Source organism: Flavobacterium terrae (assembly GCF_900142035.1).
Lineage (GTDB): Bacteria > Bacteroidota > Bacteroidia > Flavobacteriales > Flavobacteriaceae > Flavobacterium > Flavobacterium terrae.
Genome location: NZ_FQZI01000001.1, coordinates 576715 through 634385, shown reverse-complemented (window position 1 = coordinate 634385; position 57671 = coordinate 576715). Strand labels below are relative to the sequence as shown.

Below are 57671 nucleotides of genomic sequence, written 5' to 3'. Positions count from 1 at the left end.
ATAATTAGCTATAATCTCTTCCAATTCTTTGGCATGTTTATTTTCAAAAAACTTCATCCCCTCTTCATTCCAATTCTTTCTTCTTACCGATTGGTCTTCATCAAACATTATATCAATTCTTTTTCTTAAAGACAAATTAATTCTTTTAGAATACTCCTTTTTATAAAGTTCTTTTTCATCTTTAGAGAGCTTACTTATTTTTGCTATTTTTTGACGAATTTCATATGATTGTGGATGTAAAAAACCAACATCACCAAAATTGAGATATCCCTTTTTAATTTTTCCATCTAAACCATCAATATGTCCTGACATTACAGATGAAGCAATGTAATTACTATATTCATAATAATTTTCCATCTCAAGTGGCTCATATTTTTGAAATAAACTGTCCAAAATTTGATAACTTTTTTGAAAATTATTAGTTATAAACAAACTATCAGCCTCATATGCCTTGAGATAATAAGGTATATAATTAATTTCTTTCTTTAAAGAGTTATTATCTACAACTGTAGTTCTACATGACAATGAAACACAAGTAAGAAAAACAATTAAAAGGAAGTGTTTAAATTTCAAAACAAAAATTTTCTTACAAATTTATCATTTAACTAATGCAAAACAAACAACTTTAGTTTAAAATTTAACCCAACAAAAAAGCTCCAAATTTGGGGCATTCTCTAAATTATCTTTTTATCAAATCTGACATTTCATAAAAAGCAATAGCTTTTTCTTTTAAAGGGTTGGTGCTCCATTCTTCCCAAACATTCGTATAAGGATTATAACCACATTTAAGAGGTTTTGAATATTGATCTTCAGGATTTTCAGTATATGCCCTACAATCAGTACAAATATGACGAAATTCACAATCTTTACATACTTCAATTTGATTTTTAGAAATACTCCAATATCTTTTAAAGTTGGTTTGATTTAATACCTCTTCAAGCGATACTTCTTTGATATTTCCAAAAATTTCTTTCATCGATGGGCAATTTTTTATATTACCATCTTTGTCTATTGAAATTTTACGATTCAAACAAGTGTTATGATTTTGTGATTCTGTAAAATGCAACATTTTTGTTGAAAAATAACCTTGATCAACTACTCCACAAAAATTAAAACTTTTCAACTCCTTTTTTACATAACTAATATAAGTCAAATTAAATGATTTAAATTCTAATAATTTTTCATCTACTGATGAATGTAAAATTATTTTTGAAAGTCTCAAACATGTAGAAGTAAGTTTTTTTAAAAACTTTTCATCTTTTGTCACATCATACTTTATTATCAAACCAATGTGCTTAATTGAACTTATTTGAAATAAATCTAAAATTGATTGAAGTAAATTATTTTCAATTTCCTGGTACAAAATTATTTCAACATATTCACAACCTAATTTTTCTAACTGCGGAATTAATTCCTCATACACTCGAATTTCATCTATTCCTTCTAAAATTGAGTTCCCAATTAAAAAAGGATAATGAAATTCAAGATTCAACTCTGGAAAAAGATTAAGTTCATTCTCTGAACAAAAAAAACCTATTTCTAATTCTTCTAAATTTTCAAAATAGTCTTTTATTGTGTTATAATTATCTTCACCATATTCCGCATATAATTGACTTATTTCTATCTTATCTGATTTTGTTAAGACTTCATACATATCATTTGGAATTAAATGTGATGAATTTTTTTGTAAATCTACAATTAAACTTCTATTAGCTCCCTTAACAGCTATACAATTTGCAAATAATTTAAAAAAAACCATTTTTATATTCTTATTATATGTTTATAATACTTATCAAGAGGATAAACAGATGTTCTATATTTTAAGATCTGTATTGATTTTCCTGAAATCTCATATTTTTTTTCAATTACATTTGTATCATGCAGAACTAGAGGTAATTCATTTTGCCTTTCCAAAAGAAATTCTTTTAAACTTTCAATTTTTTCATTCATAAGTATTGTTCTTAAAAAAATTTGCTATTTTCATATCTAGATAATAATTACAAGGAACTGAAACCATACCATACTGCCCAATTGGATTAACTTCTAAAAAAACATACTCATTATTTGGGGTAACAATCATATCTATTGACCCCGAATTTAATTTTAAACGATTCATTAGATTAATTAGTTTCACCTTAATTTCAATTGGCAATTCAAAAGGCACATTCCTATTGGGATTCTTTCTGTTATAATTTCTAAAATCTACCCTAGTAGTTTCATCTCTTTGTGAAAAAATCGCCATAGTATAAAATTGATCATGTAAGAAAAAAATCCTCAATTCATATTTTTTCTTAATATACTTTTGAATTAAAGAAGGAAAAAAAAATTTAGAATATTCTTCAGTTATATTTAACAAAGATGTATATCCTATTGTATAAAAATTTCCAAAATCCAAAATTGCACTTCCTGAAATTGACTTTGTTGCGTATTGACTTAAATCATCTAAAAGAAGCAATTCATCTTTGGAACTTAAAATATATTCTTGAGGAGTAATTATTCCTATTTCACTAGCAATATCATTAACTACAAGTTTATTAACATCAGAGTTAGTAAAAGAATTAATATTTGGCAATAATGATAATTTATAATATATGTATTGCTTCAATTTTGCAAATTCTGCTTTTTTAAAATTGTTTATGATTTCATTTTCGGATTTTTCAATTTTAATATTTAAAAAACCTCTTCTATACCACATCCCTTTAATTTCAGACAACAAAAAGTTAAATGAATTATTAGTTATTCTGAAATCATTTAACAAACATTCAACATGCAGTTCATCATTTTCATTTATTCTAATAAAATTTATTCTGTAATAAAGAAGCCAATTAATCACCATACTTGATGAATAATCAGCTTCTTCAGTGATTATTAAAATCATAATCTAATCTTTCCAAGTAGTCGAATCAACAGTTACCACACCGTCAACTTCAGTGTGATGATACATATCCTCTCTACCATTTACACATGTATCATTTAAAGTCACACACATATCATTAGATAGGCGTGCCAAACCAGCAGAAATATTAACTAAATCCGAGTTTAATAAAACTGTGTTTGAACTTAATTGTTTAAATTCATTAAGACTTTTTAATTTTTTCATTTCTAAAATTTTTTAAGGATTGTCTGTTTCAGTAATTGTTGTTGTTGATGTTCCATTTTCATCGATTGTTTGTTCACATCTGGTATCTGTACAGCCTTCACTAGCTGTCTGTGTAAAACAGGTATATCTAGATCTGTCAGCAGGAAGCAAACCACCGATTATATTACTCAATTCATTTTGTGATAACAAATTATCATCATTTTTAAACTCTTCTAGTTTTCTCATTGTTATATAATTTAATTAATATTCTTCATTTGGATGTAATTTCTCAAATCTCCATTTCTCATACCCATAACTTGGCAAGCCAATTAATTTCCTTCTTTTATTCAACTCTGAAATTGAAATATTTACTTTTTTACTGTATGAACCATAATACTGTTCTTTACCATGGTATAAATTAAATTGATCCAGAAGAACAGCATAGGTTCTAGGAGGTGCTTTACCTTTTTCTATGAATTCAAGAACTTTTGGCAAATAATACTCTTCCCTTTCAACATCTTTTGTATGAAGAAGTATTATTTCTATATCTACAAAACTTTTGTCTAACATAAAATCACCTATAATATATTCATTTGGATAGCCGAATTCTTTAAAAATCTTTCTAGTTTTTAAAGAATTAATTGAATCAATCTTATTTTGTTTTATTATATTATATTGATAATCTTTATCTCGAAATAGTTGATCTTGTACTCGCATTTCTTTTATCTCATCCCTTAATTTCAGATTTAGTTTAGAAATAAACTTTTGTCTTAACAGATTATAATTTTTATCGAAAAAAAATTTTTCTTTCATGTAATAAGTTTTCATTAATGAATCATTCAATAATATTTCATTATTCAAATTATACTTGCTTATTAATTCAGAAAATTTACTCCTATTTATATCTTTTTTTAAAATTAGTTTCAATCTATAATAGTTAAAAAGTTCATTATAATTAGGTAAATTAATAGGTTCATAATCCTTAAATAATTTATCCAAAATTTCATAACTCTTCTGATAATTCTTAGTAATGTATAAACTATCTGCTTGATATACTTTTAAATAATATTGTATATAATTCAATTCTCTGGAAATAGAACTATTAAATACATCTTTTGTTTTAAAAGAAAAAAAAGAAACCAAACCTATGAGTAGCAAAACCCTAAAAACTCTTTTTAACATAATACTTTAATGGTTTAAAACTTCATATTTGGATATAATTTATTAGTTCGCCATTTTTCATATCCAAAACAAGGCAAACCAATTTCTTTTCTTCTTCTATTCATTTCATCAACAGGAGTATTGGTTTTATTATCATAGGATCCATAAAATTGTTCCTTATCATGGTACAATTCAAACTGATCTCTCATGTTTGCATATATTTTGGGAGATGCTTTACCTTTTTTTACATACTCTAAAACTTTAGGCATAAAATAATTTAATCTTTCATTATCTCTTGTATGAAGCAAAAGAGCTTCTATCCCAACATACATTTTATCTATACTACTATTACCAATTAGAAACTCATTAGGGTATCCAAAATCATCAAATATTTTGATTATTTTTTTTGCATTTATAGAATCTATCTTATTTTGTTTATCAAAATCAGTCCTCCTATATAATTGATCTTGTCCAATCATTTCAATTATTTCATTTCGTAGGCTAAGATTTAACGACTTCACGTTTTTAGCTCTCAAGTCATCATAATTTTGAAGGTCAAAAAAATTACTTTTTTTACAATAATCATTTAACAGAGAATCACTTTCTATCATTTCTTTCGTAAACCCATATTTACTAACTAATCTCGAAAAATCATTCAATTCTATATCCTTATTTAAAATAATCTTTGCGCTATAGTAGGTTTTTAACTCATAATAAACACTCATATTAAGTGGCTCATATTTTTGAAATAAACTATCCAAAATTTGATAGCTTTTTAGAAAATTATTAGTTATAAACAAACTATCGGCCTCATATACCTTGAGATAATAAGGTATATAATTAATTTCTTTCTTTAAAGAATTATTATCTACAACTGTAGTTCTACATGACAATGAAACAAAAGCAAGAAAAACAATTAAAAGGAAGTGTTTAAATTTCAAAACAAAAATTTTCTTACAAATATATTATTTAACTAATGCAAAACAAACAACTTTAGTTTAAAATTAATAACAAAAAAGCCCTGAATTCTCAGGGCTTTTTTGTTATTAATTTTTAGGCTCTTTCATTTTGAATGATTCCATAAACTTAGTGGTATAATTACCAGCAACATAATCTGGTTCGTCCATTAATTGTCTGTGGAATGGGATGGTAGTTTTAATACCTTCAATAACGAATTCATCTAAAGCGCGTTTCATTTTACTAATTGCTTCTTCGCGAGTTTGCGCAGTAGTAATCAATTTTGCAATCATCGAATCGTAATTTGGCGGAATTGTATATCCTGCATACACGTGAGTATCTAAACGAACTCCATGTCCTCCTGGAGCATGTAAAACTGTAATTTTACCTGGAGAAGGGCGGAAATCATTATAAGGATCCTCTGCATTAATACGACATTCGATAGAGTGTAATTGTGGCAAATAGTTTTTACCAGAAATTGGCACTCCAGCAGCAACTAAAATCTGCTCACGAATTAAATCGTAATCAATAACTTGCTCAGTAATTGGGTGCTCTACTTGGATACGAGTATTCATTTCCATGAAGTAGAAATTACGGTGTTTATCTACTAAGAACTCAACAGTTCCTGCTCCTTCATAATTTATAAACTCTGCAGCTTTAACCGCAGCCTCTCCCATTTTATGACGTAATTCATCTGTCATGAATGGAGATGGTGTTTCTTCTGTTAATTTTTGGTGACGTCTTTGTACAGAACAATCTCTTTCAGACAAGTGACATGCTTTACCATAAGAATCTCCAACTACTTGGATTTCGATATGACGGGGTTCTTCGATAAGTTTTTCCATATACATACCATCATTACCGAATGCAGCAGCAGCTTCTTGACGAGCACTTTCCCAAGCTTTTAATAAATCTTCTTCTTTCCAGATAGCGCGCATACCTTTACCACCACCTCCGGCAGTAGCTTTCATCATCACTGGATAGCCAATTTCTTTAGCAACTTTTTTAGCTTGTTCGAAATCTTCAAGAATACCTTCTGATCCTGGAACACAAGGAACTCCGGCAGCTTTCATAGTAGCTTTTGCTGTAGCTTTGTCTCCCATTTTGTCAATCATTTCTGGAGAAGCTCCGATAAATTTAATACCGTGCTCTTGACAAATTTTAGAGAATTTAGCGTTCTCAGAAAGGAATCCGTATCCTGGATGGATAGCATCTGCGTTTGTAATTTCTGCAGCAGCAATAATATTTGACATTTTCAAATACGATTGACTACTTGGCGCAGGACCTATACAAACTGCTTCATCAGCAAATTTAACATGCAAACTATCTGCATCTGCCGTAGAATAAACCGCAACGGTTTTGATTCCCATTTCTCTACAAGTTCTAATTACACGAAGTGCAATTTCTCCCCTGTTTGCTATTAATATCTTTTTAAACATCTTCTGATTATTTTAAATTATAAATTATAAATTTTAAATGATTGTACTTGAAAAATGAATCGAATTCATAATTCAAAATTTAAAATTTAAAATAACAATTATGATGGATCTACTAAGAATAAAGGTTGATCAAATTCAACTGGAGAAGAATCATCAACTAATATTTTTACAATTTTTCCAGAAACTTCACTTTCAATTTCATTGAATAATTTCATTGCTTCGATAACACATAATGTGTCTCCTTTAGAAATTGTAGAACCTACTTCAACAAACATTGGTTTATCTGGAGCCGGTTTTCTGTAGAAAGTACCAATCATTGGTGATTTTACAGTAACATATTTAGATGTATCATCAGCAGCAGCTTCAGAAACAGCTGGAGCAGCAGCAACTGGAGAAGTAGCTACTGGAGCAGCCACTTGCATTTGAGGCATAGCTGCTTGCATAGGAACGTGCTGTACATAAGTCGTTTCAGCTCCTTCTGTTGTTGTTTTGATAGTGATTTTGAAATCATCCATCTCTAATTTTACTTCTGTAGCTCCTGATTTTGCTACAAATTTGATTAGGTTTTGAATTTCTCTAATATCCATGATATTTTGATTTTGGTTTATTATTTAGTATCATAAGCCCATTTTAAGTAGATAGATCCCCAAGTGAATCCACCACCAAATGCTGCAAATATAAGATTATCTCCTTTTTTAAGTTGCTTTTCAAAATCGTGCATTAACAAAGGTAATGTTGCCGATGTTGTATTTCCATAACGGTGAATATTGATTAGCACTTTTGATTCATCTAAGCCCATTCTTTCGGCAGTGGCATCGATAATACGTTTATTAGCTTGGTGCGCTAATAACCAGTTAACATCATTGTGAGTCAAATCATTTCTTTGCATGATTTTCTCACTAACATCTGCCATACCAGAAACTGCGTATTTGAAAACAGTTTTTCCATCCTGAAAAACAGTATGTTGCCCATTTTGAACAGTTTCTGCCGATGCTGGAAGAATTGAACCACCTGCATCTATTTTTAAATATTCACGACCAATACCATCTGAACGCAAATACTCATCTTGAAGTCCCATACCTTCTTCGTTAGGCTCAAAAAGAACAGCACCTGCACCATCTCCAAAGATAATGCAGGTTGCTCTGTCTGTATAATCGATAATTGAAGACATTTTGTCTGCTCCAATTAAAAGTACTTTTTTGTATCGTCCTGATTGAATATACGATGCAGCAGTTGACATACCGTATAAAAAACTTGAACATGCTGCTTGTAAATCGTATGCAAAAGCATTAACTGCTCCTATTTGCGATGCCACATAAACCCCTGTAGAAGCTACTGGCATATCTGGAGTAGCAGTTGCTAATAGTACTAAATCTATATCTTCAGGATTAATTCCTGATTTTTCGATAAGATTTTGAGCTGCTTTGATAGCAAGAAACGAAGTTCCTTTACCTTTTTCTTTTAAAATTCTTCTTTCTTTAATTCCTGTTCTGGTAGTTATCCATTCATCATTTGTATCAATCATTGTTTCTAACACTTGGTTAGAAAGAACAAAATCAGGAACATACGCACCAACGGCGGTTATTGCGGCAGTTATTTTACTCATAAAATTGTAATAATACTTTCTAAAAAATCGCTTTTTAAAAAGACGATGAAGTTACAAAAATCTTTAAAATAAATTTTAAATAACTTCTATTTTATTTTCACTTATATCCAACAAAAAAACTCTCACTAGGTGAGAGTTAGATTTCTTTTACTAAAACGTATTAAGCAACAGCTACCGATTTATCGATAACTACTTGACCTCTATAGTACATTTTACCTTCATGCCAGTAAGCTCTGTGGTATAAATGTGCTTCTCCAGTTACAGGACATGTTGCGATTTGAGCAACAGTTGCTTTATAATGAGTTCTTCTTTTATCTCTTCTTGTTTTCGAGGTTTTTCTCTTAGGATGTGCCATTTTACAAAATTATTTATCCGTTAATAGTTTCTTTAATGCTGCCCAACGCGGGTCAATTTCTTCTTCTTTTACTTCTTCTTCGTCTTTGACTTCAATTTCATTAAGCGTTTCCAAATCCATATTTTTTGCATTTGGACTAATCCTCTTTAATGGTACTGACAAAGCAATCATTTCATAGATATATTGCGAAACGTCTATTTGATGTTCACCAAAAGGCAAAATGAGTAACTCCTCATTATCATCATTATATGTCTCACCAAAACGAACCACTAATTTTAATTTACCTTTAATTGGCATATCAAATGGTTCACCAGTTACATCACACAAAACATTTACAGTTCCAGAATGCTTAAAATTCAATTCAAGCATATTTGTTTGCTTTTCTAAAACCAAATTCACTTTTACATCTGCCGAATCAAATTCGTCATACTCAAAGTGATCAAAGAACGCTTTATTTATTTGATATTCAAACTGATGTTTTCCAAGCTTTAACCCCACATATGGAATTAAATATTCATTTGTACCTTTCATACTAACAACAATTTGTCCCTTAATTAGGGTGTGCAAAGATATAAATTATTTATAAATTTAAAAGTGTTATGAACATTTTTTTGTTTATAACTGTTTTTCCTTAACTTTTAAAGGCTTTTCAGTAATTTGAGCATGATTGTTTCTCGATTTAAAAATATCAATTGCTGCATATACTGCCTCTACAAACGAACTATGATCTGCTATTCCTTTTCCAGCAATATCAAAACCAGTTCCATGATCTGGTGAAGTTCGCACTTTATTTAAGCCAGCTGTATAATTCACCCCTTTACCAAAAGAAAGTGTTTTAAACGGAATTAATCCTTGATCATGATAAGTTGCTATTACAGCATCATATTTTTCATATTGACCACTTCCGAAGAAACCATCAGCTGAAAAAGGCCCAAAAACCAAAACTCCTTCGTCAAAAATCTTTTTCAAAGCAGGTTTTAATACTTTTTCTTCCTCATCTCCTATTACACCATTATCACCCGAATGTGGGTTTAAACCTAGAACCGCAATTTTAGGACGAGTAATTCCAAAATCCTGAATCAATGATTGATTGATAGTTTTTATTTTTTTAAGAATCAACTCTTCTGTCAAGTGCTTAGCCACTTCATTAATAGGCACGTGATCTGTTAGCAAACCAACACGAAGTGTGTCCTGAACCATAAACATTAAAGCATCCCCTTCCAGTTCTTGATTCAAATAATCTGTATGTCCAGGGAAAGAAAATTCTTCCGATTGAATATTTGACTTATTAATAGGAGCCGTAACTAAAACATCTATATCTCCTGATTTTAATGCTTTTGTAGCTTCTACAAATGACTTAACTGCATACTTCCCTACATTATCATCGGTTTTACCAAACTCAATATTCACCCCCTCACGCCAAACATTCAATACATTTATCTTTCCTGTTATTGCTTGGTCAATTTTATCTATACCATGTAAATTTGTAGAAAGTTCTAAATTCTTTTTTAGGAAAGAAAGAATTTTAACATTAGCAAAAATTATAGGAGTACACAACTCTAACATACGTGTATCCTCGAAAGACTTTAATATTATCTCCCCTCCTATACCATTCAAATCACCAATTGAAATCCCTACAATTATATTTTCTGGTCTTTTTGTCATCAGTTCAATGTATTTATTGCTAATTTTGAATGCAAATTTACTAAAATTAATCAGTTAATGTTTACAGGCATCATAGAAACTCTCGGAACAATTCAATCCCTTCAAAAAGAGGGCGAAAATATTCATGTTTCGGTACAATCAAAAATAACGAGCGAACTTAAAATCGACCAAAGTGTTGCTCACAATGGAATTTGTTTAACTGTTGTTTCCATCGAAAACGACATTTATACAGTAACCGCAATCAAAGAAACTATCGAAAAAACAAACCTTGGTGAATGGCAGGTTGGTGATGTAGTTAATCTTGAACGCGCTATGAAATTAGGCGATCGCTTGGACGGCCATATTGTTCAAGGCCACGTAGATCAAACTGCAGTTTGCAAAAACATTGAAGAAGTTGATGGTAGTTGGTATTTTACATTCGAATACGATAGAAATCTAAGCAATATTACAATCGAAAAAGGCTCGATAACAGTAAATGGAACAAGTTTAACAGTTGTAAATTCAAAAATAAATGAATTTAGCGTGGCAATTATTCCTTACACTTTTGAACACACAAATTTTCATAGTTTCAAAATTGGAACCAAAGTAAATTTAGAGTTTGATGTGATTGGGAAATATGTAAAGCGTCTTCACGAGTTACAAGCTTAATTTCAAAGCATTAAAAAATAAAAAATCCCAAACTCCACTTCGACAAGCTCAGTGAACGTTTGGGATTTTTTTATCTAGAATTTTATTTTTTACTTCATCTTCATCAACCAGTTTCTCATAGAAACTTCATTGCTAATGATTCCTCTCAATTCAGAAATAGCAACGCGATCTTGTTGCATTGAATCACGGTGACGAATAGTAACTGTTTTATCTTCTAATGTTTGATGATCTACAGTAATACAGAAAGGTGTTCCTAATGCATCCTGACGACGGTAACGACGTCCAACCGCATCTTTTTCATCATAAGCAACATTGAAATCCCATTTTAAGTCTTCAATTATTTCTTTAGCTAATTCTGGCAAACCATCTCTTTTAATTAATGGTAAAACCGCTGCTTTTGTTGGTGCTAATACCGAAGGCAAACGCAATACTGTTCTTGTTGAACCATCTTCTAAAGTTTCTTCTTTTAATGAATTTGAGAAAACTGCTAAAAACATACGATCTAAACCAACTGAAGTTTCAACTACGTATGGCGTGTAGTTTTTATTTTCTTCGGTATCAAAGTATTGCATTTTCTTACCTGAATACTCTTCATGTGCTTTTAAATCGAAGTCAGTTCTTGAGTGAATTCCTTCTAATTCTTTAAACCCAAACGGGAAGTTGAATTCAATGTCCGCAGCCGCATTAGCATAATGTGCTAATTTTTCATGGTCGTGAAAACGATAATTTTCTTTTCCTAAACCTAATGATAAATGCCATTTTAAACGCGTTTCTTTCCAGTATTCGTAGTATTTCATCTCTTCTCCTGGCTTCACAAAAAATTGCATTTCCATTTGTTCGAATTCACGCATACGGAAAATGAATTGACGCGCTACGATTTCGTTACGAAAAGCTTTACCTGTTTGAGCAATTCCAAAAGGAATTTTCATACGTCCTGTTTTTTGCACATTCAGGAAGTTCACAAAAATACCTTGAGCCGTTTCTGGACGTAAATACAAATCCATCGCAGTATCTGCAGAAGCTCCTAATTTAGTTCCAAACATCAAGTTAAACTGACGTACTTCTGTCCAGTTTTTAGAACCTGAATCTGGACAAGCAATCTCCAATTCTTCGATTAATGCTTTCACATCTGCCAAATCACCAGAATCTAAACCTTTTGCCATTCTTTGAAGAATTGCATTTTTTTGGTCTAAATATCCTTTAACTCTTTCGTTTGTTGCAACAAATTGTGCTTCATCAAAAGCTTCACCAAAACGGCCTTTTGCTTTTTCGATTTCTTTTTGTGCTTTTTGATTTAATTTTTCGGCATAATCCTCAATTAAAACATCGGCACGGTATCTTTTCTTAGAGTCTTTGTTGTCAATTAATGGGTCATTAAAAGCGTCCACATGTCCAGATGCTTTCCATGTTGTAGGGTGCATAAATATCGCAGCATCAATACCCACAATATTTTCATGCATTTGCACCATCGATTTCCACCAATAGTCTCTAATATTCTTTTTTAATTCTACTCCGTTTTGCGCATAATCATAAACTGCGCTTAAACCATCATATATTTCGCTTGACGGAAAAATAAATCCGTACTCCTTTGCATGCGAAATCACATTTTTAAATAAATCGTCTTGTTTTGCCATAGTGGTGCAAAAATAGGAAAAGTGATTGAGAATTTTACTTACAGAAAAGTAAATTATTTAAGAGAAAAAACAGTATTGCCGATTAAGTTTATACCTGAAAAGATATTAATTTCATAATCGCCAGGAAGTAAATCTTTTTTGTTGGGATCTATAAACACACAAACATCTAGTTCTTCATTTTCATAAAAAACATTTGTTTTAGCGCTATATCTTAATAATTGATTGCCAAACTCAACAAATTCACCTTTATCTGTAACTACCTTTTTTCTAGGATTTATAATTTGAAGGTAAATATCTTTATAACCCTGAACAGCTGATTTATTTTCAAGAAGTGTGAAACAAACTTTTATTTGCTCTGTAGCATTAAAGCGTTTTGTTTCTATAATATTATTGGAAACAATTTTTACTCCATTAGCAATAACATTTGTTGCAGTAAGATTTCTTGTCTTAGCAACAATCTTTTCATTTTCTCTGTTTTTATTTTCTAATTCAGAATTTTTTTGAGAAAGTTTATCTACTTCATCTTGAATTGATTCCTGTTCTTTTAATTTCTCATTAATAAGGTTTTGAAATGAATCTATTTCTTTTCTAGTAGTGTTTTTTTCTAAATAAATTACCTTAACTGGAGTATGCGGTTTAACCGTAACTACTTTTTTATTTTTAGAAACCAAAATAGAATTGGCACGAGTTAGCTCTCTATTTTTCAAGACTTGATCATCATATCTGCTAAAAATTTCTTTTAAATCATTAACATATGTTTTTTTATCAAGCTTTATCGATTCTTTTAATTGAAGATTTTCTTCTTTAGATCTAAAATATTTCACTGCAAAAGTCGTTGTTGTAGATAACAACACAACTGATGCTAACTTTAAAAAAGTCGTTGAAATACGTAAAGACATTTTGTTTTGGGTAATTTTTTCTAAATTTATCTTTTTCCTTTTCACAAAAAAAATAAAATCGATGAAATGCTCAAAAATTTGCTAAACTTATTCTATCCTAAAATTTGTTCAGGATGTTCTAACCTTTTATTAGAATCTGAAAATCAAATATGCATTACTTGCAGACACGATTTACCTCTTACAAATCACTTACTCACAAAAAACAACGAAGGGTTAAAAAAGTTTTACGGGAAGATCCCAGTAGAGAATGTTTCAAGCATGCTTTATTACCATAAAAAAGGCATTACTCAAAACTTAATTCACAATTTAAAATACAAAAACCAACAAAAAATAGGCACTGTTTTAGGTGATTGGTATGGTATTGATTTAAAAGAAAGCAAAGCATTTGACAATATAGACTTTGTTATCCCTGTACCATTACATAAAAAGAAATTACAAAAAAGAGGATACAATCAGATAGATACATTTTGTGAATCAATTTCTAAAAAACTAAACAAGGAAATTAAAAAAGAAGTTTTAATTCGTAAAGAGTATGCCGAAACTCAATCTAAAAAAAATCTAATCAACCGAAGTACCATTTCTGAAAATACATTTTCAATTTCTTACAACGAAACCCTTTACAACAAGCACTTTTTATTGGTTGACGATGTATTGACCACAGGAGCAACATTAGAAGCTTGCGGAAAAGCAATTTTAAAAATTCCTGGCGCTAAACTGAGTATCGTAACGATTGCTTTTTCTGAATCATAATCCTGAATTCAAAAAAATTTCGTTTACACTAAATAAAGTGGTTATTTTGTACTGATTAAATTGCGGTTCATGAAAAAAATAAACATACAGTTTTTAATATTTTTATCTTTTGTTTTTATTGTTAGTTGTGCAAAAAGAGGAACAATAACAGGTGGAGATAAAGATGTTACGCCTCCTAAAATTGTTTCAAGTAACCCAAAAAACCTTTCAACTCAATTTAATTCGAAAACAATAAAAATAAATTTTGACGAGTTTATCAAGATTAAGGATCTCCAAAAAAATTTAATTGTTTCTCCTCCCATGCAAAACCAGATAACTGTTTTACCTCAAGGTACAGCGAGCAAACAATTAGTTATTAAAATAAACGACACTTTAAAAGTTAATACGACTTACAGTTTCAATTTTGGTCAAAGCATCGTGGATAATAATGAAGGAAATGCGTACCCTCAATTCAAATATGTCTTTTCAACTGGGAAAGAGCTTGACTCTTTATTTATAGAAGGAACCATAAAAGATTCTTATGAAAAAGAAACAGATACTTATGTAAACGTCATGTTGTTTGAGGTAGATGAAAACTTTAAAGACTCTATTATTTACAAGCAGAACCCTCGATACATTACAAACACACTTGATAGTTTAAAGACTTTTAAAATAGAAAATGTTAAAGCTGGTAACTACAAATTGATAGCTTTAAAAGAAAAGAACGCTAATTATAAATTTGATCCAAATAGTGATAAAATTGGTTTTTACAATCAAACTATAACTGTTCCAGACAAATCAATCTTTGAATTAGAATTATTCAAAGAGATTCCAAAACTTAAAGTAAAAAAACCGAGTCAGGCTTCAGGAAACAGAGGTTTATTAGGATATGAAGGATACAATAAAGACTCAAAAATAACAGCAACATACAAAGGAAATACTTTGCCCATAAAAGTTACCAAATTCCCTGAAAAAGATTCATTGCAAATTTGGTTCCCAGTCATAAAAAACGACTCTATCGCAATTCAGTTTGAAAATAAAGAATTGAAAAAAGATTTTGTTTTAAAATTAAAAAATCAAAAACAAGACACTTTAAGCATTACCGCGAAACAAAGAGGCAGCATAGGTTTCAATGAAGTGTTTACTTTAAACACGAATACCCCTCTGGAGAAGTTTGACTTTTCTAAAATGAGTTTATCAAAAAAAGACTCTTCAAAAGTCGAATTCAAAACCAATTATGACGAATTCAACAACAAGCTTGAAGTTCTTTTCAAAAAAGACGAAGGTGAAAAATACACCTTAAACATGCTGCCAGGAACGGTTGAAGATTATTTAGGCCAAAAGAATGATAGTTTAAAATTTGTAGTTAGCACTAAGAATTTTTCAGATTACGGAAATTTAAAATTGAATTTTAAAAATATAAAATCATTCCCAATCATTATTGAATTAACTGATAGCAAAGGAAAAATTTTAGAATCACATTACAGTGAAGACAATTCAAGCGTAGAATTTTCATTCTTGGAACCCAGAAAATATTCGCTTCGTGTTATTTATGACGAGAACAAAAACAAAGAACGAGACACTGGAAGCTATCTAGATAAAAAACAACCCGAAGAAGTATATCATTACCCAACAGAAATTGACGTAAGAGCTAATTGGGATGTAAATCAGGATGTAGATTTAGGAAATTAACTCAAATCTATCTTTGTCGTTCAAAAAATTTAATTTTAAACGAGTTTCTAGCATTTCATTTTTATCAAACGAAAAGATTTTAACTGATTCATTTTCGAAAGGTTCAACCACATAATTTCCATGATAATCTATAGACTGTGAATGGCCTAAGTATTCCAGTTGACTACCATCTGTACCCACTCTGTTTACTCCAATCACATAAGATAAATTTTCCACAGCACGTGCGCGCAATAAAATATCCCAAGCATTGATTCGTGGTTTAGGCCAGCTTGCCACGTATATCAACATATCGTAATTTTCGACATTACGGGCAAAAACTGGGAAACGCAAATCATAACATATCTGTAAACAGATTTTCCAGTCTTTATAATTTACAATCACTTTGTCATTTCCACGTGTAAAAACCGCTTCTTCTTTTGCTAGAGAGAACAAATGCCTTTTATCATATTTTTGAATAGTTCCGTCAGGAAAAACAAAAAGCATGCGGTTATAATAATTACCATTCTCCGTAATTACTAAACTTCCAGTTATCGCAACATTTTTCTTCTTGGCCAATGCAACCATCCATGAAACAGTTTTTTCATCCATAGTTTCAGCAACAGCAGAAGGGTTCATTGTAAAACCTGTCGAAAACATTTCAGGCAATACAATCAAATCTACTGTTTCGTGGATTGCATTGATTTTTTCTTCGAAATTGATTCTATTTTCACTTGGGTTTTCCCAAACTATATCGGATTGAATTAAAGCAACTCTCATACTTATTTAATCGTTATTTCATCTATAAAAATAAAGGCATCGCCTCCTGCGCCTTGATGCCAATAAGGCAGCTTGCCAAAGTTTTTTGCTACAACTTTTACATATCTGGCCGAAGCTACTTTCTTACTACAGTCGAATGATTTTAAAACATTCTTATCTATTTTAGGATCTACATCATTGCTTATAGTATCAATCAATTCAAAATTCACATTATCATTAGAAACATAGAACTCCACTTGTGTTGGCATTAAAATCCATGAACGTTGGTCTTGTAAAAAGTTGGCACTAATACTACTCAATGGCAAACTAGCTTGTCGGTCGATTACACATTCAAAATCCTGGTTTTGATACCCTTGCCAATCTCCTTTTCGCCAATTTTCTGAACCAAAGATTCCATCCAACAATCCTTCTGAACCTCCTGCATGGTATTGCGGATTGTATTTTGATTTGATATTGATGGTGTAGTTGTTTGGTTTTTTGAAGAATTCAGCAGAAATAGTATCACTTGTTTTTTCAAAACCATTGGAAGAATAAAATTTAATTTTAGTCGATTCAGTTAAAACCAATTCTTTGTCAAACATTTTAAATTTAGAATTATTAATACTGTAGAAATATTCTACATCCTTATCAAAGGAATCAAAAGATACATTTAACTTCTCTTTAAATGCTTTGCTTTCTGCTTGAATTACAGGAGCAGGAATTATTTCTTTGTAATTGTTAACATAGCCATCAAAAAGAGTTTCAAGATCTGGTTTAACAAACTTTCGTTTATAAGGGTTATCATATAAAGAAAGCTTTGCTGAATTTTTATCATTCAACCTTACTTTTACATTTTCAAATAAAGGAGCTGTAATTGTAAAACAAGAAACACCAGGCGTCACTTGATAAACACCTATACTACTCAACACGTACCAAGCACTCATTTGGCCACAATCTTCATTACCAATTAATCCATCAGGAGTGTTTTTATAGAAATTATCTAAGATGTAATTTACTTTTGCTGCTGTTTTTTCTGGTTTCCCTACATAGTTATACAAATACGCCATATGGTGACTTGGTTCGTTCCCATGTGCATATTGTCCAATTAAACCCGTAACATCAACCTGTTCGCGTCCTGTGGTTTTACTTTCGCTGTTGAACATTTCATCCAATTTGGCTTCAAATTTTTCCGCACCGCCATGTGCTGCAATTAAACCTTGAATATCCTGAGGTACAAAAAATGAATACTGCCATGAATTTCCTTCAGTATAATTATTATTTACTTCGCGAGGGTCGAAAGGTTTATCCCAACCGCCATTTTTCTTTGGTCGCATAAACCCAGTTTCCCAGTCAAAAATATTTTTCCAACTCTGAGATCGTTTCATGAAATAGGCATAATCATTTGAATATCCCAAAATAGCAGCCATTTGTGCAATGCACCAATCGTCATAAGCATATTCTACCGTTTTAGAAACACTTTCATGTTCGTCATCCATCGAAATAAAACCATTCATTTTATAGGCATCCAAACCTAAATGATCCAACATCGCCGAATGTTTCGAAGCTTCGAAAGCCTTTTCATAATCAAAACCTTTGATGCCTTTTACCATAGCATCAGCAATCACTGAAACTGAATGATAACCAATCATACAATCGGTTTCGTTTGAAGCCAATTCCCAAACGGGCAATCTGCCCCCTTGTTCGTATTGCTTTAAAAAGGTATTAATATAATCAGCCGTTCTTTTTTTATCAATCAACGTATACAAAGGATGCGCTCCACGAAAGGTATCCCATAAAGAAAAAACGGAGTAATAATCAAACGTATCCGCTACATGGATTTTATTGTCGCGACCACGGTATTTTCCATCTAAGTCTTCCGCGATATTAGGCTGCATCATAGTGTGATACAAAGCCGTATAAAAAACAGCCAGTTTATCCTTGTCTTTTGAAGTTACTTCAATTTTAGATAGTTCTTTATTCCAAGCGGCTTCTGCATCCTTTTTCACTTTCTCAAAATCCCATTGTTTGATTTCAGACATGTTCAACTTAGCACCTTCATAACTTGTGGGTGAAAGTGCCACTTTTACTAATATTTTTTCGCTTTTTTTGACTTGTTTTGAGGCTTTAATAACCACTTTGGTTCCAGAAAAATATTTTGCTTCATTCTTTTCATTCCCATAACCACTTACTTTTACTGGAACGTTAAATTCAATTCGCGCATAGATATACTGGTCTTTAGCCCAAGCTTCGCTTCTTCGAAAAACCTCAATAGTTTTATCATCAACAACATTCACTTCGCCATAAAGCAATTTATCACGGTGATTCAAATCCATCACTATATCAGCTTCCCCAGCATTATTAAAAGTATATTCATGAAAACCTACTCGGGTTGATGATGTTAATCGAACATCTATATTGTGTTTGTCTAATTTTACAGCATAAAATCCAGCGGAAGCTTTTTCATTGATATGTCTAAATTCTGAACTATATTCTTTAGGATTAAAAGTAGACTCTCCCATTGTTGGCATCAACATAATGTCTCCATAATCTGAACAACCCGTGCCATTTAAGTGTGTATGAGAAAATCCATAAATAATCTTATCTGAATAGTGATACCCTGAGCAGCCATCCCAACTTCCATCTACTCTTGTATCCGGAGAAAGTTGCACCATGCCATAAGGCAAAGTGGCTCCAGGAAAAGTGTGTCCATGTCCATCTGTCCCTATAAAGGGATTAACATGTTTTGCAAAATCCTGTGAAAATGTAAATTGTGAGATTAATAGAATTAAAAAGAGAAAACGATTTGAGTTCATTAGTTTTTGTGTTGTTTTTTCAAAGATAAAAAAAACGCATCCATAAGTTTGAATGCGTTTCATAGAAATAAACAATTAAATTTTGACCACCATAGGATCAATCCAATTGATATCTGCCTTTTTAAAATATTCTTTTATAATGGGTACAGCTATTTGCGCTTTAGCATGAACATCATGAAATAGTAAAATCCCTTTTCTCCACAAAAGCATCAAAGTAATTTGTCTATCGGCAACTTGCTTTCCAGTAATATCTTTATTCCAATCCTGCGAATCCATATTCCATAAGACAACTTTAGAATTATGAGTATTTAAGTAATCTACAACGACTTTATTTCGTTGTCCATATGGAGGACGGAAATAGACAATCTCTTTTGATTTTATATTTGATTTAATAATATCTTGAGTATAATCAATTGAGTTTTGCCAATCTTGAAGTTTTTGATGAGATTTATGAATCTTACCATGGGAAGCTACTAAATTTTGACCATACAACAATTCTATTGATTTAGAAGATGTGCTATTTAATCGTTGATTAAAATTATCTCCTAAAACAAAAAAGATTCCTTTAAGATTGTTTTCGTTTAGAACTTTTAGAAGTTTATCAGTATTTCCGTTTTGAGGAGTTGGCCCATCATCAAAAGTTAACAAGAAATGCTTTTGTTTAAAACGATCACCAGTTATTTCATTTTCATCAATTGCTGCAATTTCGCTAGTTATTCTCGGATTTAATGCAGCCAATCGATACAGTTCAATAAGATAATCCTGATGAAACACTTTTGATGAATTGTACCAATTTTTTAATTCCGAAGAAATGTTTTTATTCAACTGTAATGTTATTAGCGAATTCCAATCTGCATCTTTTTTTATAGGAATATATTTTGGCAATGACTCATCTAACAAATTATGAAAATTATCAAGCAAAAGTTTTTTGGTCCTAGCCTCCCATTCCTTCACCGATTTTTCACTAACATTCTTAACTCCAATTTTGAGAGATAATTCAGAAGTAGTTAAACTCATGTAATCATTGAAAACTTCTGTAAAAACCAACATCTCCATTTTAGATGTTACATCAAAATCCGATTTAGAATTAATTGGATAAGGCCAAATAGAACGATCTATTTTAGCAGCATTTATTTGCCCGAAAGATTGAGTTGCAATAAGCAAAAACAATAAAACCTTTAATCTTTTCATTATTATGATCTCACTTTAGCAGACATTCTTGTAATACCTTTATCATAAGCAGGATTTTGATTGTGCTGTTTAGCTAGTTTGAAGTTATTTAAAGCATCATTCCATTGTCCTTTTTGCTCATAAATTCTAGCAATATTATAATACGAACTTGCTCTAACTATATTAGCTTTAGCTCCTTCTGCTAAATCAATTGCTTTTCTGTTTGCCCATAAAGCTTCTGCTTCTCTACCTAATTTTTGAAAAGACAAACCTAGATTGCTATACGCTTGTCCGTTTCTAGGATTTTCTTCAATAGCATCTTGATAATATGCTACTGACTGCTCTAAATTGCCAGCATGATAACTTCTTTCACCATCTTTATTCAAATTTATAGATTCTTGAATACTTGCAGCATCAACAACATGATTAGCTGCATCATATCTATAATCTCTTAAAATAGATCGTACACCTTCCCACGAAGTCGCATTTTTAAAATCACCTACATCGACTAGATTACCATTCTCGTCTATTATGAAAGGAATCCAAACTGTCCCTGTTTTTCCAAATTGTGGAACATATGTTCTGATTAATGTGTTACCAATATAAACGTACACTTTCGCATTACTTATCTTAGATAAGTTTGCATTGTTGTTACTCTCTTTATTTGAGTAGTTATGTACTGCGTACACATATTTCTTACCATGAATTTTTTTTGTAATTGTAATGGTTTCTGGCCCATAACTATCCGTATCATCAACATCTAAGTTTGCCTGAGAAGCATCTTTTTGATAATAACAAACATATCCACCTTGATAAGAAAGATGTGAATCTAAATCCTCAGGAGCACTGCCCCAACTCAAAACAATTCGCATTCCGTCCAACTCCTCCATTACAGGACTAATTGCATAAGTTAAACCTCCACACGGACATTTTGATACTAAAGTTGAATAACCATCCTTTTTTATAATGATAGTCAAATCTGCTTCGTCTTGATATTCTGCTGGGATTTGTACTTTACCTCTTTGATCCGAATATAAAGGAATAGATTTTTCTCCGTTCTTTTGAAAGATGACTTGAGCTCCGGGAATAACTTTATCCTTAACTACTGCACTTAAAACTAAAATTTCTTTTGAAGACTGGGCATAAAATGCCTGAGTTAGCGAGAAAAGCAAAAACGCTAAAACATACTTTTTTAACGACATATAAGTTTTTTAATAATTTTCTCACAAATATAATTTTTTAACCTATAATAAAAAACGCATCCATAAGTTTGAATGCGTTTTATTAAATTATTTCATAATTAGATTTAACTTTTAGCTTTCCAAGCTTCAAAAAAAGTTTTTACTTTTTCTTGACTGTATCCTTTTCCTTCTTCTAAAGAACCTGTTTCCTGAACATGAATTAATTTTCCTTTTTTATTTAAAACCATAAAAATTGGATATCCTTGTTTTTCACCAGGGTTACCATATTTAGCAAAGAATTTTTCGTTTTTATTTTTTGGAGACCAATTCAGATGATAATAAATATAATTATTATCAACTAAACTTTTCAATTCATCAGTCTTTTGGATAAAGTCATTTAAACGTAAACACCAAACACACCAGTTTCCTCCAACCTGAATCATGATGTTTTTATTCTCAGCTTTAGCCTGTGTTAGAAGCTCATTAATTTTTACATCAGCAGCTTCCATTTCATTATACGGTTTTTGCAAAGAAGCTTTCTCGGCTTCAATTTGTTTTTTCTTTTCAGCCTTTTCCTCATCTGTTTGAGAAAAACCAATCGCTGTTACCAATAATACGCAAGCCAAATATATCTTTTTCATCTATTCTATTTTTTTGTTAAGTTAACAAAAATCAAGCCATAAAAAAAGCGCCCTAAGGCGCTTTTGAATTATTTTACAAGACTTGCTTTTAAATATTCTCTGTTCATACGAGCAATGTTTTCTAAAGAAATCCCTTTAGGACATTCAATTTCACATGCTCCTGTATTAGTACAGTTACCAAATCCTTCTTCATCCATTTGACGAACCATGTTTAATACACGGTCAGTAGCTTCTACTTTACCTTGTGGTAACAACGCATACTGAGAAACTTTTGCTCCAACAAATAACATAGCAGAACCGTTTTTACAAGTTGCCACACAAGCACCACATCCAATACAAGCTGCAGCTTCAAATGCTTTATCAGCATCCGCTTTAGGAACTGGAATTGTGTTAGCATCGATAGTGTTACCTGAAGTATTTACAGATACGAAACCACCTGCTTGTTGAATTCTGTCGAAAGAACTTCTGTCTACAACTAAATCTTTAATCACAGGGAAAGCTTTACTTCTCCATGGTTCAACATAAATAGTATCACCATCATTGAACATACGCATGTGTAACTGACAAGTTGTGATTCCTGTATCAGGACCGTGTGCACGACCATTAATATACATAGAACACATACCACAAATACCTTCACGACAATCGTGGTCGAAAGCGATAGGTTCTTTCTTTTCTGCAACCAATTGTTCGTTTAATTGGTCCATCATTTCTAAGAATGAACTATCTGTAGATACATCATTTAATGAGTAATCTACCATTTGTCCTTTGTCAGAAGCTTTTTTCTGACGCCAAACTTTTAATTTTATATTGATATTCTTTTTAGATGCCATAATCTTATTGTTTTAAGTCAACAACTATTATTTATAGTTACGAGCTGCGATTTTGATAAACTCGTATTTCAACTCTTCTTTGTGTAATACTTCTTTGTTGATGTCTTCACCTTGGTATTCCCAAGCTCCAACAAATGAGAAGTTTTCGTCATCACGTAACGTTTCTCCTTCAGCATCTTGGTGCTCCTCACGGAAGTGACCTCCACAAGATTCTTCACGTTGTAATGCATCCATTGCCATTAATTGACCTAATTCCATAAAGTCAGCCACACGAATAGCTTTCTCTAATTCAGGATTCATTTCATCAGCTGATCCAGGAACAAAAACATCTTTGTAGAACTCTTTACGTAAAGCATCGATTTCTGCAATAGCTTCTGTCAATCCTTGAGCATTTCTTCCCATACCTACTTTATTCCACATAATTAATCCTAATTTTTTGTGGAAGTAATCAACTGATTTTGTACCGTTGTTGTTCAAGAAGAAATTGATTTGATCTTGTACTCTTTTTTCTGCTTCAACAAATTCAGGAGAATCTGTAGCTATCTTACCTGTACGAATTTCATCTGCTAAATAGTTAGAAACTGTATAAGGCAATACGAAATAACCATCAGCCAAACCTTGCATTAACGCAGAAGCTCCTAAACGATTTGCTCCGTGATCAGAGAAGTTTGCTTCTCCTGCTACGAAACATCCCGGAATAGTTGATTGTAAATTATAGTCAACCCAAACACCACCCATTGTATAGTGAACCGCAGGATAAATTTTCATCGGAGTTTCATAAGGATTCTCGTCTGTAATTTTTTGGTACATGGTAAATAAGTTACCATATTTTTCTTCTAACCACTGTTTTCCTAAAGCAGTAACTTCGGCATCAGTTGGATTATGATTTCCTTTAGCATAAGCTGCTTGCTTTCCTTTACTTTGAATTTCTGAAGAGAAATCTAAATAAACTCCTTCATTTGTATCATTTGCTTCGATACCATAACCTGCATCACAACGCTCTTTTGCAGCACGAGATGCTACGTCACGAGGTACTAAGTTACCAAAAGCTGGATATCTTCTTTCTAAATAGTAATCTCTATCTTCTTCAGCAATTTGCGTTGGTTTTAATTTACCAGCACGGATTGCTTCAGCATCTTCTTTTTTCTTTGGTACCCAAATACGTCCAGAGTTACGTAATGATTCAGACATCAACGTTAATTTAGACTGATTTGTACCGTGAACTGGAATACATGTTGGGTGAATTTGCACATAACAAGGGTTAGCAAATAAAGCTCCTTGCTTGTGGATTTTCCATCCAGCTGTAACGTTACTTCCCATTGCATTTGTAGATAAGAAATATACATTTCCGTATCCTCCTGAAGCAATGATTACTGCATGAGCTGAATGACGTTGAATTTCGCCTGTAACTAAATCACGAGCGATAATTCCGCGAGCTTTACCATCTACTTTTACAATGTCAAGCATTTCGTGACGGTTGTACATTTTCACACGTCCTAAACCAATTTGACGAGATAAAGCCGAATAAGCTCCTAACAATAATTGTTGCCCTGTTTGACCAGCTGCATAAAATGTACGTTGAACTTGTGTTCCACCAAATGAACGGTTATCTAATAATCCTCCGTATTCACGAGCAAAAGGAACTCCTTGTGCTACACATTGATCAATGATATTACCTGAAACTTCGGCTAGACGATGAACATTAGCTTCACGAGCACGGTAGTCACCACCTTTAATTGTATCATAGAATAAACGGTAAACTGAGTCACCATCATTTTGATAATTTTTTGCAGCATTAACCCCACCTTGAGCAGCGATTGAGTGTGCACGACGAGGAGAATCTTGAAAACAAAATGCTTTTACATTATAACCCATTTCTCCAAGAGAAGCAGCAGCCGAAGCACCTGCTAAACCAGTACCTACAACAATAACATCAATCTTTGGACGGTTATTTGGAGCAACAAGCTTTAAATGATTTTTATGATTAGTCCATTTCTCTGAAATGTGACCTTCTGGTATTTTAGAATCTAACTTCATAATATATTCTGATGTTGATTATTTTGTAAAGTGAATGAAAAGTGGAATGATTGCGAATAATAAAGGTACTATGATTGCAAATCCAGTTCCGAACATTTTTATTGCTGGCGTGAACTTATTATTAACTCCCATTGACTGGAAAGCACTCTGAAAACCGTGAAGTAAATGGAATGCTAAAACCACCATTGAAAGAACATATAATATTGTAAATACTAATCCGTATTGAGGATCTCTAAAGAAATCGAAAGTAATTTTATGCAAATCTTTAAAACCTTCTTTAACCTTTACATTCGCATTAGTTTCATAAATTTCTGTTTTATTCTTAACAACATAAGTAGGGTCGTTAACTGGAACATATCCTCCATCTGTAGTAAGATAAAAATCTTGCTTCATTCCTGGTTGCACTTCAACAGTCATTTTTTGGAGTGGCATTTGAGAAAAATGCATTTTTGCCCAAAAATTTGTCATGTGAGTCACAATGAATATCAAAATAACTGTCCCTAATACTGCCATGTTTCTTGATGCAAAACTACTATTTACTTGAGGCTTATTCATTGCATAAGCTACAGGACGAGCTGCCTTATTTTGAAATGCAAGCATTAGTCCATCTATTGCATGAAAAACAATTGAAATGTACGTTAAGTAAGAAAGTAATTTTACTGCTGGATTTGTAGTCATGAACAAAGCGTACTTATTAAACTTTAAAGCTGCTTCAGTCGAACTTCCGGCTAATAGCTGAAGATTCCCCAATAAATGTCCCGTCAAAAACAAGCATAAAAATAAACCTGTAAGAGCCATCCAGTATTTTTTTGCTAAAGATGACTTTAAAAGCGCAGATTTTGCCATAGTATTTGTTGATTATTAATTTTAAAAAAAGTTGAAACAAAAGTAAAGGAATTTGACTGTAACCACAAACCTTTAAGCATTATTTATAATGAATTTAAAATACGTACAAAAAAGAAAAAAAGCATCTAAATATTCATCTAGATGCTTTTTGATTATCTTTTTATTTTTTCTAGTTATGACTAGGAATCAAACCTCTTAATCCCATATCTACAACATTCTCTCCAATTGACGGCTCGTATTTACCATCTGGTGTTACTTCTTCCCATTCAAAACTATTATTAACAGAAAGCGACAGTGTCACTTCTATATTTTTTGTCTCATTTCCAGTAATCACTAAATTATTTACAAACTTCCCTGTAACCACACATGAATTTGGTGGTATTGGCGATGTTGAGTTAATTGGATTAGGAACAGTTGTTGCTCCAGCTGGAGCTTGGCCAGAGGTTGAAAAATTAAATCCTTGCAAACCAAAAGCCCAAAAACCTTGATCTTTATTAGCATTTACATTATATGTATATCCTCCAGAAGTAAATGAAGTGATATAAGTACTTCTTCCCACAAAACTTGCCAAAGTTCCATTATATTCAGTCCCTGCACTTAGCACTTTAATGTTATAATCTTGATAAGAAAGAGAACATCTAGCCCATTCATAGCTTCCGGGAGTAATATTTTTAATAGGAATTGACAAAAACACTTCTCCTTCACCAACAATTTTTGCTTTACTAAAGTCAAACGCATTTGCTCCTCCAACATTAGTCTCCATTCCATGATATAAAATTGCCCCATCTCCTATTTGCGTCATTGCATTTTGAGCAAATTCTAAATAATGAGAACTAATTTTATTAAAAATTGGTGTTTGAGCAGCATGTCCAGTTGGTATTGTTGATGGCTGTCCAAAATTATCTAATCTCTCTTGATTAGGATTAAATTTAAATTTCACTATTAATTGTGGTTCATCTTGAACGACTTCTTTATCATCCTTATCATCACAAGAAAAAAACAATCCACTCATAAGAGCTACACTTAAAATCATTTTAAATCTCATACTACTTTGTTTATAATTGATAGTTTTAAAACGAAAATAGATAAAAAAAAGTATTATCCTAATTAAATGCTAATTTTACAATATGGATGATGCGGTTTAACTTCAAAATCCTAAATTTGAAAATCATTTTATTTAAATCATTTCATCATGAAATACCATCAAATAGACCGCGATTTATTTATTAAAAATAGAAGAAAATTCACAGCACTAATGAAACCAAATAGTGTTGCCGTTTTTAATTCGAACGATATTTACCCAGTTTCTGCCGATAGCACATTACCGTTTGCACAACACCGTGATATTTTCTATTTATCTGGTGTAGATCAAGAAGAAAGCATCTTATTACTTTTTCCTGATGCACCATATGAGCATTTAAAAGAAGTTTTATTTTTAAGAGAAACAAACGAACACATTGCAGTTTGGGAAGGAGAAAAATTAACCAAAGAACGAGCTTTTCAAGTTTCAGGAATTAAAACCGTAATTTGGTTACAAGATTTCCATAAAACCCTAAAAGAAATCATGGCTTATGCTGACACGATGTACATTAACACAAATGAACATTATCGTGCAACCATTGAAACTGAAACTCGCGAAGCTAGATTTGTAAAATGGTGGAAAGAAAATTATCCTGCTCACAAAGTAGAAAAATCGAATCCTATTTTACAACGCTTGCGTTCTATTAAGGAAAGTGAAGAAATCGATTTAATTCAACACGCATGTAATATTACTGAAAAAGGTATTCGTAGACTTTTGTCATTTGTTAAACCAAATGTAATGGAGTATGAAATCGAAGCTGAATTGGCTCACGAATTTTTACGCAATCGTTCTAAAGGATTTGCTTATACTCCAATTATTGCTTCTGGAAACAACGCGAATGTTTTACATTATATTGAAAACAACCAACAGTGCAAAGCAGGTGATTTATTGTTACTAGATGTTGGTGCTGAATATGCTAACTACTCAAGTGACTTAACAAGAACAATTCCTGTTTCAGGTCATTATACAGACAGACAACGAGCAGTTTACAATGCAGTTTTAAATGTAAAAAATGAAGCCACTAAAATGTTGGTTCCAGGAACACTTTGGAAACAATACCATATTGAAGTTGGTAAAGTGATGACTTCTGAATTATTAGGTTTAGGCTTGATTGACAAAGCCGATGTACAAAACGAAAATCCAGATTGGCCAGCGTATAAAAAATATTTCATGCATGGAACATCTCACCATTTAGGTTTAGACACACATGATTATGGATTATTACATGAACCAATGCAAGCTAATATGGTATTCACAGTAGAACCTGGAATTTACATCCCAGCTGAAGGATTTGGTATTCGTTTAGAAGATGATGTGGTAATTCAAGAAAAGGGAGAACCTTTTAACTTAATGCGCAACATTCCTATAGAAGCTGATGAAATCGAAAGCTTGATGAATGCATAATTTTAGAAAATAGATAAAAGACAAATAGAAGATAGACGCCTCACAATTATGGGGCGTTTTTTTCATCAATTTACTCTCGTTATCAAACCATTAACCACTTTATACTTAGGCAACTTTATTTGTTGTAAAGGCTCACTAAGAGTCTTATTCACAATTTTTTCCCTCATTAATTTCTTCTTATTAAAATGTCGAGAAATATTTTGGACTATCTCAGTATAATTATCCTTCTCTCCATTTTTATAATAAAATACTTTCATGGATCGGCAATTATTATGCTCGAAAATAGTATTTAACAATGTTCTGTCAGACAACCCACATGAATGCCCCATAATTAAGACCTGAAATTTTTCAGATTCAATAAATGACAACAAATTGCTATAATTCGAATTTTGCAAATATTGAAATGACTTGAAATTTCTCAAGTATTCATTATCATTAATATTTTCAATGATTTTATAATCTTCATCCATTTCATCCCCAAACCCAAAATTTATTTGATTATTCTTATCAAACAGTTTTCCATGTATATTGATTTCGCTCACTTCAAGTCTTTCTTGATGAAAAAGCTTCATATAACGTCGTAAAGTTGATGTGTAATTAAAGTTTACAACCAAAGTTCTAGTCTTATTTAAATATCCTTCATCAAGCTTTTCTTTAGTGAAAATAGCTTCGATTTCTCTTTTGTCAGAACTATCAATAAATTCGTCTAGAATCTTTTTTTCACTATTAAAAAGAGAAATCGGTCTAAGAATACTATAAATCTCATTCGAAACCCTATCTCTATCCTCATGAAATTCTTTATTCAACATAAATGGTTCTTCAACTTTCTCTAACAAGTAAGATTCTAAAAGACTTTTAACTTCATCAAACTCTTTATTCAGTTTTTCAACTTTTTCTTTTTGCTCATTCTTCCATTCTTCTTCGGTTTTTAAAACATCTAAAGATTTTGAATTCACAATTTTCTTTAATTCAGTATAATATTCATTTTCAATATCAACCCAATTCCCAGAGTTTTTCACATTGATCTTCTTAAAAAAATCATTTTTAAAACGGAAAACATCATTAAAACCGGATTTTGCAACACATTCAGATTCATAAAAATTATAACCATTATCAATACAATACTCTTTCAAATGAGCCTTAAAATCTTTAAAATCTAAAATCTCCCCATATCTCGAATAATAACCATCATAAGAATTATTGGTGCAGACCAAAGATTTACCCAATTCGTTCTTATGATTATCTTTAAAATTAGCCCAAAAATCATCTATAAAATTTCTATAACTTGTAGGTAAGCCATGAGCTAAATCGAATCCGTTTCCAACAATTACTAGTCTATTCATCTTTATCCTTTTCTCAAAATTAAACCTTAAACAATAAAAAAGCTATTTTTGTAATAGTGTGTTATTAACATTATCAATCACTTATGAAGCAAATTATCAACATATTTCTATTAGTTTTTACATTCAATCTTGGATTTTGTCAAACCGAAGGCTATTCTACAAATACTGATGGCTCTCAAACTTTTTATAAAATTTATGGAAAAGGAGAACCATTATTAATTATCAATGGAGGTCCAGGCATGAACAGTAATGGTTTTGAAGCTTTGGCTAAAAAACTGAGTGAAAAATACCAGACCATATTATACGATCAACGAGGGACTGGAAAATCTATTTTAAAAGAATTGAATTCTGAAACCATCAACATGAAATTAATGGCTGAAGACATTGAATCCCTTCGTAAACATCTGAAGATTGAAAAATGGTCTATACTTGGACATTCATTTGGCGGCATTATGGTAGCATATTACGCAACTATTTATCCTATGAATATTCAAAAAGTTATTTTTTCGGCTTCTGGAGGAATTGATTTAGGATTAACCGAATATGTTGCAGCCAATATCAATTCTAAACTAACTAAAATAGAAAGAGATTCCTTAAATTATTACAATGCAAAAATTGATGCAGGTGACAGATCAAAAAAAATGCTTTTAGGAAGGGGGCGTGCATTGGCACCAGCCTATCTTTATAATAAAAAACACATTCCACTATTAGCCGAAAGATTAACTCAAGGCAACCCCAGAATTAATCAATTAATTTGGGAAGATTTGCAAAACATAAAATTTGATTGCAAACCTAAATTAAAAGATTTCAACCAACCTGTTTTGATCATTCAAGGAAAAGAAGATATCATTAAAACTGAAACTGCCGAAATTGCTCATTCGGTTCTAAAAAATTCTAAGGTAGTTTTTCTAAATCATTGTGGTCATTATGGATGGCTTGATGCCGAAGAAGAATATTACAAATCATTATTTGATTTTCTGAAAAATTAATTACTCAACCGTAAATAAGCAAATTGAATCTCAAGAAATCAAAGTTTAGTTATCTTTATAATCCATAAACATTTTTCTATTTCAAAATTTGACATGAAAAAAACATTCCTATTTTTCACTCTATTTCTGAGTTATGTTTTTAATGCTCAAGAATTAAACCTTGAGACAGCACTGAAATTAAGCAAAATGCCACTGCATTGTATTTCTTCTGAATTCCCAAACAAAACATCACATTTATCTGATTCAGAAAAAGACGCTAAAATGTTGCCTCATGAATTGCATCCTGTATTTTATGGCTGCTTAGATTGGCATAGTAGCGTACACGGTCACTGGATGTTAGTAAAGTTGTTAAAGGAATTTCCAACAATTGAAAACAAGGAAGAGATTATAAAAATGTTAGAAAACTCTTTCCAAAAAGAAAAAATGGTTCTAGAAGCCGAATATTTTGGAAAATATACAGCATCAAAAGGATTCGAAAGAACATATGGTTGGGCATGGTTACTTAAGCTTGATGAAGAATTATATACTTGGGATTCAGATCTGGGTAGAAAATGGCATGAATCATTAGAACCTTTAACACAAAAGATCTTAACAATTTGGAAAGAATTTTTACCCAAACAAACCTATCCTAACAGAACAGGTGTTCATCCTAACACTGCATTTGGACTTTGTTTTGCTTATGACTGGGCAAAAGCAAAAAAAGAAACCGAGTTTTTGAATTTAATCATACAAAAAAGTAAAGATTTTTATTTGTCCAACACAAAAATTCCTGCTCATTTAGAGCCAGATGGTAGTGATTTTTTCTCACCTAGTTTACAATCGGCCGACTTGATGACACGAATTTTACCTCAAAAAGAGTTCGAAAAATGGTTTAAAAATTATTTTACAAAAGAAGGAATTGAGAGAATTTGCCAGACACCTACAGTAAGCGACAGGAACGACTATCAGATTGTACATTTAGATGGGCTTTCTTTCAGCAGGGCTTGGAATATGAAAAACATTGCCAAGAACCTTTCTCAAAAAAATCCTGTAAAGAAAAAATTTGAAACTACTTCACAAGAATTTATTACTAAATCAATAGCAGTTTTATTTGATAGTGGTTACGGAGGTGAACATTGGTTAGCATCTTTTGCTATTTTTGCACTTTCAACAAAATAATCATTGAATAACATTCATTATAAAAACATCAAAATAGCTTATTCCAATACTGGAAAAGGAAAAACAATTGTATTACTACATGGTTTTTTAGAAAACTCCACTATGTGGAATCTCTATGTCAATGAATTTGCTAAAAAACATCAAATCATAACCATTGATTTATTGGGACATGGTGAAACGGAAAACCTAAGCTATATGCATACCATGGAAGATATGGCTGATGCTGTACATGCAGTTTTATTTCATCTAAATATTTCTGATGTGGTATTTGTTGGACATTCTATGGGAGGATATGTTTCTTTAGCATTTGCCGAATTATATCCTGAGATGGTTAAAGGAATTGTATTACTCAATTCAACTTCAAAAGAAGACAGTCCGGAACGCAAAATAAATAGAATGCGCGCCATAAAAGCGGTTAAACAAAATCCTGATATTTTTATTGGAATGTCCATTGCCAATTTATTTAGCGAGGAAAACAGAGACCGACTAATTAATGAAATTAACTTAGTTAAAGAACAAGCACTTAAAACAAGTGTTCAAGGTATAATTTCTGCGTTAGAAGGCATGAAAGCAAGAAAAGACAGGGAATTTATTTTACATCAAGCTACTTTCCCTATTCTTTTGATTTTAGGCAAGAAAGATCCTGTTTTAAGTTATAATGATAACATTTCCCAAATCGACGGAACTTCTGTTGAACTTATAACATTGCCTGATGGGCATATGAGTCATATTGAAAACAGCGATGTTTTGGGAGCAATTATTTTGAAATTTTTAAAATAACTAATTAACTTCTTTAAAATCAATTTCCGGATTTAAAATTTCTAGAATTAATTCGATAAGTTCATTTTTGAAATATTCTAAAGTTTGGGATGTAATAATGGATTCGGTTTCTTTTCCATTCTTAATCCCAAAAGGCATAAAACCTGCTTTCATATTTTTGAAAGAAATAATTCCTGCTTCAATTTCATACTCTTTAGATTGTTCTTCAAACATGAATGCATAACACAAAAGTTGAATTATCTTATCGTTTTTAATATCAGTAGCAAGACCAAGCCAATCCTTCAATAAAATGTTTTTTGCTTCAACCTTTCCGGTTTTATAATCAATTACCCGCAGTTTGCCATTACGCACTTCAATCCTATCCACATTTCCAGAAATTTTAATTGGGAATGGTAATCGAGAATCCTCTAAATTCCTTTCTAATGAAAGTTCTAATGCAATTATTTTGACAGCATCTCCATTTTCAATAGCTTTCTTTTCCTCCTTTAAAAAATTATAAACATTCCTTTTTGCTACCTCAAATGCCAAAAGATTTTTCCCTTTTTTAATCTCTCCTTCCTTATATACTTCCTTGAACTGCTTTTCTATTTCGTCATCTGCACTGGCAATCATTTTATCGATTATTTCTAAAGATAAAAAGACATTTAAATAAGGTTTATAAAGCTCCTCTAAAGAACCGTGTATTATGGTACCAAGGGTATTTAAAGCAATATTTTCTTCGACCTCTTCAACTTCTCTTATTGATAAAACTCTTTGGAAATAAAACTGAATAGGATTTCTTATGTATGTGGTTAAAGCTGAAGGTGAAAATCCTTTCCCTGATGCAATTTCCTTTAAGCGCTGTAAAACCAATTCCGTCTTACTTATCTGCATCCCATGATTTGCTATATTAGGGATAAAAGGTTGAATTATTCTATGCGATAACTTATGTTTTTCCCTTTTTTCTACTTCCAACTGTGTGATAAACCGGCTCTTTTCACCTCCATCTAACCCTTCATTTTCAGTATTATATATCAAGTATATATTTTTAGCTCTTAACAATAAATGATAAAAATGGTATGAATAAATAGCATCCTTTTCTTTAAATGTAGGTAAGCCAATCTCACGTTTTATATCATAAGGAATAAATGAATTATTAGTTTTACCTGAAGGGAATTTACCTTCATTCATCGAAGTGATAATAACAGTTTCAAAATCTAAAACTCTACTTTCTAAAACACCCATGATTTGAAGTCCAAACAAAGGTTCTCCTTCAAATGAAACTTCGCTTAAATCTATTATTTGTTTATAAAGTCCATAAAGCAAATCAACTGAATCTACATAACTATTTTTTGAGCAGTATGAAATGAGTTGGTTAATGCCTTTAAAAATGGAATAGAGAAAAGTTTTAAGCAGTTTATCTTCTTCCTTATTATGGTCTAGCTCTCCTTTAATCAAAAGCAATAAATCTTTGATCTTTTGAAGAATTTCAATTGGAGACTTGTCCCATTTTTCAAAAATAAGGTCAAAAAAACGATTACTATACCCGTTAAAAGTTGTTATACGATTTTGAGTAATAAAAGTATAATTGTTTCTTTTTATGAAATTAACTAATTCAGAAGAATCAATATAAGATTCAATAATTGGATTAGCCAAAAGATCCAAAACATCTTTATAATAAAACAAATAGCTGTCAGGATTTCTTTTCAATGCATGAGTATGCATTTTAAATAACTTAGCGATTAAAATCTGCACTGGGTTATTTTTACTAGAATAACCCATAGTTATATTTAAGCTTCCAACATTTTCTGGTAAAGAATGTAAAATTGGAATCAATAGATTTTCATCACCAAGAACCAATGCAACTTTACTTAAATCAATTGTATCGGAATTAATAATGCTGTTACTAATTAACTCTGATACAATTTTTGCTTGTCCAATAGATTTAGATGTGCCAATTATTTCAATATTTTTTTCAGTTGAAAACTCATTTACAATCCATTGGAATTTATTTGTAGTATAATAACTCCAACGTTCCTTAAAACGTCTTGCAAACAATCCAGCATCATGATGTACATCTTTCAAAAAAACCTCATCAATATCCCAAAGCATATCTGCTTTATCAATACTCAATAAGTGCTGAACGATTTTTTCTTCTGCTTGATTAAGTGCATTAAAACCAGCAAAAATTATTCTCTTGTCTACAATTTCTGAAGAAAAATGAACTAAATTGTTTACTGCTTCTCTATAAATAAGCCCTTGATAACCAATTTTGCTTTTTAAAAGATGATTATAAAATGAGCAGTAATACTGTGGTAAAATATCCCAAAACTCCAGTTGCTTATTTATAATTTCAGTCTTATCTGCTGGTGACAGATCCCATCTTTTAAGAACTTCAATGTCTTTTAAATATGAAAAAACATAATCAGGATTAATCAGATAACGATCGATCTCGTTAAAATCTTGCAATAAAGTTTTTGCCCAATTAGAAAACTGTTCAAAATTTTGCCTGTTTTCTACAATAGTCAATGACGAATACACTTCATAAAACTCAAAAAGCAATTCAACAGAATCAATACTTCTAATGCCTGATATGTCTTGAATAAAATCTTCAATACTTATAATTTTTGGAGCAAAAAAGAAATTTTCAAAGTGAACTTTAAAAGATTCTAGCAAAAAAAGTTTAGCCCTTTTATTAGGTAATACAATAACTATTTTGGAAAAATCATACTGCTTTTCAGTAACAATATAATTAGCTAGTTTATCTAAAAAAGTGGTTTCCGTCATTTTATAAAAATAAAAAAACGCTCCGACTAATCGGAGCGTTTTAAAGAATTTATTTTGATAAAATTATTTTACTAATTTCACTTCAACTCTTCTGTTTTGAGCTTTACCAGCTTTAGTTTTGTTAGAAGCGATTGGTTTAGATTCTCCAAAACCAATAGAAGATAATCTAGAAGCATCGATTCCGTTTTCTACTAAGTAAGTAACAACAGCAGCAGCTCTAGTTTCTGATAATTTTTGGTTAGCAGCATCTTTACCATCTGAATCTGTATGACCTTCGATAGAGAATTTAGAAGATGGGTACTCTTTTAAGATAGCCACCATAGCTTGTAACACTGGGTAAGTTCTTTCTTGGAAAGAAGCTTTATTAGTGTCAAATAAGATAGTTTTAGCGTAGTCGTTTAATTTTTTCATTACGTCTTCGCTTACTTCTGGACAACCATTGTTAGCTACTGTACCTTTAACATCTGGACATTGATCATCTTTATCAAGAACTGAGTCACCATCAGTATCTGGCCATGGACAACCACCGTTCTCTCTTGGACCTGCTACAGTAGGACATTTATCTTTATTGTCAGCAACACCGTCACCGTCAGCATCTGGACAACCTTGTAAGTTAGCTAAACCAGCAACTTCAGGACAAGCATCATCTTTATCAGCAATACCATCACCATCAGTATCAGGACATCCATTTAATTCTTTAGGACCAGCAACTTCAGGACAAGCATCATCTTTATCTTGGATACCATCACCATCAGTGTCAGGACAACCTTGGAATTCTTTTAATCCAGCTACATCTGGACAAGCATCATCTTTATCATAGATACCATCACCATCAGTATCTTTACCTCCGAATTGGAAAGTAAGACCTGCCATGTGTTGGAATACAGAAGGAACGTCTAAAGCTCCTGTTCCATCAGTTCTATCTGTAAACGCTTTTTTGTAAGTAGAACTTAATGATAAACCAACTTGCTCAGTAAACCATAAAGTTAAACCTGCTCCTGCGTTAGCATTTCCAGCTGATTGTTTATCTAACCATGTATAACCTCCACCAATATGAACTGAAGGATCAAACCATTTGATTCCAATTAAATTTTTTAAGCTGTACTTAATTGTACCATCAGCACTGTAATACATTAAATCACCAGGATTATAAGTTACCACACTGTTTGCAGAAGGTCCAACCCAGTCAACCCATTTAGTAATTTTGTTAACTGACCCAGTAACTCCTACTGAGAAGTTACCACCAACATTTCTTGAAACAGTTAAATAAGAAACTGAAGGAATAATATTCCAGTTTTCTTTAACATTAAAGAATTGTGAAAAGTGGTCTTTGATATTTGCATCTCTCATACCCGCACTAGTTCTAGTATCTACTGCATTGGCTCCGAAAGATATTGCCCACGGATTATCACTGCTTTGTGCATTGGCACTCAAACCAGCTACCATCATCATGGAAACAAAAAGTTTGTTAAGATGTTTCATACTTAATTTTATTTGATTACAATACGTTATTGTGACAAAAGTAAGAGGTAAATAATTAATTACAAAATGAATTGTTAAAAAAAAGACTAATTTTAAAAAAAAAATCAATTTTTTATAATATTTAGACTCATCCCTACTTCTGTAAAAGCTTGAATTGCTTTGTCTAGATGCTCATTTGTATGGCCTGCCGACAATTGGACTCTGATACGAGCTTTTTCTTTTGGAACAACTGGAAAAAAGAAACCTATAACATAAATTCCCTTTTTAAGCAACTCATCTGCCATAATTTGAGAAAGTTTTGCATCATAAAGCATCACCGGAACAATCGCAGAATCTCCATCGATAATATCAAATCCTGCCTTTTTCATTCCTTCTTTGAAATAATTTGTGTTCCACTCTAGCTTATCTCTTAAAGAAGTATCCTTTTCTAATAGCTCAAAAACTTTTAGTGATGCTCCAACAATTGAAGGCGCTAAAGAGTTTGAAAACAAATAAGGTCGAGAACGTTGTCTCAAAATCTCTATGATTTCTTTTTTAGCTGTAGTATATCCTCCCATAGCACCTCCAAGAGCCTTACCTAGAGTTCCCGTGATAATATCTACACGCCCCATTACTCCCTTAGCTTCAAGAGTACCTTTACCTGTTGCGCCTATAAAACCTGCTGCATGACATTCATCAACCATTACCATTGCATCATACTTATCTGCTAAATCACATATTTTATCCAAAGGTGCTACTAAACCATCCATAGAAAAAACCCCATCAGTAACTATCAACTTAAAACGATGCCCCGCCTCAGTAGCTTTTTTAAGTTGTTCTTCTAAGTCAGCCATGTTGTTGTTTTCATAACGATAACGAGCTGCTTTACACAAACGAACTCCATCAATAATAGAAGCATGATTCAAACTATCAGATATAATACAGTCTTCTTCTCCTAACAATGGTTCAAAAACACCGCCATTAGCATCAAAAGCCGCAGCATACAAAATCGTATCTTCTGTACCGTAAAACTTAGCAATAGTTTCTTCTAATTGCTTATGAATATCTTGTGTTCCACAAATAAAACGAACTGAAGACATTCCGAAACCATGAGTATCTAAAGCATCTTTAGCTGCCTGAACTACTTCTGGGTGTGACGATAATCCTAAATAATTATTGGCACAAAAGTTCAAAACCGTTTCTCCGTTCACTACAATCTCTGCCCCTTGAGGAGAGGTTATAACTCTCTCTTTTTTATACAATCCGTTTTCTTGAATAGCATTTAGCTCATTTTGCAAGTGTTGTTTAATTTTTCCGTACATACTATATGAGTTTGTTTTTTTTGAATTTTTACAAATGTACCACTTCTATTTTTTCTCCTATATATACAAGTGCCTTTTTATCTACTTGGTAGCCCATTTCTATGAGCACTTTTTCATACTCGTTTATTTGACTAACATATTTTAGATTATGCTCACCTGTTTTATAATCTAACAAATAAGCCTTATTATCATTGAAAACAATTCTATCCGGAATTATTGTAGATGCATTATTACGCAAAATACTAACTTCGTTTAAAACCTTATTTCCCTCTAAAAAAAACTCATAAAGCTCATCATGATTTACTATTTGCAATAAACTATTCGAAACCAATTCTTTTTGGTCCTCTGAAATTAGCCCACTTTCTAACGCTTTAGTAATTGCAATATCGACATCCTTTTTTGTTTCAATAAAAGATAAAACTTTATGCATTACGTTACCAAACTCTATTGCTTCTTGCTGATGAGTCCCCCACATAAGTGCTTCTCGTTGGGCAATTTTTATTGATTCTGGCTTTAATACAGAAATATTGTTTTTGATAAATTCTTGAGTTTCTTGTTTTGTCTTTGGCAAAGAAACCCTTTCACTACTACCAAAAACATATTCTAATTGTTCTGCTTTGAATTCATTAGTAAACTCTAAGAACTCTATAAAATAAGAAGCCAGATTATTAGGCAAAACCCCTTTACTATTTCTTTCTTTCATAGACGAAACGATATACAATTGCTCTTCGGCTCTTGTCAAAGCCACATACAAAACATTAACATTGTCTAGTAATTTTTCCTGTTCTTTTTGATTGTATATCTCTACTGCTTTTTCACCATATCGAAGCACACTACTCGATTTGTCAACTAAAAATTTATCTATATCTGTATCTTCATTACTGTCAATCCAAATTTTTTCTCCTTTATTAGAACTATAATTTTCGTCTGCAAATGGAAAAATCACTACTGGAAATTCCAATCCTTTTGATTTATGAATGGTCATAATTCGAATTGCATCTGAATTTTCGTTCGAAGGAACACTAAACTTAGAACCGCTTTTATTCCAAAAATCTAAAAAATCACCAATACTCAATTGGTATTTTACATCTCTCTCTAAAACAATATCAAGAAAAAATTGAACGTAAGCATTATTGTTTTCAATTAAAACACCTTTATGCACTAACGTTTCTACCAGCTCAAACAAAGATTTCTTTTTTATCGATTTAAAATCGATTTCAATACCAAAAGAACTCAACCAAGTTTGTAAATTTTCTTGTTTTTCAAAAGATATTCCTTTAACGATAAAATCGTGAGAAGAAATTGATTTAACTCTTGATTTTGAAAAATAATACAGAACTTGGGCTAATGACTCCTTATCTTTTGGATCATTGATATACCTCAAAGCATTTAGTAAATATTGAACTTCGAAAGAAGACTGTATTAACAAGCTTTCAGAAGATATTACTTCAATATTATTCTCCGTTAAATAATTCGCCAAAAGAATTCCGTGTTTATTACTACGTACTAAAAGAACAATCTCATTGAGCGAAAACCCTTTTTGCTGCACATCATGTATTAACCGAAGTGTTTTTTGAAGGTATAAGTCTTCAGTAGTTAGGTCATCTTCATCCTCTATATCATTACTACTTTCAATTAAGGGCAAGAAAGAAATATTTACTAATCCGCCTTTTTTATCGTTGCTTAACTGAAAACTATTTTCAAGGTATAATTTTTTATAGTCTTCGTTATCAAATTTGTGAGAAAGAAACTTGAAAAAATCATTATTAAAATTAATAACCTCGTCAAAACTTCTATAATTACGTTCAAGATTAAATACTTTTTTTTCTTTATTACTAAATGGATTTTCAGAATGGGTTAAATCAATTAATTGTTCTGCTTTCCCTCCTCGCCACCTATAAATGGATTGTTTGGGGTCGCCAACAAGCATTAATGAACCTCTAACTCCTTGCAAATCTTCACTAGACAATGCATTATCGATTAACGGAATTAAATTCTCCCACTGCATTTGGGAAGTATCTTGAAACTCATCAATAAAAAAATGTTTGTATCTTTCTCCTAAACGTTCGTAAATAAATGGAGCGGGTTGCTTTTTAATTTGATCATAAATAAGCTTGTTAAACTCAGCTATTGACAAAATATTTTGCTCCTCTTGGATAACTTTTAATTTATTATTTATTGTATTCAAAAGTGATAGAGGAGTGATGTTTTTCAGGAAAGCTTCATAAAAAGCTTTCTTTTCTAATTTTGTATAAATTTCTTTTAACTGATTTAATAATTCTGGAATTCTTGCTTCAATGATTTCTTTGTCTCTAGCACTCTTGTTTATTTTGACATCTTCAAACTCATGATAAGTCTTATTATTTGGATTGAAAATTCCTTCTGAAATCCCTTGAAGATGTTTTGGAAAATATCCTCCAGAAAATGATTTTAAATCAATTCCTTTTTGATCTATTAAACCTAAAACTGAAGATGCCATTTGTTTTGTATCTTCAATTAATTGCTTACATAAATCATTTAGTTTTAATTTGAGCTTTATAAAGTCTGGAATGGTTTTCTCTTGTAATGAAACTACTTCATTTCTATAGTTTTCATTCAATACTAATTTACCAGCATTAAAAATTTCTCCAGAAACATCCCACGATTTATCATCGTCAGTTTTTTCCATGGTGAAATCAACCAAAAGTTTGGTTAGCACCTCATCATTACCTGCTTCAGCAATAATTGAATCAACCGCCTCTTGAAGAAGATTTTCAGTATCGAGAGAAACATCGAAAGTGATTGGCAAATTTAAATCTAAAGCAAATGATCTGATCACTTTATGCGTGAACTTATCAATTGTTGAAATATCAAAAGCCGCATAATTGTGAATTATGTTTTTTATAATCGACCTAGCTTTCTTTGTTATTTCGATTAGGTTTAACCCTGTTTCACCAGAAAGATCTTGCATTAATCCCAAAGCTTTTATTGAAGGCTGATCTTTTGTAAAATCATACAAACTATCAACTATTCTGCTTTTCATTTCTTGAACAGCCTTATTAGTAAAAGTAATTGCTAGGATGTTTTTATAAGCATCGTCTCTGGGTGATGTCAAGATGATTTTAAGATATTCCTTTACCAAAGTATAGGTTTTTCCTGAACCCGCCGATGCGTTATATATTGAAAATGCAGGTTTTACCACTTGTCGCTAATATTGTAAAGGTTGTTTAATATCAAAAAAACCTTGCTTTTTCATTTTAAGCAACTCTGTCTTTATCTCTTCCTTATTATTTAAAACCAAAACTATTACTGCTTTCCCTCTAAGATCAAAAAAACTCAAATTCAATGGTTTGTCTTCAAATTTGTAGTTTTCTATTTGGGGAAAATATTTTTTTATTTCATTTAATGTCTGGTTCTGATTTTTATGAATAATAAACAACTGAGTATCTTTTGAATTTTCCATCAATTCAAAACTATATTTGTGAATTATTGGTGAAGAAAGACTTAAACTATAAACCTGAAAATAATCGGCTAATTTATTAACCATCTCTATTTCTGTCATATCATCAGCATACACTGTTGTTTTATTCAAAAGAATTGAATACTCCTGAATTGATTTTGGAAAATTGCGAGCAAAAAGCTTTATTACCTCATTAATAAACTCTCTATCAATAGATTTCCCTTTTTGCATGTATTGTTCAACCATTGGATAAATCAATTTTGCAAATGCATTTATTGTTGCATCTGCATACCACTCCCCTTCATCCAATTTATTGTTTACAACCTTATAAGCCCAACCATTACCAATTGCAGTAGCTAAAGCTTCATCTAAATAAGAGTACGCAAATCTTGAATATAAAGTATTATTATCTTTAAAATATTCTTCTATATCATACTGCTTACTTAACTTTTGTTCTTTATAAAGCACATGACACATTTCATGTAAAACAACTCCGTTTCTTGATGCATAATCTACCTCATCTGTAAAAACCCCAACACACAAAGTGTTCACATGAGGTGTTGCTGTAGAAAATCCGTCAAACCCTGGAATTGGATAAATAACTACTTGAAAAGGTATATCTGACGTCCAAGATGAATCATAAAAATTTCTTATCTTATTGAAAATGGCTTCGTTTGTCTTTTCAAATTTAGAAAGTTCAGCAAATTGCTTTTTCATTTTATCCTTATTAGTTATCCAAACTAATTCATCATATTTTTTTTCAGCTTCTTTAAGTAATTTGTAAAGTTTTTGATTGGTTTCTAATGGAATTAAACCTAAGCATTTAATCTTAAATTCTTCTAATGTATTGGACGAAGCTGCATTAGCAACTATCAAATCAAAAACAGAGTTACTTTGCTTCCTGCCTTCTGGAAAACCTTCTCTATTAATTACGTAGTTCAAATTTAATTTAGAATACTCCTCTGTCAATAATATAAATTCATTGTCATTTTGAGATTTAGAAATTATAAATTGCTTAAAAGAAGGTGATGTTCCATGTGAGCCAGTTGCAGACTGTAAAAAATTAAGCACACAATAAGGCTTACTAATTTTATAGTTAAAGAAATTTTGTGAAAACCCTGTATAAGAGAATAATATGATAAAAATAAAAGAATATACTTTTCGCATTATGATTGAATTAATCCAAACAGAGGTAATTCTGCTTAGACTTCTTGACTATAAAAATAAAAAGATTGTTTGGTAAAAGTTTGAAAAGACTTCAAAAAATTTTAAATCCGAAGTTAAATGTTTAATTTTGAATGAATTTAATTATTAATCTTTAAATATAAATAATATGGCTTTTGAGTTACCAAAATTACCTTATGCATATGATGCATTAGAACCACATATAGATGCAAGAACAATGGAAATACACCATTCTAAACATCACAATGCCTATACAACTAATTTAAACGCTGCAATTGCAGGAACTGATTTAGAAGGAAAATCTATTGAAGAAATTCTTAAAAATCTTGACATGACTAAAGCTGCTGTTCGTAACAATGGTGGTGGTTTTTTCAATCATAACTTGTTTTGGACTGTAATGTCACCAAATGGTGGCGGTGAGCCTTCAGGAGAATTAGCAGACGCAATTAATAGCGCTTTTGGAAGTTTTGCTGCTTTCAAAGAAGCTTTCTCTAAAGCTGGGGCTACTCAATTTGGTTCAGGATGGGCTTGGCTGTGTGTTAAAGATGGTAAATTAGAAGTATGCGGTACTCCTAACCAAGACAACACATTAATGCCTGGTGTAGGTTGTGGTGGAACTCCAATTTTAGGAATGGATGTTTGGGAGCATGCTTACTATTTAAACTATCAAAATCGTCGTCCAGATTACATCGAAGCTTTCTTTAATGTTATCGATTGGAATGAAGTTACTAGACGTTATGCTGAAGCAAAATAAAGAAAGATAATTTCATAAAAAAACGCACTGATTTCTCAGTGCGTTTTTTTATTATCATTATTAATTAAATTCAATAAAAAAGGAGGTTCTAGCCCTCCCTTTTTGCCCCAAATCTACCATAAACTTAACCTACTTATGTAATGGTGAGGTAAAAGTATATTGTTGATTTTTGTATTCCAAAAATAATCGTCAAAGTGAAAAAATAATCGTTGATTTGAAGAAAAATAAACCCTTCTAACCAAATTTAGTTAGACATTTTATTTGGGATGAAAAACTGATTTATGAACTATATAAAAATAAAAAAGGTAGACACATAGTTCTACCTTTTTTGCCCCAAATCTACCATAAACTTAACCTACTTATGTAATGGTAGGCCAAATGTATATTTAGACTCCTCAGCTACCAAAGAAAGTCGTTTAATTACACAAAAAAGTCGATAAAGTGCATTTTGGTAATCCTTTTAGTACGCCCTTGCATCTTTACCTTCATAAAAATTCATAAAAGCTCGGTTAACCACGCGATTTCCACCATCTGTAGGGTAATCACCCGTAAAATACCAATCGCCTAAATTCTTTGGACATGCTTTATGGAGATTTTCAACTGATTGAAATATAATTTTCACTTTTGCCTTAACAGATGGTTCTGTTAACATCTCAGCAATTTTATCGGAAATTTGTTCATCTGTAAATTGATTGTAAAGTTCATTTACATAATTCACAACTTCCGAATCTTGTTTGTGCTCCTGAGCTTTACATTTTGCATAAACTTCATCTACTAAATAATATTTATTGCTTTCTTTTAAAAGCTCTAACATAGCTTGAAAAGCAACCAATGTTTCTAGTTTAGCCATATCTATTCCGTAGCAATCTGGATAACGAATCTGTGGCGCCGAAGAGACAATCACAATTTGTTTAGGATTTAAACGATCCATCATCTTGATGATACTCTTTTTGAGCGTTGTTCCACGAACGATACTGTCATCAATAATAACTAAATTATCTGTTGGCTTTATTACTCCGTAAGTTACATCATAAACATGAGCAACCATATCATCGCGAGAACTATCTTCTGTAATGAACGTACGTAGTTTTACATCTTTAATAGCTATTTTTTCAGATCTAAGTTTAACATCTAAAATTTCTTTTAAACGATCTGCTGAAAGATTGTCTTTATTTTGAAGTATTAAATTAATTTTATGGTGATTCAAATAATCATTTGCTGCTTCTACCATCCCAAAGAATGATGTTTCGGCAGTATTAGGAATATAAGAAAAAACGGTGTTTTCTGTATCATAGTCAACAGCTTTTAAAACTGATGGCATGATTAATTTCCCTAAATCTTTTCTTTCCTGATAAATCTCAGCATCACTTCCACGAGAAAAATAAATTCGTTCAAACGAACATGCTTTTTTTACCGAAGCTTCTCTAACTTTCTCATCAAGAACTCTTCCGTCTTTTTTTATGATCAAAGCATGACCAGGCGTTATCTCTTGAATTGATTCAAAAGGAACATTAAACACGGTTTGAATAACTGGTCTCTCAGAAGCTACCACCACAATTTCATCATCCTGATAATAATATGCTGGTCTAATTCCTGCAGGATCACGAGTTACAAAAGCATCACCATGACCAATCATACCAGCCATAGCATAACCGCCGTCCCAATTTTTTGAAGCACGCTTTAAAATTCTTGCAATATTCAAATTTTCCGCAATAACAGGCGAAGCTTCTTGTTTTGACAAACCTTTCTCCTTACATTCTTGATACAAATCAGTTACTTCATCGTCAAGAAAATGACCAATTTTCTCCATTACCGTAACTGTATCAGCCATTTGTTTAGGATGTTGACCTAATTGAACTAAATCTTCAAATAACTCTTTTACATTCGTCATGTTGAAATTTCCAGCAACAATTAGGTTGCGATGCATCCAATTGTTTTGACGCAGAAACGGATGAACATTTTCGATACTGTTTTTTCCAAAAGTTCCGTAACGCACATGTCCTAAAAACACTTCTCCTACGTAAGGAATGTGTTCTTTTTGAAGCGCAACATCATCCCTGTATTCTGGATGCAACTCTAACTCTTGATTAATTCTAGCATTAATTTGTCCAAAAATATCCTGAATAGGTTGTGATTGATTTGATCGAATTCTGCTAATATATCTTTCCCCAGGATCAACATCTAATTTTATACTAGCCAGACCAGCACCATCTTGTCCTCTATTGTGTTGTTTTTCCAAAAGAAGGTACATTTTTTCTACTCCATAAAAAGCAGTACCATATTTTTGTTTGTAGAATTCTAAAGGTTTTTTTAATCGCAAAAGTGCAATTCCGCACTCGTGTTTAATTGCGTCACTCATTGTATTGTTGTGTTGTTATAGTTGTTTGAATTTCAGTACTTTTATCTAAAATTCGATAATTTTAAAAATAAAAAAAGCCCCGAAAATTCGAGGCGTAAATTTATGATAATTCTATGTCAAATTGTGTTAAAGCCTTAAATTGCTTCAAACGGTTTTGCACTTCTTCTTTTGTTAAACTCAACATTCTTTCTGTTCCAAATTTCTCTACACAGAAAGAAGCTAAATTAGAACCATGAATAATAGCTGTTTTCATCGTTTCAAAAGAAATATCACCTTGTTGGGTAATAAATCCAGCAAATCCTCCAGCAAAAGTATCACCAGCACCAGTAGGATCAAATACATCCGCTAATGGTAAAGCAGGAGCAAAGAAAATTTCTTTACCATGAAAAATTAAAGCTCCATGTTCTCCTTTTTTGATTACCACATATTTAGGCCCCATAGTATGAATTTTAGCTGCTGCTTTTACCAATGAATATTCTCCTGATAATTGACGCGCTTCTTCATCATTGATTGTAATAACATCCACTCGCTTAATAACATCTAAAAGCTCAGGCAATGCGCAATCCATCCAGAAATTCATAGTATCAAGTACTACTAACTTAGGTTTTTCAGTCAACTGATTTAAAACACTTGATTGTACTAATGGATGTAAATTTCCTAATAAAACAATATCTGAATTTTGATAGTTTTGAGGAACTACAGGGTTAAAATCGGCTAATACGTTTAATTCAGTAGCCAGAGTATCTCTTGAATTCATGTCGTTGTGGTAACGCCCACTCCAAAAGAAAGTCTTTCCTCCTTTTACAACCTCTAAACCAGTTACATCTATATTTCTTGATTTTAATAAATCGATATACTCTTGAGGAAAATCTTCTCCAACAACAGACACAATAGCTGATTGTAAATTAAAATGAGATGCAGAAAGACCAATAAAAGTACCAGCTCCACCTAAAATTTTATCAGTTTTTCCAAAAGGCGTCTCAATAGCGTCAAATGCTACTGTTCCTACAATTAGTAATTTATTCATAAAAAGAATTGAAAAAAATTAAGCCGCAAATGTACAACTTTGTTTTGGTAAAAACCAATTAGAATTTTGTCTTTTAAAACTATTAATATGCTGATTAAAAAACAACTATAAAATTGAACTATTTTCTTGCTCGTAAAAAGCATCTATGGAAAGCTTAGACTGTTGGGAAGCCATAACTGCTAATTCATCACAACGCTCATTTTGTGGATGATTGTTATGACCTTTTATCCATTTAAAATCCACTTGGTGTTTACGATAAATTTTCAAAAAACGCATCCATAAATCAGGATTTTTTTTACCCTTAAAACCTATTTTCTCCCAACCAAAGACCCATTTTTTCTCGACAGCATCAACCACATATTTAGAATCTGAAACAACTAAAACTTTCATTCCGGAGTTTTTAAGTTTTTCTAAACCAACAATCACGGCTAAAAGTTCCATTCGATTATTAGTAGTTAGTCGAAAACCTTCAAAAAATTCTTTTTTATAAGACGTTCCCACTAACTCCATAACAACACCATACCCTCCATTGCCAGGATTTCCTTTAGCTGCTCCGTCTGTATATATATGAACTTGATGTGACAATTTTAAGTTATGAATTGTGAGTTATAAGTTTTTGTATTGTTAAAGGAAAATATTGATGCTCCAGTTCTTGTACTTTTAAAGCAATTTCTTCTGGAGTTGTACAGTTTTCAATATTTACTGATTGCTGAAAAATAATCCCTCCTTCATCGTAATGCTCATTCACATAATGAATAGTTATACCAGTTTCTTTCTCTTTATTTTCTAGTATTGCCTTGTGAACATTCATTCCGTACATTCCTTTTCCGCCATATTTTGGTAAAAGTGCCGGGTGAATATTAATAACACTCTTAGGAAACCTACTTATAATATCCGAAGGAAATTTCAAAAGAAACCCAGCTAAAACAATCAAATCTGGATTTAAATCCTCAACCATCTTGAAAACAGTTCCATCTAAAAGTTCACTTTTTTCAAAAGAAAAATTAGGTATATCGTGATTTTTTGCTTTTTCTAAAACTTTGGCATGCAGATTGTTAGATAGAACACCAACTACGTTTCCTTGATTATTGTTTTTAAAATGTAATATAATTTGTTCAGCATTAGTCCCTGAACCAGAAGCAAATATTACAATCCTTTTCATTTATTGTATATTATTAAAAGTGTGTCAAACTAGAATTGTTCAATAACAACTGTAATTTTTATTACGCAAAAAAAAGAATAATAAATGACAAATAATTAAAAATGATATCCTTTGTTAAATTAATTTTTTAAATTCGTAGTAACATTTATTAACTAAAAAACTTGGTTTTAAATAAATTTTTTATTTTTGCCAACTAATTAAAATTTAAAATTAAAGATTATGTCAGACATTGCATCAAGAGTAAAAGCGATTATCGTAGACAAATTAGGTGTTGACGAAAACGAAGTTGTTACAGAAGCAAGCTTCACTAACGATTTAGGAGCTGATTCATTAGACACTGTTGAGCTAATTATGGAGTTCGAAAAAGAGTTCGATATTCAAATTCCAGATGATCAAGCTGAAAACATTGCTACTGTAGGTCAAGCTATTTCTTACATCGAAGAAGCTAAAAAATAATACTCTCAAACATCTGTAAGCCTTAACCCTTGCAGATGTTGTTATTTTTTACGTCTTTATCAAAATCTTTTCATAGATTTGTAAAAACATTGATTGTATTACAATCATAAAAATATTTATGTAATACCCATTGTTTCTTTTAGTTAATTAAAAGTACTGTGGGTTTTTTTATATCAAACAAAAACAGCTAAAACATGCAATTAAAGCGAGTAGTAGTAACAGGATTAGGAGCCTTAACACCAATAGGGAATAATATTCAAGAATATTGGAACGCATTAATAAGCGGAAAAAGCGGTGCCGCTCCTATCACATATTATGATACTGAAAAACACAAAACTAAATTCGCTTGTGAGGTAAAAAACTTCAACGTAGAGGATTATATAGACAAAAAAGAAGCAAGAAGAATGGACAAATTTGCACAATATGCTATTGTTGCAAGTGATGAAGCCATTAAAGACTCAGGTTTAGATCTTGAAAAAATCAACAAATATAGAGTTGGCGTAATTTGGGGAGCAGGTATTGGAGGTTTAGAAACTTTCCAAGACGAAGTTTTAGCTTATGCTAAAGGCGATGGAACACCGCGTTTCAATCCTTTCTTTATACCTAAAATGATTGCTGATATTGCTCCTGGACATATTTCTATGAGAAATGGCTTTATGGGTCCTAACTACACAACTGTTTCTGCTTGTGCTTCTTCAGCAAATGCTTTAGTTGATGCATTTAACTACATTCGTTTAGGAATGTGCGACGTAATTGTATCTGGGGGTTCAGAAGCAGCAGTTACAATTGCTGGAATGGGAGGATTCAACTCTATGCAAGCTTTATCGACAAGAAACGAAAGTCCAGAAACAGCCTCAAGACCTTTTGACGCAACTCGTGATGGATTTGTACTTGGAGAAGGTGCTGGAGCGCTGGTTTTAGAAGAATATGAGCATGCAAAAGCTCGTGGCGCAAAAATTTATTGTGAAGTTGGAGGTTGTGGTATGTCATCTGACGCTTACCATTTAACAGCTCCACACCCTGAAGGAATTGGAGTAATTGCAGTTATGAAAAACTGCTTGCAAGATGCAGGTTTAAATCCTGAAGACATTGATCATATCAATACTCACGGTACTTCAACTCCTCTTGGAGATGTTGCTGAATTAAAAGCAATTAGCGCAGTTTTTGGAGAACATGCTAAAAACATCAACATTAATTCAACAAAATCAATGACTGGCCACTTACTAGGAGCTGCTGGAGCTATCGAAGCTATTGCTTCAATATTAGCTATAAAAAACAGCATTATCCCTCCTACTATCAACCATAGTGTTGTTGACGAAAACATTGACCCTTCATTAAATTTAACATTAAACAAAGCACAAAACCGAGAAATCAAAGTTGCTATGAGCAATACTTTTGGATTTGGAGGTCATAATGCTTGTGTTTTATTCAAAAAAGCAGAGTAATTCCATATATGAGAATTATCAAAAACATATTTCAATCTTCCCGTTCTCATTCTCCTGAGGACGGGATTTTTTTTGATAAACTCACTTCAATTTTAGGTTTTAAACCCAACAATTTAGAACACTATAAAAAAGCCTTTACTCATCGTTCGATGAATAAAACAGATGAAAATGGGCATGCTATTAACTATGAGCGATTAGAATTTCTTGGCGATGCAATGCTTGGATCTGTTATTGCTGCTCATTTATTTAGCAAAGTTCCCACAGGCGATGAAGGTTATTTAACCAAAATGAGGTCAAAAATTGTATCTCGTGAACACTTAAATGAACTTGGTAAAGATTTTAATCTTATTCAGTTTGTAGAAAGTAAAGTATCTTTTCAACATTTTGGTGAAAACATACATGGTAATATATTTGAAGCTTTTATTGGAGCAATTTACTTAGACAAGGGATATTCGTTTTGTGAAAAATTCATTCACAAAAAAATAATAAAGCCTTATGTAGATATTGATCGATTAGAAGGAAAAGTAATTAGTTATAAAAGTTTGCTAATTGAATGGTGTCAAAAAGAAAAAAAACAGTTTCATTATGAAATTTATGATGATAATGGCACTGGAAATCTTAAACACTTTGGAGTTAAACTACACATTGACAATAAAATAGTTGCAAAAGCCAGAGCAACTTCAAAAAAGAAAGCAGAAGAAATTGCATCAAAAAGAGCATATTTTGTTTTTCAGTCACAAATTGACACAAAATAATTCTTTTAAATAAAAAAAACTCAAACGTTTTCGTTAATAAATTAGCAAAAAGCTAAAACACTAAAGCAATTTAAATACTTAATTAGTAGTATATTTACATTTTGTTTTATGTTATCTATGGCTATTCACAAATTACAATTAGAAGATTTTGATCAGGTAGATTATCAGTTAATTGCCATTCATACAACATTAGAAGATTATAGACTAGCATTCAAAATAAATCAATCGCTTTCTATAATGCTATCAAAAAACGAAAACGAAATCCCAATAGAAATTAATAAACAAAAAACCTCTTTTTCAAGATTTACTTTTGAAGATGAGACAGAAATGATGGCTTGGGATTTAATACAAAACAAACAAGAAATTGAACTACCCGTACAAAACAAAAATGCTTCATTATTTGAAGATAGTAATGTAGCAACTCAAGTTAGTTTAGTTTCAGATTTAAAAAAAGTAGATTTTTTTTTGAAAATCGAACATGATAATCAAATTAAAACCAAAGAAATAATTACAAAAATAAAAGGAATCGATTTGGTAAGTACGGTTTATGAAGTTGACCCAAATGAAATCAAATCAAAAAACAATTTAATTTTTTAGAAAATGCCTACAAGTAAAAAAACAAAAATTGTGGCTACTCTTGGGCCCGCGTGCAGCACAAAAGAAGTTATAAAGAAAATGATTGAAGAAGGTGTTAATGTATTTCGCATTAACTTTTCTCATGCTGACTATGATGATGTTTCTGAAAGAATTAGAATCATACGCGAAATCAATCAAGAAAACAATTACAACACAGCTATTCTGGCTGACTTACAAGGTCCGAAATTACGTGTTGGTGTAATGAAAGAAGATGTTGTTGTAAAAGAAGGAGAACTAGTAACTTTCCAAACCACAGATGATGTACCTGGAACACCTGATAATGTTTACATGACTTATAAGTCATTCCCTCAGGATGTAAAACCTGGCGAAAAAATATTATTAGATGATGGTAAACTTATTTTTGAAGCAGTTTCAAGCGACAAAAAAGCAAACAAAGTAGTTTGTAAAGTTATTCAAGGAGGCCCATTAAAATCTAAAAAAGGTGTAAACCTTCCTAACACTAAGGTATCACTACCGGCGTTAACTAAAAAAGATATAAAGGATGCTATTTTTGCAATTGAAAACCAAGTAGATTGGATCGCATTATCATTCGTGAGAACTCCTGAAGATTTAAAAGATTTAAGAGACTTAATTGAAAAACATTCTGAACATAAAATTCCAATTGTAGCTAAAATTGAAAAACCAGAAGCAGTAGAAAACATTGATAAAATTGTAGCACATTGTGATGGTTTAATGGTAGCTCGTGGAGACCTAGGTGTTGAACTTCCAGCACACGAAGTGCCTTTAATTCAGAAGAAATTAATACACAGAGCAAAATTAGCGCGTATCCCTGTAATTGTTGCAACGCAAATGATGGAAACAATGATTACAAGCTTAACTCCAACTCGTGCGGAAGTTAATGACGTAGCAAACTCTGTAATGGATGGTGCTGATGCAGTAATGCTTTCTGGAGAAACATCAGTAGGTAATTATCCAGTTCAGGTAATTGAGAAAATGACTCAAATCATTGAAGCTGTTGAAGATTCGCCACTGGTTCAAGTTCCTCAAAAACAACCGCAAATAAAAACAAATCGTTTTATCACAAAACATATTTGTTACCACGCGGCAATTTTAGCTAATGACATAGATGCAAAAGCCATAACAACATTAACAAATAGTGGTTATACTGCTTTTCAAGTTTCAGCCTGGAGACCTCATGCTCACGTATTGGTATTTACTTCAAACAGACGTATTTTAACCCAGTTAAATTTACTATGGGGAGTTAATGCTTTTTACTACGACAAGTTTGTTAGCACAGACGATACTATTGACGACATCAATAAAATAGCTCAAGAAAATAAATTTGTTTCTAAAGGTGATTTACTAGTAAACCTTGCCGCAATGCCAGTTGCCAATAAGGGAATGGTAAATACTTTGAGAATATCAGAAATAGAGTAAAAAATATTTATTAGAATTCAAACCGTAGTTGTACCACTACGGTTTTTTTTATTTCAGTATTTAGGTTAGCCAATGAAATACCCAGTAATCGCACCGAATCTTTCATTTTTTCTTGATACAATAACTCCTTTGCATTTTCAAACAATAATCCTTTATCAGAAATAAAGTAAGGAAGCGTTTTGCTTCTGGTTTGTTGACTGAAATCAGAATATTTAATTTTTAGTGTTACTGTTTTACCAGAGATTTTATGTTTTTGTAATCTTCGAGAAAGTTCTTCGGCGATCCGTTCTAGCTTTTCTTCCATAAAAACTTCCGACGTTAAATTAGTATAAAAAGTATGCTCAGCAGCAACAGATTTGGCTGTCCTATTTGGTTTTACAGCACTGTTGGATATTCCTCTAACTAAATAAAAATAATGCCGTCCGCTTTTACCAAAATGTTCATCCAGGAATTCAATAGTTTTAGCCTTTAAATCAGAACCTGTATAAATTCCTAATTGGTACATTTTTTCGGCTGTTACTTTACCTATTCCATAAAACTTTTTAACATCCAATGATTCCAAAAAAGACTCAACCTCTTCAGGATTAATTGTTTTTTGACCATTAGGCTTATTATAATCCGAGGCGATTTTTGCAACAAATTTATTTACAGAAATACCTGCAGAAGCCGTAAGACCAACTTCTTCAAAAATTCTTTTTCGTATTTCTTGAGCTATTAAAGTAGCACTTGGATTGCCCTTTTTATTAACCGTAACATCTAAATAGGCTTCGTCTAAAGAAAGCGGCTCAACAAGATCTGTGTAATCTTTAAATATGGCTCTAATCTTCTTAGAAATCTCCTTATATCGATCAAATCGAGGACGCACAAATATTAATTCAGGACACAACCGTTTGGCTTGAACACCACTCATTGCACTTCTAACTCCAAATTTTCTTGCCTCATAGCTCGCCGCCGAAACCACGCCACGTACTTCACTTCCGCCAACAGCTAATGGCTTCCCTTTTAATTCGGGATTATCCATTTGCTCAACAGATGCATAAAAAGCATCCATGTCGACATGAATTATTTTACGAGTTTGGTTTTCTTCCATACTGTAAATTTAATACCTTTAATTTATGTTAGAAATTGAACGCAAATTTTTAGTCAAAAATCTTGATTTTATCACTTTGGCTACTACAAAAAATAGAATTGTACAGGGTTACTTAAACTCAACTCCCGAAAGAACCGTTCGTGTACGAATTAAAGGCAACAAAGGATATCTTACCATTAAAGGAATAAGTAATGAGTCTGGAACTACCAGAATGGAATGGGAAAAGGAAATTGATATCTTAGATGCTGAAGAATTATTAAAACTCTGTGAAAAGGGTGTAATAGACAAAATAAGATACGAAATCCCATTTGGCGATCATATTTATGAAGTAGATATTTTTAACGGAGATAATGAAGGTTTAATTATGGCCGAAATTGAACTTCAAACTGAAGATGAAACCTTTAAAAAACCTTATTGGTTAGGTGAAGAAATTACTTCAGATAAACGTTACTATAACGCCTATCTGAGTAATAATCCTTTTAAAACTTGGTAATTATTTTTTTATTGCGATTTCAATTTTTACAGGCATAACACCCCTAGCTTTTTTAGAAGCTAAATACATAAAGGCTTTATTAGACAAATCAATTTCCCTTCCTTTAACATGAGGACCACGATCGTTGATTTTTACTATAATCGTTCTTCCATTAGCTAAGTTTGTAACTCGCACTTTGGTTCCAAAAGGTAATTTTCTATGTGCTGCAGTTAATTTGTTATTGTCAAAGCGTTCGCCACTAGCTGTTCGCCTACCATTAAATCTATTAGCGTAATGAGTAGCATAACCTTTACTTTTGTATAATTTATAATTATAATCACCCTCCTTTTCAATTATAAGGCTGTCTATTAGCGTAGAATCGACTTTAACAGTATCTTGCTTTACTGTATCAGCATACATATAAAACAAAGGCTGCTCTTTTTTAAAATTTTTACATGAAAAACTCGAAACAAGTACCATTGTTAATATCGTGGTAATTACCAATAAAAAACGATTTATCATAATTATTATTTTTTAACATTACACACTCTTTTACAAATACCGTACCCTTATTGAAAAAGAAAGCCCTAAAAAGGGCTTTTATTTTTTAGGCTAACCATGAAGTCCATGGAATACGTGACAATATAAGCAATAAGCCTAATCCGAAACCTACTAAAATAGATTTGAATTTTGCAGTATTGTCAGTTTGTTTTTTATGTTTTGACCAACCAATTGTGATTAAAACTATCGCAATAATGTTTATTAATGGATGCTCCATTGAAGTAAGTCTTAATGCCGCATCTTTCATATTAAATCCAGCAAGTCCTAATGGAGAAACAAAATAAAGTATAAGACCAACTACCAATTGAATGTGAGTAGCGATTAAACCAAATAAAGCAATCTTTCTATCCTTTGCTGTAAATTCTTTTTTTGAAGAGAAACCAATAGCGCTATTAATAACTGCTACAACTAATAATAGCAAAGCTAAATAAGCCCATCCAGAGTGAAATTTTTGAATAAATTCGTACATTTTGTTTGTTTTAGTTTAAACAAATATAAGTAAAAAACCATTCGCAATGCGAATGGTTTTTCTAAATTATTGATATCCTAGTTATTAGAATTCGTAACGGAAAGTTAAGTTCCAAGTTCTACCAAATCCGAAGAAAACTTGATTTCTTAAATCAACACCATTCCAAGTTCCTCTATTTAAATAATCTTGGTAAGTAGCATATTGACCTTCTCCTGGTGTAGCAGATTTTAAATTACCAGAAGCTACAATCGAACCATTTTGTAAAATACCTTTTCCATCTCCTGTATTACCATCAAATTCACTTTGAGAAGCAACAAATTGATTAGTTCTTGACTCAGCAATATAAACTTTATCTAAAAGGTTGTTTACGTTAATTCTAAAATTGAATGAATCTTTACTATCCTTAGTTCTATGAATTTTAAAAGACAAACCAGCATCTACTAATCCATATGAAGGTAATTCTAAAGTTCCCTTAATATTTGTATTCTCTTCTGAAAATCTACCTGGCTCTATACTTGCAAACAAATTGTCAGAATATCTATAGTTCGCATCAACTTTTATACCTTTGATTATTTGCCAGTTAGCTCCAATACTATAATTAAATTGAGATACGTCTCCAACCTTAACTTTATCTAATAATAATTTTCCTTCAGTAAGAAAAGCATTATTCTGGTCAAATTTTTGATAATCAGATTGACCATTATAATACCAATCTCCATAAGATGCCATACCATTAATGGTTAGACCTGAAAAAGGTTTAACATTCAATTCTAATTCAACTCCTTTGTGAATTTCATCAACACCAAATGCCTCAAAATAACCATTTCTATTATTTGGATCAGGATCACTTGTTCTTTGGTATCTATCTTTCCAAGAAGTATAATATGCATTGAAGTTAGCATTGAATATATTAGATTTATAACCATAACCTACTTCAAATCCTAATATTTTTTCATTATCATTATCAAAAGCAATAGATTTATTGTTTCTATATATTGCTTGGAAATTTGGCTGTTTTGAATAATAACCTGCATTAGCGAAAACATTCATTTTCTCATCAATATTATAATTCAACCCTCCTTTAATATTTCCTCCAAGATAATTTTCAAAATCAGTTTTTTGCAATGGATCATCGTTTTTATATTGAAACAAATCTTCTCTGCTAAATCCTTGTTGAGACACAGATCCTTGAATGAAAGCTGATAATTTTTCTGTAGAATATTCTAATTGTGTAAACGCTCCATACCATCTTACATAACCATTATTATTGTATTCTATTTTCTCTTGATCTTTAACGTTTGTAAATGGATTAAAACTAGGAGAAGCAGAATATGTTTCATACAAAGTTCTTGTTGGATTATTAACATCATTTGCAAGATAAATACCTCCAGATGTAGTTGCTAAATTAGCTTGGTATCCATCAGCTCCTAATCTATCATTAACATTTCTAAAATGGTAACCTGTATAAGTTCTTCCATCGAGACCAAAATCTAATGTTAACTTATCTGTTAGCTTTCTATTGAAGTTAATAACTGCACCGTACCAGTCATGAGAATTAATTGAAGCTCTTCTTGTAAAACCTAAACTTCTATTAGTGATATATTGTCCTTGAGCATTAGGAGCCACTTGCGTACCAGGCAAGTTTCCACCATATACAATTTGATCGTTAGCAGCAACATACTGACCTCTGTTAAATGCAGCAAAATCATCAAAAGGCACTGTTCCTCCAGCAGTTTTATATCTAAATGGAGATGTACCTATACTTCCAGTTCCACCACCACGACCCCAAGAACCGTAGAATACTGATGAAATTTTTGTTTTATCATTAATTTTAAAGTCATAATTCAATGACATAACCGGTTTATGGTAAAAATTTCTTGCCCAAGAAAACTCTTCACCTTTATATAAACCCCAATCAGAGTTATACTTAATATTCGGTTCATTATTTACTGGATCTCCAAATTTAATATAAGATCCCAGGTGGTTTGCAAAACTTCTTTGGTGATGCCATTGTGGAGCCCCAGTAAATGTAAATTGTA

Annotated in this window: 52 protein-coding genes (2 of these 52 only partly in view); 14 read left to right on the top strand and 38 right to left on the bottom strand. The window is 31.7% G+C overall.

What is annotated here, in order from left to right:
- The 13 genes from BUC09_RS02885 to pdxA form a co-directional block, all read right to left on the bottom strand.
- A protein-coding gene (locus tag BUC09_RS02885) for a hypothetical protein (protein WP_073308497.1) crosses the window boundary here: on the bottom strand, positions 1–573 show its 5' portion. Its footprint begins 366 nt before the window's first position; 573 of the gene's 939 nt are visible here — the first part of the coding sequence; it begins with the start codon at positions 571–573; its stop codon lies beyond the left edge, outside the window.
- A gap of 106 nt (positions 574–679) precedes the next feature.
- On the bottom strand, positions 680–1759 hold the full coding sequence (gene gwsS / locus BUC09_RS02880; RefSeq protein WP_073308495.1) for a grasp-with-spasm system SPASM domain peptide maturase: 1080 nt from the start codon (positions 1757–1759) through the stop codon (positions 680–682).
- A 183-nt stretch (positions 1760–1942) separates the two neighbouring features.
- Positions 1943–2878, bottom strand: a complete 936-nt coding sequence (gwsG, locus tag BUC09_RS02870) for a grasp-with-spasm system ATP-grasp peptide maturase (protein WP_073308491.1) — start codon at positions 2876–2878, stop codon at positions 1943–1945.
- A gap of 3 nt (positions 2879–2881) precedes the next feature.
- Positions 2882–3100 (bottom strand): hypothetical protein, encoded by a 219-nt coding sequence (locus BUC09_RS02865; protein ID WP_073308489.1) that lies wholly within the window; start codon positions 3098–3100, stop codon positions 2882–2884.
- A gap of 12 nt (positions 3101–3112) precedes the next feature.
- Entirely contained in the window at positions 3113–3325 is a 213-nt protein-coding gene (locus BUC09_RS02860; RefSeq protein WP_073308487.1) for a hypothetical protein, read from the bottom strand.
- Between the two features lie 15 nt (positions 3326–3340).
- Complete coding sequence (locus BUC09_RS02855; RefSeq protein ID WP_073308485.1) at positions 3341–4261, bottom strand: hypothetical protein; 921 nt, start codon at positions 4259–4261, stop codon at positions 3341–3343.
- Between the two features lie 14 nt (positions 4262–4275).
- Complete coding sequence (locus BUC09_RS02850; protein ID WP_073308483.1) at positions 4276–5181, bottom strand: hypothetical protein; 906 nt, start codon at positions 5179–5181, stop codon at positions 4276–4278.
- Between the two features lie 105 nt (positions 5182–5286).
- Positions 5287–6636, bottom strand: a complete 1350-nt coding sequence (gene accC / locus BUC09_RS02845; RefSeq protein ID WP_073308481.1) for an acetyl-CoA carboxylase biotin carboxylase subunit — start codon at positions 6634–6636, stop codon at positions 5287–5289.
- A 98-nt stretch (positions 6637–6734) separates the two neighbouring features.
- A complete protein-coding gene (gene accB, locus BUC09_RS02840; RefSeq protein WP_073308479.1) occupies positions 6735–7223 on the bottom strand; it encodes an acetyl-CoA carboxylase biotin carboxyl carrier protein in 489 nt (162 codons plus the stop codon).
- A 20-nt stretch (positions 7224–7243) separates the two neighbouring features.
- Positions 7244–8242, bottom strand: coding sequence for a beta-ketoacyl-ACP synthase III (locus BUC09_RS02835; protein WP_073308478.1), 999 nt, complete (start codon positions 8240–8242; stop codon positions 7244–7246).
- 160 nt (positions 8243–8402) lie between these two features.
- Positions 8403–8597 (bottom strand): 50S ribosomal protein L32, encoded by a 195-nt coding sequence (rpmF, locus tag BUC09_RS02830; RefSeq protein WP_073308476.1) that lies wholly within the window; start codon positions 8595–8597, stop codon positions 8403–8405.
- Positions 8598–8606: 9 nt separating this feature from the next.
- Positions 8607–9128, bottom strand: a complete 522-nt coding sequence (locus BUC09_RS02825) for a YceD family protein (RefSeq protein WP_073308474.1) — start codon at positions 9126–9128, stop codon at positions 8607–8609.
- Between the two features lie 84 nt (positions 9129–9212).
- Positions 9213–10262: a 4-hydroxythreonine-4-phosphate dehydrogenase PdxA gene (pdxA, locus tag BUC09_RS02820; RefSeq protein ID WP_073308472.1), complete on the bottom strand. Its 1050-nt coding sequence runs from the start codon at positions 10260–10262 to the stop codon at positions 9213–9215.
- A gap of 57 nt (positions 10263–10319) precedes the next feature.
- Between pdxA and BUC09_RS02815 the strand changes: the two genes are divergently transcribed.
- Positions 10320–10910, top strand: a complete 591-nt coding sequence (locus BUC09_RS02815; protein WP_073308470.1) for a riboflavin synthase — start codon at positions 10320–10322, stop codon at positions 10908–10910.
- 89 nt (positions 10911–10999) lie between these two features.
- Here BUC09_RS02815 and BUC09_RS02810 read toward each other — a convergent pair whose 3' ends face one another.
- Both BUC09_RS02810 and BUC09_RS02805 read right to left on the bottom strand, forming a co-directional pair.
- Positions 11000–12544 (bottom strand): glycine--tRNA ligase, encoded by a 1545-nt coding sequence (locus tag BUC09_RS02810; RefSeq protein WP_073308468.1) that lies wholly within the window; start codon positions 12542–12544, stop codon positions 11000–11002.
- Positions 12545–12597: 53 nt separating this feature from the next.
- Positions 12598–13443 (bottom strand): hypothetical protein, encoded by an 846-nt coding sequence (locus BUC09_RS02805; protein ID WP_143161854.1) that lies wholly within the window; start codon positions 13441–13443, stop codon positions 12598–12600.
- Between the two features lie 66 nt (positions 13444–13509).
- Between BUC09_RS02805 and BUC09_RS02800 the strand changes: the two genes are divergently transcribed.
- Both BUC09_RS02800 and BUC09_RS02795 read left to right on the top strand, forming a co-directional pair.
- Positions 13510–14193, top strand: coding sequence for a ComF family protein (locus BUC09_RS02800; protein ID WP_073308464.1), 684 nt, complete (start codon positions 13510–13512; stop codon positions 14191–14193).
- A gap of 69 nt (positions 14194–14262) precedes the next feature.
- Positions 14263–15864 (top strand): Ig-like domain-containing domain, encoded by a 1602-nt coding sequence (locus BUC09_RS02795; protein ID WP_073308462.1) that lies wholly within the window; start codon positions 14263–14265, stop codon positions 15862–15864.
- On the opposite strand, the gene BUC09_RS02790 is transcribed toward BUC09_RS02795, so the two are convergent.
- The 9 genes from BUC09_RS02790 to BUC09_RS02750 form a co-directional block, all read right to left on the bottom strand.
- Positions 15853–16620, bottom strand: coding sequence for a nitrilase family protein (locus BUC09_RS02790; RefSeq protein WP_073308460.1), 768 nt, complete (start codon positions 16618–16620; stop codon positions 15853–15855). The two genes, BUC09_RS02795 and BUC09_RS02790, sit on opposite strands and share 12 nt — an antisense overlap.
- A gap of 2 nt (positions 16621–16622) precedes the next feature.
- The gene (locus BUC09_RS02785) at positions 16623–19412 is read right to left on the bottom strand and encodes a GH92 family glycosyl hydrolase (RefSeq protein ID WP_073309035.1); all 2790 of its coding nucleotides are present in this window, start codon (positions 19410–19412) and stop codon (positions 16623–16625) included.
- A gap of 75 nt (positions 19413–19487) precedes the next feature.
- The gene (locus BUC09_RS02780; RefSeq protein ID WP_073308458.1) at positions 19488–20603 is read right to left on the bottom strand and encodes a polysaccharide deacetylase family protein; all 1116 of its coding nucleotides are present in this window, start codon (positions 20601–20603) and stop codon (positions 19488–19490) included.
- Between the two features lie 2 nt (positions 20604–20605).
- The gene (locus BUC09_RS02775; protein ID WP_073308457.1) at positions 20606–21784 is read right to left on the bottom strand and encodes a tetratricopeptide repeat protein; all 1179 of its coding nucleotides are present in this window, start codon (positions 21782–21784) and stop codon (positions 20606–20608) included.
- Between the two features lie 104 nt (positions 21785–21888).
- Positions 21889–22404, bottom strand: coding sequence for a thioredoxin family protein (locus tag BUC09_RS02770; protein ID WP_073308456.1), 516 nt, complete (start codon positions 22402–22404; stop codon positions 21889–21891).
- Positions 22405–22472: 68 nt separating this feature from the next.
- A complete protein-coding gene (locus BUC09_RS02765; protein ID WP_073308455.1) occupies positions 22473–23237 on the bottom strand; it encodes a succinate dehydrogenase/fumarate reductase iron-sulfur subunit in 765 nt (254 codons plus the stop codon).
- A 27-nt stretch (positions 23238–23264) separates the two neighbouring features.
- Positions 23265–25274, bottom strand: a complete 2010-nt coding sequence (locus BUC09_RS02760; RefSeq protein ID WP_073308454.1) for a fumarate reductase/succinate dehydrogenase flavoprotein subunit — start codon at positions 25272–25274, stop codon at positions 23265–23267.
- An 18-nt stretch (positions 25275–25292) separates the two neighbouring features.
- Complete coding sequence (locus BUC09_RS02755; protein WP_073308453.1) at positions 25293–26120, bottom strand: succinate dehydrogenase cytochrome b subunit; 828 nt, start codon at positions 26118–26120, stop codon at positions 25293–25295.
- 169 nt (positions 26121–26289) lie between these two features.
- Positions 26290–27165, bottom strand: coding sequence for a hypothetical protein (locus tag BUC09_RS02750; protein ID WP_073308452.1), 876 nt, complete (start codon positions 27163–27165; stop codon positions 26290–26292).
- Between the two features lie 147 nt (positions 27166–27312).
- On the opposite strand from BUC09_RS02750, the gene BUC09_RS02745 reads away from it, so the two are divergent.
- On the top strand, positions 27313–28605 hold the full coding sequence (locus tag BUC09_RS02745) for an aminopeptidase P family protein (RefSeq protein ID WP_073308451.1): 1293 nt from the start codon (positions 27313–27315) through the stop codon (positions 28603–28605).
- 65 nt (positions 28606–28670) lie between these two features.
- Here the strand turns inward: BUC09_RS02745 and BUC09_RS02740 are convergent, their stop codons facing one another.
- The gene (locus BUC09_RS02740) at positions 28671–29948 is read right to left on the bottom strand and encodes an AbiH family protein (protein WP_073308449.1); all 1278 of its coding nucleotides are present in this window, start codon (positions 29946–29948) and stop codon (positions 28671–28673) included.
- Positions 29949–30031: 83 nt separating this feature from the next.
- Here BUC09_RS02740 and BUC09_RS02735 point away from each other — a divergent pair, with 83 nt between their 5' ends.
- The 3 genes from BUC09_RS02735 to BUC09_RS02725 all read left to right on the top strand — a co-directional run bounded on the left by BUC09_RS02735 (position 30032) and on the right by BUC09_RS02725 (position 32875).
- Positions 30032–30937, top strand: coding sequence for an alpha/beta fold hydrolase (locus tag BUC09_RS02735; RefSeq protein WP_073308447.1), 906 nt, complete (start codon positions 30032–30034; stop codon positions 30935–30937).
- 93 nt (positions 30938–31030) lie between these two features.
- Entirely contained in the window at positions 31031–32095 is a 1065-nt protein-coding gene (locus tag BUC09_RS02730; RefSeq protein ID WP_073308445.1) for a DUF2891 domain-containing protein, read from the top strand.
- 3 nt (positions 32096–32098) lie between these two features.
- Positions 32099–32875: an alpha/beta fold hydrolase gene (locus BUC09_RS02725; protein WP_073308443.1), complete on the top strand. Its 777-nt coding sequence runs from the start codon at positions 32099–32101 to the stop codon at positions 32873–32875.
- Here the strand turns inward: BUC09_RS02725 and BUC09_RS02720 are convergent, their stop codons facing one another.
- The 5 genes from BUC09_RS02720 to BUC09_RS02700 form a co-directional block, all read right to left on the bottom strand.
- Positions 32876–35641, bottom strand: a complete 2766-nt coding sequence (locus BUC09_RS02720) for a PD-(D/E)XK nuclease family protein (RefSeq protein ID WP_073308441.1) — start codon at positions 35639–35641, stop codon at positions 32876–32878.
- A gap of 63 nt (positions 35642–35704) precedes the next feature.
- Positions 35705–37123, bottom strand: a complete 1419-nt coding sequence (locus BUC09_RS02715; RefSeq protein WP_073308439.1) for an OmpA family protein — start codon at positions 37121–37123, stop codon at positions 35705–35707.
- A 104-nt stretch (positions 37124–37227) separates the two neighbouring features.
- Positions 37228–38424, bottom strand: a complete 1197-nt coding sequence (kbl, locus tag BUC09_RS02710; protein ID WP_073308437.1) for a glycine C-acetyltransferase — start codon at positions 38422–38424, stop codon at positions 37228–37230.
- A gap of 28 nt (positions 38425–38452) precedes the next feature.
- Positions 38453–41605 carry a UvrD-helicase domain-containing protein gene (locus BUC09_RS02705; protein ID WP_073308435.1) on the bottom strand — a complete coding sequence of 1051 codons (3153 nt, stop codon included), beginning with the start codon at positions 41603–41605 and terminating at the stop codon, positions 38453–38455.
- A gap of 6 nt (positions 41606–41611) precedes the next feature.
- Positions 41612–43030, bottom strand: coding sequence for a hypothetical protein (locus BUC09_RS02700; RefSeq protein WP_073308433.1), 1419 nt, complete (start codon positions 43028–43030; stop codon positions 41612–41614).
- 166 nt (positions 43031–43196) lie between these two features.
- Here BUC09_RS02700 and BUC09_RS02695 point away from each other — a divergent pair, with 166 nt between their 5' ends.
- Positions 43197–43802 carry a superoxide dismutase gene (locus BUC09_RS02695; protein ID WP_073308432.1) on the top strand — a complete coding sequence of 202 codons (606 nt, stop codon included), beginning with the start codon at positions 43197–43199 and terminating at the stop codon, positions 43800–43802.
- 460 nt (positions 43803–44262) lie between these two features.
- Here BUC09_RS02695 and BUC09_RS02690 read toward each other — a convergent pair whose 3' ends face one another.
- The 4 genes from BUC09_RS02690 to purN all read right to left on the bottom strand — a co-directional run bounded on the left by BUC09_RS02690 (position 44263) and on the right by purN (position 48350).
- Complete coding sequence (locus tag BUC09_RS02690) at positions 44263–46161, bottom strand: amidophosphoribosyltransferase (RefSeq protein WP_073308430.1); 1899 nt, start codon at positions 46159–46161, stop codon at positions 44263–44265.
- Between the two features lie 100 nt (positions 46162–46261).
- On the bottom strand, positions 46262–47188 hold the full coding sequence (locus BUC09_RS02685) for a PfkB family carbohydrate kinase (protein WP_073308428.1): 927 nt from the start codon (positions 47186–47188) through the stop codon (positions 46262–46264).
- Positions 47189–47293: 105 nt separating this feature from the next.
- Positions 47294–47773: a ribonuclease HI gene (rnhA, locus tag BUC09_RS02680; RefSeq protein ID WP_073308427.1), complete on the bottom strand. Its 480-nt coding sequence runs from the start codon at positions 47771–47773 to the stop codon at positions 47294–47296.
- Positions 47774–47780: 7 nt separating this feature from the next.
- Positions 47781–48350 carry a phosphoribosylglycinamide formyltransferase gene (gene purN / locus BUC09_RS02675; protein WP_073308425.1) on the bottom strand — a complete coding sequence of 190 codons (570 nt, stop codon included), beginning with the start codon at positions 48348–48350 and terminating at the stop codon, positions 47781–47783.
- 219 nt (positions 48351–48569) lie between these two features.
- Here purN and BUC09_RS02670 point away from each other — a divergent pair, with 219 nt between their 5' ends.
- The 5 genes from BUC09_RS02670 to pyk all read left to right on the top strand — a co-directional run bounded on the left by BUC09_RS02670 (position 48570) and on the right by pyk (position 53040).
- On the top strand, positions 48570–48806 hold the full coding sequence (locus BUC09_RS02670; RefSeq protein WP_007137004.1) for an acyl carrier protein: 237 nt from the start codon (positions 48570–48572) through the stop codon (positions 48804–48806).
- Positions 48807–49000: 194 nt separating this feature from the next.
- Positions 49001–50251 carry a beta-ketoacyl-ACP synthase II gene (fabF, locus tag BUC09_RS02665; protein WP_073308423.1) on the top strand — a complete coding sequence of 417 codons (1251 nt, stop codon included), beginning with the start codon at positions 49001–49003 and terminating at the stop codon, positions 50249–50251.
- Between the two features lie 8 nt (positions 50252–50259).
- Positions 50260–51006 carry a ribonuclease III gene (gene rnc / locus BUC09_RS02660; RefSeq protein ID WP_073309033.1) on the top strand — a complete coding sequence of 249 codons (747 nt, stop codon included), beginning with the start codon at positions 50260–50262 and terminating at the stop codon, positions 51004–51006.
- 117 nt (positions 51007–51123) lie between these two features.
- Positions 51124–51603, top strand: a complete 480-nt coding sequence (locus BUC09_RS02655) for an IPExxxVDY family protein (RefSeq protein ID WP_073309031.1) — start codon at positions 51124–51126, stop codon at positions 51601–51603.
- A 3-nt stretch (positions 51604–51606) separates the two neighbouring features.
- Entirely contained in the window at positions 51607–53040 is a 1434-nt protein-coding gene (gene pyk / locus BUC09_RS02650) for a pyruvate kinase (RefSeq protein WP_073308422.1), read from the top strand.
- 10 nt (positions 53041–53050) lie between these two features.
- Here the strand turns inward: pyk and dinB are convergent, their stop codons facing one another.
- The gene (dinB, locus tag BUC09_RS02645; protein ID WP_073308420.1) at positions 53051–54130 is read right to left on the bottom strand and encodes a DNA polymerase IV; all 1080 of its coding nucleotides are present in this window, start codon (positions 54128–54130) and stop codon (positions 53051–53053) included.
- Positions 54131–54155: 25 nt separating this feature from the next.
- On the opposite strand from dinB, the gene BUC09_RS02640 reads away from it, so the two are divergent.
- Complete coding sequence (locus tag BUC09_RS02640) at positions 54156–54623, top strand: CYTH domain-containing protein (protein ID WP_073308418.1); 468 nt, start codon at positions 54156–54158, stop codon at positions 54621–54623.
- Here the strand turns inward: BUC09_RS02640 and BUC09_RS02635 are convergent, their stop codons facing one another.
- The 3 genes from BUC09_RS02635 to BUC09_RS02625 form a co-directional block, all read right to left on the bottom strand.
- The gene (locus tag BUC09_RS02635) at positions 54624–55124 is read right to left on the bottom strand and encodes a septal ring lytic transglycosylase RlpA family protein (protein WP_073308416.1); all 501 of its coding nucleotides are present in this window, start codon (positions 55122–55124) and stop codon (positions 54624–54626) included.
- A gap of 85 nt (positions 55125–55209) precedes the next feature.
- Positions 55210–55632 (bottom strand): hypothetical protein, encoded by a 423-nt coding sequence (locus BUC09_RS02630; protein WP_073308414.1) that lies wholly within the window; start codon positions 55630–55632, stop codon positions 55210–55212.
- An 84-nt stretch (positions 55633–55716) separates the two neighbouring features.
- A protein-coding gene (locus tag BUC09_RS02625; protein WP_073308413.1) for a TonB-dependent receptor crosses the window boundary here: on the bottom strand, positions 55717–57671 show its 3' portion. Its footprint extends 916 nt past the window's final position; the window shows 1955 of its 2871 coding nt (coding positions 917–2871); its start codon lies off the right edge, out of view — the gene reads right to left on this strand; it ends in the stop codon at positions 55717–55719.

What these genes read in the sequence shown, in the direction of transcription:
- gwsS (WP_073308495.1), bottom strand. Translation starts at nt 1,759, where the DNA reads ATGGTTTTTTTTAAATTATTTGCAAATTGTATAGCTGTTAAGGGAGCT.
- gwsG (WP_073308491.1), bottom strand. Translation starts at nt 2,878, where the DNA reads ATGATTTTAATAATCACTGAAGAAGCTGATTATTCATCAAGTATGGTG.
- BUC09_RS02865 (WP_073308489.1), bottom strand. Translation starts at nt 3,100, where the DNA reads ATGAAAAAATTAAAAAGTCTTAATGAATTTAAACAATTAAGTTCAAAC.
- BUC09_RS02860 (WP_073308487.1), bottom strand. Translation starts at nt 3,325, where the DNA reads ATGAGAAAACTAGAAGAGTTTAAAAATGATGATAATTTGTTATCACAA.
- BUC09_RS02855 (WP_073308485.1), bottom strand. Translation starts at nt 4,261, where the DNA reads ATGTTAAAAAGAGTTTTTAGGGTTTTGCTACTCATAGGTTTGGTTTCT.
- accC (WP_073308481.1), bottom strand. Translation starts at nt 6,636, where the DNA reads ATGTTTAAAAAGATATTAATAGCAAACAGGGGAGAAATTGCACTTCGT.
- accB (WP_073308479.1), bottom strand. Translation starts at nt 7,223, where the DNA reads ATGGATATTAGAGAAATTCAAAACCTAATCAAATTTGTAGCAAAATCA.
- BUC09_RS02835 (WP_073308478.1), bottom strand. Translation starts at nt 8,242, where the DNA reads ATGAGTAAAATAACTGCCGCAATAACCGCCGTTGGTGCGTATGTTCCT.
- rpmF (WP_073308476.1), bottom strand. Translation starts at nt 8,597, where the DNA reads ATGGCACATCCTAAGAGAAAAACCTCGAAAACAAGAAGAGATAAAAGA.
- BUC09_RS02825 (WP_073308474.1), bottom strand. Translation starts at nt 9,128, where the DNA reads ATGAAAGGTACAAATGAATATTTAATTCCATATGTGGGGTTAAAGCTT.
- pdxA (WP_073308472.1), bottom strand. Translation starts at nt 10,262, where the DNA reads ATGACAAAAAGACCAGAAAATATAATTGTAGGGATTTCAATTGGTGAT.
- BUC09_RS02815 (WP_073308470.1), top strand. Translation starts at nt 10,320, where the DNA reads ATGTTTACAGGCATCATAGAAACTCTCGGAACAATTCAATCCCTTCAA.
- BUC09_RS02810 (WP_073308468.1), bottom strand. Translation starts at nt 12,544, where the DNA reads ATGGCAAAACAAGACGATTTATTTAAAAATGTGATTTCGCATGCAAAG.
- BUC09_RS02805 (WP_143161854.1), bottom strand. Translation starts at nt 13,443, where the DNA reads ATGTCTTTACGTATTTCAACGACTTTTTTAAAGTTAGCATCAGTTGTG.
- BUC09_RS02800 (WP_073308464.1), top strand. Translation starts at nt 13,510, where the DNA reads ATGCTCAAAAATTTGCTAAACTTATTCTATCCTAAAATTTGTTCAGGA.
- BUC09_RS02795 (WP_073308462.1), top strand. Translation starts at nt 14,263, where the DNA reads ATGAAAAAAATAAACATACAGTTTTTAATATTTTTATCTTTTGTTTTT.
- BUC09_RS02790 (WP_073308460.1), bottom strand. Translation starts at nt 16,620, where the DNA reads ATGAGAGTTGCTTTAATTCAATCCGATATAGTTTGGGAAAACCCAAGT.
- BUC09_RS02785 (WP_073309035.1), bottom strand. Translation starts at nt 19,412, where the DNA reads ATGAACTCAAATCGTTTTCTCTTTTTAATTCTATTAATCTCACAATTT.
- BUC09_RS02780 (WP_073308458.1), bottom strand. Translation starts at nt 20,603, where the DNA reads ATGAAAAGATTAAAGGTTTTATTGTTTTTGCTTATTGCAACTCAATCT.
- BUC09_RS02775 (WP_073308457.1), bottom strand. Translation starts at nt 21,784, where the DNA reads ATGTCGTTAAAAAAGTATGTTTTAGCGTTTTTGCTTTTCTCGCTAACT.
- BUC09_RS02770 (WP_073308456.1), bottom strand. Translation starts at nt 22,404, where the DNA reads ATGAAAAAGATATATTTGGCTTGCGTATTATTGGTAACAGCGATTGGT.
- BUC09_RS02765 (WP_073308455.1), bottom strand. Translation starts at nt 23,237, where the DNA reads ATGGCATCTAAAAAGAATATCAATATAAAATTAAAAGTTTGGCGTCAG.
- BUC09_RS02760 (WP_073308454.1), bottom strand. Translation starts at nt 25,274, where the DNA reads ATGAAGTTAGATTCTAAAATACCAGAAGGTCACATTTCAGAGAAATGG.
- BUC09_RS02755 (WP_073308453.1), bottom strand. Translation starts at nt 26,120, where the DNA reads ATGGCAAAATCTGCGCTTTTAAAGTCATCTTTAGCAAAAAAATACTGG.
- BUC09_RS02750 (WP_073308452.1), bottom strand. Translation starts at nt 27,165, where the DNA reads ATGAGATTTAAAATGATTTTAAGTGTAGCTCTTATGAGTGGATTGTTT.
- BUC09_RS02745 (WP_073308451.1), top strand. Translation starts at nt 27,313, where the DNA reads ATGAAATACCATCAAATAGACCGCGATTTATTTATTAAAAATAGAAGA.
- BUC09_RS02740 (WP_073308449.1), bottom strand. Translation starts at nt 29,948, where the DNA reads ATGAATAGACTAGTAATTGTTGGAAACGGATTCGATTTAGCTCATGGC.
- BUC09_RS02735 (WP_073308447.1), top strand. Translation starts at nt 30,032, where the DNA reads ATGAAGCAAATTATCAACATATTTCTATTAGTTTTTACATTCAATCTT.
- BUC09_RS02730 (WP_073308445.1), top strand. Translation starts at nt 31,031, where the DNA reads ATGAAAAAAACATTCCTATTTTTCACTCTATTTCTGAGTTATGTTTTT.
- BUC09_RS02720 (WP_073308441.1), bottom strand. Translation starts at nt 35,641, where the DNA reads ATGACGGAAACCACTTTTTTAGATAAACTAGCTAATTATATTGTTACT.
- BUC09_RS02715 (WP_073308439.1), bottom strand. Translation starts at nt 37,123, where the DNA reads ATGAAACATCTTAACAAACTTTTTGTTTCCATGATGATGGTAGCTGGT.
- kbl (WP_073308437.1), bottom strand. Translation starts at nt 38,424, where the DNA reads ATGTACGGAAAAATTAAACAACACTTGCAAAATGAGCTAAATGCTATT.
- BUC09_RS02700 (WP_073308433.1), bottom strand. Translation starts at nt 43,030, where the DNA reads ATGCGAAAAGTATATTCTTTTATTTTTATCATATTATTCTCTTATACA.
- BUC09_RS02695 (WP_073308432.1), top strand. Translation starts at nt 43,197, where the DNA reads ATGGCTTTTGAGTTACCAAAATTACCTTATGCATATGATGCATTAGAA.
- BUC09_RS02690 (WP_073308430.1), bottom strand. Translation starts at nt 46,161, where the DNA reads ATGAGTGACGCAATTAAACACGAGTGCGGAATTGCACTTTTGCGATTA.
- BUC09_RS02685 (WP_073308428.1), bottom strand. Translation starts at nt 47,188, where the DNA reads ATGAATAAATTACTAATTGTAGGAACAGTAGCATTTGACGCTATTGAG.
- purN (WP_073308425.1), bottom strand. Translation starts at nt 48,350, where the DNA reads ATGAAAAGGATTGTAATATTTGCTTCTGGTTCAGGGACTAATGCTGAA.
- BUC09_RS02670 (WP_007137004.1), top strand. Translation starts at nt 48,570, where the DNA reads ATGTCAGACATTGCATCAAGAGTAAAAGCGATTATCGTAGACAAATTA.
- fabF (WP_073308423.1), top strand. Translation starts at nt 49,001, where the DNA reads ATGCAATTAAAGCGAGTAGTAGTAACAGGATTAGGAGCCTTAACACCA.
- rnc (WP_073309033.1), top strand. Translation starts at nt 50,260, where the DNA reads ATGAGAATTATCAAAAACATATTTCAATCTTCCCGTTCTCATTCTCCT.
- BUC09_RS02655 (WP_073309031.1), top strand. Translation starts at nt 51,124, where the DNA reads ATGGCTATTCACAAATTACAATTAGAAGATTTTGATCAGGTAGATTAT.
- pyk (WP_073308422.1), top strand. Translation starts at nt 51,607, where the DNA reads ATGCCTACAAGTAAAAAAACAAAAATTGTGGCTACTCTTGGGCCCGCG.
- dinB (WP_073308420.1), bottom strand. Translation starts at nt 54,130, where the DNA reads ATGGAAGAAAACCAAACTCGTAAAATAATTCATGTCGACATGGATGCT.
- BUC09_RS02640 (WP_073308418.1), top strand. Translation starts at nt 54,156, where the DNA reads ATGTTAGAAATTGAACGCAAATTTTTAGTCAAAAATCTTGATTTTATC.
- BUC09_RS02635 (WP_073308416.1), bottom strand. Translation starts at nt 55,124, where the DNA reads ATGATAAATCGTTTTTTATTGGTAATTACCACGATATTAACAATGGTA.
- BUC09_RS02630 (WP_073308414.1), bottom strand. Translation starts at nt 55,632, where the DNA reads ATGTACGAATTTATTCAAAAATTTCACTCTGGATGGGCTTATTTAGCT.